The sequence below is a fragment of the Gordonia sp. NPDC057258 genome, assembly GCF_042668985.1.
GTDB classification, from domain to species: domain Bacteria; phylum Actinomycetota; class Actinomycetes; order Mycobacteriales; family Mycobacteriaceae; genus Gordonia; species Gordonia hongkongensis.
Window position 1 is genome coordinate 56139 of record NZ_JBHUXZ010000015.1, and the last position, 56178, is coordinate 112316.

At 68.3% G+C, this 56178-nt stretch carries 54 protein-coding genes (2 of these 54 running past the window's edge); 23 read left to right on the forward strand and 31 right to left on the reverse strand.

Annotated features, from left to right (window positions below; genetic code table 11):
• The 4 genes in view from ACFUEJ_RS12900 to ACFUEJ_RS12915 are tightly spaced (each overlapping or abutting the next) and all read right to left on the reverse strand, a layout consistent with a single transcriptional unit that may run on beyond the window.
• On the reverse strand, positions 1–384 hold the 5' portion of the coding sequence (locus ACFUEJ_RS12900; protein ID WP_388029806.1) for a Na+/H+ antiporter subunit E. Its footprint begins 474 nt before the window's first position; 384 of the gene's 858 nt are visible here — the first part of the coding sequence; its start codon is at positions 382–384; its stop codon lies beyond the left edge, outside the window.
• Complete coding sequence (locus ACFUEJ_RS12905) at positions 381–1997, reverse strand: Na+/H+ antiporter subunit D (RefSeq protein WP_058251348.1); 1617 nt, start codon at positions 1995–1997, stop codon at positions 381–383. The genes ACFUEJ_RS12900 and ACFUEJ_RS12905 overlap by 4 nt, the downstream gene beginning before the upstream one ends.
• Positions 1994–2788, reverse strand: coding sequence for a Na(+)/H(+) antiporter subunit C (locus tag ACFUEJ_RS12910; RefSeq protein ID WP_065630107.1), 795 nt, complete (start codon positions 2786–2788; stop codon positions 1994–1996). Before ACFUEJ_RS12910 ends, ACFUEJ_RS12905 begins: the two co-directional genes overlap by 4 nt.
• The gene (locus ACFUEJ_RS12915) at positions 2785–5739 is read right to left on the reverse strand and encodes a Na+/H+ antiporter subunit A (RefSeq protein ID WP_277243893.1); all 2955 of its coding nucleotides are present in this window, start codon (positions 5737–5739) and stop codon (positions 2785–2787) included. Before ACFUEJ_RS12915 ends, ACFUEJ_RS12910 begins: the two co-directional genes overlap by 4 nt.
• Before the next feature lie 73 nt (positions 5740–5812).
• On the opposite strand from ACFUEJ_RS12915, the gene ACFUEJ_RS12920 reads away from it, so the two are divergent.
• Complete coding sequence (locus ACFUEJ_RS12920) at positions 5813–6241, forward strand: hypothetical protein (protein WP_058251345.1); 429 nt, start codon at positions 5813–5815, stop codon at positions 6239–6241.
• 8 nt (positions 6242–6249) lie between these two features.
• Here the strand turns inward: ACFUEJ_RS12920 and ACFUEJ_RS12925 are convergent, their stop codons facing one another.
• The 6 genes from ACFUEJ_RS12925 to glp all read right to left on the reverse strand — a co-directional run bounded on the left by ACFUEJ_RS12925 (position 6250) and on the right by glp (position 14418).
• The gene (locus ACFUEJ_RS12925; protein ID WP_311277774.1) at positions 6250–7107 is read right to left on the reverse strand and encodes a universal stress protein; all 858 of its coding nucleotides are present in this window, start codon (positions 7105–7107) and stop codon (positions 6250–6252) included.
• Complete coding sequence (locus ACFUEJ_RS12930) at positions 7104–8783, reverse strand: MDR family MFS transporter (RefSeq protein ID WP_159370001.1); 1680 nt, start codon at positions 8781–8783, stop codon at positions 7104–7106. Before ACFUEJ_RS12930 ends, ACFUEJ_RS12925 begins: the two co-directional genes overlap by 4 nt.
• Positions 8784–8976: 193 nt before the next feature.
• A complete protein-coding gene (locus ACFUEJ_RS12935) occupies positions 8977–11271 on the reverse strand; it encodes an AAA family ATPase (RefSeq protein WP_058251342.1) in 2295 nt (764 codons plus the stop codon).
• Positions 11268–12314 carry a phosphatidylcholine/phosphatidylserine synthase gene (locus ACFUEJ_RS12940; protein ID WP_231742352.1) on the reverse strand — a complete coding sequence of 349 codons (1047 nt, stop codon included), beginning with the start codon at positions 12312–12314 and terminating at the stop codon, positions 11268–11270. The genes ACFUEJ_RS12935 and ACFUEJ_RS12940 overlap by 4 nt, the downstream gene beginning before the upstream one ends.
• Before the next feature lie 26 nt (positions 12315–12340).
• The gene (locus tag ACFUEJ_RS12945; protein WP_058251340.1) at positions 12341–13072 is read right to left on the reverse strand and encodes a phosphatidylserine decarboxylase; all 732 of its coding nucleotides are present in this window, start codon (positions 13070–13072) and stop codon (positions 12341–12343) included.
• Positions 13073–13176: 104 nt separating this feature from the next.
• A complete protein-coding gene (gene glp / locus ACFUEJ_RS12950; protein ID WP_058251429.1) occupies positions 13177–14418 on the reverse strand; it encodes a gephyrin-like molybdotransferase Glp in 1242 nt (413 codons plus the stop codon).
• Between the two features lie 99 nt (positions 14419–14517).
• Here glp and ACFUEJ_RS12955 point away from each other — a divergent pair, with 99 nt between their 5' ends.
• Positions 14518–15318, forward strand: coding sequence for an HAD-IIA family hydrolase (locus ACFUEJ_RS12955; RefSeq protein WP_065630114.1), 801 nt, complete (start codon positions 14518–14520; stop codon positions 15316–15318).
• Between the two features lie 310 nt (positions 15319–15628).
• Here ACFUEJ_RS12955 and ACFUEJ_RS12960 read toward each other — a convergent pair whose 3' ends face one another.
• The 4 genes from ACFUEJ_RS12960 to ACFUEJ_RS12975 form a co-directional block, all read right to left on the reverse strand.
• Positions 15629–16087 carry an SRPBCC family protein gene (locus tag ACFUEJ_RS12960; protein ID WP_004022833.1) on the reverse strand — a complete coding sequence of 153 codons (459 nt, stop codon included), beginning with the start codon at positions 16085–16087 and terminating at the stop codon, positions 15629–15631.
• A 101-nt stretch (positions 16088–16188) separates the two neighbouring features.
• Positions 16189–16674 carry a DUF350 domain-containing protein gene (locus ACFUEJ_RS12965; RefSeq protein ID WP_058251337.1) on the reverse strand — a complete coding sequence of 162 codons (486 nt, stop codon included), beginning with the start codon at positions 16672–16674 and terminating at the stop codon, positions 16189–16191.
• 142 nt (positions 16675–16816) lie between these two features.
• On the reverse strand, positions 16817–17929 hold the full coding sequence (locus tag ACFUEJ_RS12970) for an acyl-CoA dehydrogenase family protein (protein ID WP_058251336.1): 1113 nt from the start codon (positions 17927–17929) through the stop codon (positions 16817–16819).
• Positions 17930–17970: 41 nt separating this feature from the next.
• The gene (locus ACFUEJ_RS12975; RefSeq protein WP_058251335.1) at positions 17971–19164 is read right to left on the reverse strand and encodes an acyl-CoA dehydrogenase family protein; all 1194 of its coding nucleotides are present in this window, start codon (positions 19162–19164) and stop codon (positions 17971–17973) included.
• Between the two features lie 209 nt (positions 19165–19373).
• Between ACFUEJ_RS12975 and ACFUEJ_RS12980 the strand changes: the two genes are divergently transcribed.
• Positions 19374–20000: a TetR/AcrR family transcriptional regulator gene (locus ACFUEJ_RS12980; RefSeq protein WP_058251334.1), complete on the forward strand. Its 627-nt coding sequence runs from the start codon at positions 19374–19376 to the stop codon at positions 19998–20000.
• A gap of 1 nt (position 20001) precedes the next feature.
• On the opposite strand, the gene ACFUEJ_RS12985 is transcribed toward ACFUEJ_RS12980, so the two are convergent.
• Positions 20002–21255 carry an MFS transporter gene (locus tag ACFUEJ_RS12985; RefSeq protein ID WP_058251333.1) on the reverse strand — a complete coding sequence of 418 codons (1254 nt, stop codon included), beginning with the start codon at positions 21253–21255 and terminating at the stop codon, positions 20002–20004.
• Between the two features lie 87 nt (positions 21256–21342).
• On the opposite strand from ACFUEJ_RS12985, the gene ACFUEJ_RS12990 reads away from it, so the two are divergent.
• Both ACFUEJ_RS12990 and ACFUEJ_RS12995 read left to right on the forward strand, forming a co-directional pair.
• On the forward strand, positions 21343–21957 hold the full coding sequence (locus ACFUEJ_RS12990) for a TetR/AcrR family transcriptional regulator (protein WP_068970598.1): 615 nt from the start codon (positions 21343–21345) through the stop codon (positions 21955–21957).
• Between the two features lie 23 nt (positions 21958–21980).
• Positions 21981–23393, forward strand: coding sequence for an amidase (locus ACFUEJ_RS12995; protein WP_058251331.1), 1413 nt, complete (start codon positions 21981–21983; stop codon positions 23391–23393).
• A 156-nt stretch (positions 23394–23549) separates the two neighbouring features.
• On the opposite strand, the gene ACFUEJ_RS13000 is transcribed toward ACFUEJ_RS12995, so the two are convergent.
• From ACFUEJ_RS13000 to ACFUEJ_RS13030, 7 genes are all read right to left on the reverse strand, one after another.
• On the reverse strand, positions 23550–25175 hold the full coding sequence (locus tag ACFUEJ_RS13000) for a cation acetate symporter (protein WP_065630162.1): 1626 nt from the start codon (positions 25173–25175) through the stop codon (positions 23550–23552).
• Positions 25176–25201: 26 nt separating this feature from the next.
• Positions 25202–25558, reverse strand: coding sequence for a DUF485 domain-containing protein (locus tag ACFUEJ_RS13005; RefSeq protein WP_058251329.1), 357 nt, complete (start codon positions 25556–25558; stop codon positions 25202–25204).
• A gap of 173 nt (positions 25559–25731) precedes the next feature.
• Positions 25732–27495, reverse strand: coding sequence for a cation acetate symporter (locus ACFUEJ_RS13010; protein ID WP_226512369.1), 1764 nt, complete (start codon positions 27493–27495; stop codon positions 25732–25734).
• Positions 27492–27890 carry a hypothetical protein gene (locus tag ACFUEJ_RS13015; protein WP_065630123.1) on the reverse strand — a complete coding sequence of 133 codons (399 nt, stop codon included), beginning with the start codon at positions 27888–27890 and terminating at the stop codon, positions 27492–27494. The genes ACFUEJ_RS13010 and ACFUEJ_RS13015 overlap by 4 nt, the downstream gene beginning before the upstream one ends.
• The gene (locus ACFUEJ_RS13020) at positions 27883–28698 is read right to left on the reverse strand and encodes a LytTR family DNA-binding domain-containing protein (RefSeq protein WP_065630124.1); all 816 of its coding nucleotides are present in this window, start codon (positions 28696–28698) and stop codon (positions 27883–27885) included. The genes ACFUEJ_RS13015 and ACFUEJ_RS13020 overlap by 8 nt, the downstream gene beginning before the upstream one ends.
• Before the next feature lie 79 nt (positions 28699–28777).
• Entirely contained in the window at positions 28778–29968 is a 1191-nt protein-coding gene (locus ACFUEJ_RS13025; protein WP_311277773.1) for a histidine kinase, read from the reverse strand.
• Positions 29961–30554 carry a TetR/AcrR family transcriptional regulator gene (locus ACFUEJ_RS13030; RefSeq protein ID WP_159370013.1) on the reverse strand — a complete coding sequence of 198 codons (594 nt, stop codon included), beginning with the start codon at positions 30552–30554 and terminating at the stop codon, positions 29961–29963. The genes ACFUEJ_RS13025 and ACFUEJ_RS13030 overlap by 8 nt, the downstream gene beginning before the upstream one ends.
• An 81-nt stretch (positions 30555–30635) precedes the next feature.
• On the opposite strand from ACFUEJ_RS13030, the gene ACFUEJ_RS13035 reads away from it, so the two are divergent.
• Positions 30636–31586 carry an SDR family NAD(P)-dependent oxidoreductase gene (locus tag ACFUEJ_RS13035; RefSeq protein WP_311277772.1) on the forward strand — a complete coding sequence of 317 codons (951 nt, stop codon included), beginning with the start codon at positions 30636–30638 and terminating at the stop codon, positions 31584–31586.
• Here the strand turns inward: ACFUEJ_RS13035 and ACFUEJ_RS13040 are convergent.
• From ACFUEJ_RS13040 to ACFUEJ_RS13065, 6 genes are all read right to left on the reverse strand, one after another.
• Complete coding sequence (locus ACFUEJ_RS13040; protein WP_159371808.1) at positions 31580–33109, reverse strand: polyamine aminopropyltransferase; 1530 nt, start codon at positions 33107–33109, stop codon at positions 31580–31582. The two genes, ACFUEJ_RS13035 and ACFUEJ_RS13040, sit on opposite strands and share 7 nt — an antisense overlap.
• A 100-nt stretch (positions 33110–33209) precedes the next feature.
• Positions 33210–33635, reverse strand: a complete 426-nt coding sequence (locus ACFUEJ_RS13045) for a DUF350 domain-containing protein (protein WP_068970523.1) — start codon at positions 33633–33635, stop codon at positions 33210–33212.
• A gap of 57 nt (positions 33636–33692) precedes the next feature.
• Positions 33693–34226, reverse strand: coding sequence for a DUF4247 domain-containing protein (locus tag ACFUEJ_RS13050; protein ID WP_137808566.1), 534 nt, complete (start codon positions 34224–34226; stop codon positions 33693–33695).
• On the reverse strand, positions 34223–34771 hold the full coding sequence (locus ACFUEJ_RS13055) for a DUF2617 family protein (protein ID WP_068970517.1): 549 nt from the start codon (positions 34769–34771) through the stop codon (positions 34223–34225). The genes ACFUEJ_RS13050 and ACFUEJ_RS13055 overlap by 4 nt, the downstream gene beginning before the upstream one ends.
• Positions 34772–34830: 59 nt before the next feature.
• Entirely contained in the window at positions 34831–35466 is a 636-nt protein-coding gene (locus tag ACFUEJ_RS13060) for a DUF4178 domain-containing protein (RefSeq protein WP_068970516.1), read from the reverse strand.
• 71 nt (positions 35467–35537) lie between these two features.
• The gene (locus tag ACFUEJ_RS13065) at positions 35538–36443 is read right to left on the reverse strand and encodes a TIGR03621 family F420-dependent LLM class oxidoreductase (RefSeq protein WP_311277771.1); all 906 of its coding nucleotides are present in this window, start codon (positions 36441–36443) and stop codon (positions 35538–35540) included.
• A 232-nt stretch (positions 36444–36675) separates the two neighbouring features.
• Between ACFUEJ_RS13065 and groL the strand changes: the two genes are divergently transcribed.
• Positions 36676–38301: a chaperonin GroEL gene (gene groL / locus ACFUEJ_RS13070; RefSeq protein ID WP_065630128.1), complete on the forward strand. Its 1626-nt coding sequence runs from the start codon at positions 36676–36678 to the stop codon at positions 38299–38301.
• Positions 38302–38352: 51 nt separating this feature from the next.
• Here groL and ACFUEJ_RS13075 read toward each other — a convergent pair whose 3' ends face one another.
• Entirely contained in the window at positions 38353–38754 is a 402-nt protein-coding gene (locus ACFUEJ_RS13075) for a VOC family protein (RefSeq protein ID WP_065630129.1), read from the reverse strand.
• 26 nt (positions 38755–38780) lie between these two features.
• Here ACFUEJ_RS13075 and ACFUEJ_RS13080 point away from each other — a divergent pair, with 26 nt between their 5' ends.
• From ACFUEJ_RS13080 to ACFUEJ_RS13110, 7 genes are all read left to right on the forward strand, one after another.
• Positions 38781–39179 carry a helix-turn-helix domain-containing protein gene (locus ACFUEJ_RS13080; RefSeq protein WP_083207299.1) on the forward strand — a complete coding sequence of 133 codons (399 nt, stop codon included), beginning with the start codon at positions 38781–38783 and terminating at the stop codon, positions 39177–39179.
• Positions 39180–39224: 45 nt separating this feature from the next.
• On the forward strand, positions 39225–39884 hold the full coding sequence (locus ACFUEJ_RS13085; RefSeq protein ID WP_311277770.1) for a DsbA family oxidoreductase: 660 nt from the start codon (positions 39225–39227) through the stop codon (positions 39882–39884).
• A 399-nt stretch (positions 39885–40283) separates the two neighbouring features.
• Positions 40284–41210, forward strand: a complete 927-nt coding sequence (locus ACFUEJ_RS13090) for an MSMEG_6728 family protein (RefSeq protein WP_311277769.1) — start codon at positions 40284–40286, stop codon at positions 41208–41210.
• A 363-nt stretch (positions 41211–41573) separates the two neighbouring features.
• Positions 41574–42599: an alpha/beta hydrolase family protein gene (locus ACFUEJ_RS13095; protein ID WP_065630131.1), complete on the forward strand. Its 1026-nt coding sequence runs from the start codon at positions 41574–41576 to the stop codon at positions 42597–42599.
• A gap of 28 nt (positions 42600–42627) precedes the next feature.
• On the forward strand, positions 42628–43431 hold the full coding sequence (locus ACFUEJ_RS13100; RefSeq protein ID WP_311277768.1) for a tyrosine-protein phosphatase: 804 nt from the start codon (positions 42628–42630) through the stop codon (positions 43429–43431).
• Positions 43432–43585: 154 nt separating this feature from the next.
• Positions 43586–44107, forward strand: a complete 522-nt coding sequence (locus tag ACFUEJ_RS13105) for a hypothetical protein (protein ID WP_165630632.1) — start codon at positions 43586–43588, stop codon at positions 44105–44107.
• 30 nt (positions 44108–44137) lie between these two features.
• Complete coding sequence (locus tag ACFUEJ_RS13110) at positions 44138–46336, forward strand: glycoside hydrolase family 3 C-terminal domain-containing protein (protein ID WP_311277767.1); 2199 nt, start codon at positions 44138–44140, stop codon at positions 46334–46336.
• Positions 46337–46369: 33 nt separating this feature from the next.
• On the opposite strand, the gene ACFUEJ_RS13115 is transcribed toward ACFUEJ_RS13110, so the two are convergent.
• Complete coding sequence (locus tag ACFUEJ_RS13115; protein WP_137808559.1) at positions 46370–47347, reverse strand: LuxR C-terminal-related transcriptional regulator; 978 nt, start codon at positions 47345–47347, stop codon at positions 46370–46372.
• A 281-nt stretch (positions 47348–47628) separates the two neighbouring features.
• Between ACFUEJ_RS13115 and urtA the strand changes: the two genes are divergently transcribed.
• The 7 genes from urtA to ACFUEJ_RS13150 all read left to right on the forward strand — a co-directional run bounded on the left by urtA (position 47629) and on the right by ACFUEJ_RS13150 (position 54178).
• The gene (gene urtA, locus ACFUEJ_RS13120) at positions 47629–48900 is read left to right on the forward strand and encodes an urea ABC transporter substrate-binding protein (protein ID WP_388029824.1); all 1272 of its coding nucleotides are present in this window, start codon (positions 47629–47631) and stop codon (positions 48898–48900) included.
• 43 nt (positions 48901–48943) lie between these two features.
• Positions 48944–49714, forward strand: coding sequence for an urease subunit beta (ureB, locus tag ACFUEJ_RS13125; protein ID WP_311277766.1), 771 nt, complete (start codon positions 48944–48946; stop codon positions 49712–49714).
• Positions 49692–51407: an urease subunit alpha gene (gene ureC, locus ACFUEJ_RS13130; RefSeq protein WP_311277765.1), complete on the forward strand. Its 1716-nt coding sequence runs from the start codon at positions 49692–49694 to the stop codon at positions 51405–51407. The genes ureB and ureC overlap by 23 nt, the downstream gene beginning before the upstream one ends.
• Before the next feature lie 9 nt (positions 51408–51416).
• Positions 51417–52043, forward strand: a complete 627-nt coding sequence (gene ureG / locus ACFUEJ_RS13135) for an urease accessory protein UreG (protein WP_159370027.1) — start codon at positions 51417–51419, stop codon at positions 52041–52043.
• Positions 52040–52882 carry an urease accessory protein UreD gene (locus tag ACFUEJ_RS13140; protein ID WP_078111713.1) on the forward strand — a complete coding sequence of 281 codons (843 nt, stop codon included), beginning with the start codon at positions 52040–52042 and terminating at the stop codon, positions 52880–52882. The genes ureG and ACFUEJ_RS13140 overlap by 4 nt, the downstream gene beginning before the upstream one ends.
• An 11-nt stretch (positions 52883–52893) precedes the next feature.
• Positions 52894–53415 carry a hypothetical protein gene (locus ACFUEJ_RS13145; RefSeq protein ID WP_078111712.1) on the forward strand — a complete coding sequence of 174 codons (522 nt, stop codon included), beginning with the start codon at positions 52894–52896 and terminating at the stop codon, positions 53413–53415.
• A 61-nt stretch (positions 53416–53476) separates the two neighbouring features.
• A complete protein-coding gene (locus ACFUEJ_RS13150; RefSeq protein ID WP_265968908.1) occupies positions 53477–54178 on the forward strand; it encodes an urease accessory protein UreF in 702 nt (233 codons plus the stop codon).
• Positions 54179–54199: 21 nt separating this feature from the next.
• Here ACFUEJ_RS13150 and ACFUEJ_RS13155 read toward each other — a convergent pair whose 3' ends face one another.
• Positions 54200–54682, reverse strand: coding sequence for a PaaI family thioesterase (locus ACFUEJ_RS13155; RefSeq protein ID WP_058251304.1), 483 nt, complete (start codon positions 54680–54682; stop codon positions 54200–54202).
• A 128-nt stretch (positions 54683–54810) separates the two neighbouring features.
• On the opposite strand from ACFUEJ_RS13155, the gene ACFUEJ_RS13160 reads away from it, so the two are divergent.
• Positions 54811–55419, forward strand: a complete 609-nt coding sequence (locus tag ACFUEJ_RS13160; protein WP_058251303.1) for a TetR/AcrR family transcriptional regulator — start codon at positions 54811–54813, stop codon at positions 55417–55419.
• A 138-nt stretch (positions 55420–55557) separates the two neighbouring features.
• A protein-coding gene (locus tag ACFUEJ_RS13165; protein WP_058251302.1) for a DUF4166 domain-containing protein crosses the window boundary here: on the forward strand, positions 55558–56178 show its 5' portion. The gene runs 57 nt beyond the window's last position; only the first 621 of its 678 coding nucleotides appear in the window; it begins with the start codon at positions 55558–55560; its stop codon lies beyond the right edge, outside the window.

Below are 56178 nucleotides of genomic sequence, written 5' to 3' on the forward strand. Positions count from 1 at the left end.
CAGGGGATGGATACGGCCCTCGACCGGGACCCGCGGCAACGGCAGCACCGTCAGCACCAGGATCGCCAGCACGATCCCTGCGATCACATTGGCCCAGGACAGCGTGCCCCACAGCAGGACCCAGACGAACGTCAGCCACGCGATGGTCCACAACCGGACCGCGACCTCGCGGCCGTCGCTGCCCAGCCACCTGGGCACACGGGTGTGCGTGCGCAACCACACCAGCGCGGCGACGAAGTGCCAGAAGACGAACAGCAGCGACACGCGCCAGACGTTGATGACCAGGGACAGGACCGGTCCCTTGGTCGAGACGACCGGCGGCCGCCGTTTGGGCGTCGCGGATGCTCCGCGGGCGCGGCCGTCGGCTCGATCCTGCGCGCTCATCGGGTACCACCCACTCCCAGCACGGCGTCGACGTAGACGGCGCGGTCGACGACGTCGGTCGCCGCATGGTCGGTGAAGTCGAAGATCGGCCCGGCCCAGAGGGTGAGCACGAGTCCCGCGGCCACCATCGCCATCGTCGGCAGCACCATCATCACGGGCATCCGACCGACGTCCTCACGGTCGGAGAACGCGGCGTCGTCGGCGCTCTCGTCGATCAGTGCGGACGGGCCCTTGTCGGCGAGATCGCCTTCGGGGGCGTCGGCGCGCGGTCGCCAGAATCCCTTGGTCCAGATGCGGGCCATGACGTAGAGGGTGAGCAGGCTGGTGACCACCGACCCGGCGACGAGGATCCAGGCCAGCACGGACCCGTCCTGGGTGCCCGCCTCGAGGAGGGCGACCTTGCCGATGAAACCGGAGAACGGTGGGATGCCGCCGAGATTCAGCGCGGGTACCAGGAACAGGACGGCCAGCAGGGGGCTGGCGATGAGCCCGCCCAGGCGGCGGAGCGAGGCCGAACCGGCTTGACGTTCGATCAGGCCGACGACCAGGAACAGCGTCGTCTGCACGAGGATGTGGTGGGCGACGTAGTAGATCGCCGCCGACATCCCGAGGTCCGACGACAGCGCGATGCCGAAGATCATGTAGCCGATGTGGCTGACGAGGGTGAACGACAGCAGTCGCTTGATGTCGGCCTGGGCGATCGCGCCGAAGATGCCCACGAGCATCGTCAACAGGCCGGCGACCAGCAGCACCGCGTCCATCGTGCCGCCGGGGAACAGCAGCGAGTGGGCGCGCACGATCGCGTACACACCGACCTTGGTGAGCAGGCCGGCGAACACCGCCGTGACGGGTGCCGGCGCGGTGGGGTAGGAGTCGGGTAGCCACGTCGACAGCGGGAACACCGCGGCCTTGATGCCGAACGCCACGAGTAGCACCGCGAACAGCGCGTTGCGGGTCCCGTCGGGGACGTCGTCGAGGCGCACGGCCATCTCGGCGAGGTTGAGGGTGCCGGTCGTCGCGTACGCGAACGCGATGCCCGCGAGGAAGATCAGCGACGACACCATCGACACCATCACGTACGACGCGCCCGCTCGGACACGTTCGGCGCTCGCCCCGAGGGTCAGCAGCACGTAACTCGCGGTCAGCAGGATCTCGAACGAGACGTACAGGTTGAACAGGTCGCCGGCGAGGAACGCGTTGCAGACACCCGCGGTCAGGATGAGGTAGGTCGGCAGGAAGATCGACGTCGGCTGCTGGGCCGTGCCGTCACGGATACCCTGCCCGATCGCGTACACGACGACGCACAGCAGCACGATCGTCGAGACGACGAGCATCAGGGCCGCGAGCTGGTCGACGACCAGCGTGATCCCGAGCGGTCCGTTCGGGTAGCCCTTGTCTCCCCAGCCGCCGATCGCGACCGCGAAGGTCCCGTGGCGGTCGGTCAGGTACAGCATCAGGCACGACGCGACGAACGCGACGGTGATGGCGACGATCGACACCGCCCGCTGGATCTTGGGGCTGCGGCCGAGCAGCAGCGAGACGGCGGCAGCGCCCAGCGGCACCAGCGTCGGCAGCGTGATCAGGACGGGGATCCACGACTCCTGCGGGGTCATCGGTCACCCCCGTTCTCGTCGCCGTGCTTCTTCTTGTCCGGCCCGACCACGTCGCGGTCCGGCATCTCGCGCTGGTCGATGACGTCGGGGTCGGCGTCGTCCTCGCCGGACCCGTCGGGAGGTGCGACGGCCGACTTGGGACCTACCTCGTCGGGACCGAGTTCGCCCGGCCCGTACACGTCCGGCCCGTCCTCGCGGGCGGCGGTCTGCGCCGAGGTCTCGGGGTCGGGCTCCTCCTCCGCGCCGCCGATCTCGTCGACGACGTCGGAGTCCGTCGGCATGATGTCGGTCTCGTAGAGCGCGGCGTGCCGGGCGGCGGCCTCCTCCGCGGTGAGCGGATTGCCCTTGTCGTCGAAGTGATCGCCGGTCGGGGTGTCGGAGAGGGTCAGTGGATCGTCGCTGCGATCGCGGTCGGGTGCCGTCCCCAGCGATCCGCTCAAGATCTTGACGTCCTCCTCGTCGTCCTCGACGTCGTCGTCGTCCCGATTGATCACGAACAGCCGGTAGACCAGCGCCAGGACGAACGCGGCGACGCCCATCATGATCACGATCGCGGTCAGGACCATGCCCTGCGCGAGGGGATCGGCGTCGGACGCCCGGTTCTCCGACGACCGGCCCATGATCGGCGGGTTCCCCATGCCGCCCGACACGACGATGATCATCAGGTTGAGCGCATTGCCGACGAGCAGGAGCCCGAACAGCATCCGGACCAGACTGCGTTCCATCAGCAGGTACACGCCGCACGCCGCCATCGCGCCGATGACCAGCATCAGCGAGAGATTGGTGGTCATCGGCTCACCTGCTCGCCGGTGGTGCTCGCGGCGTCGTCCGCCGCGGTGTCGCCACGCGAGTTCTCGATGCGCGCCGCGGTGCGGGCGATCGTGGTCTCCACATCGAGACGCGCGCCGAGACTTCGCAGCACGTCCAGGACGAGCCCGACAACGATCAGGTAGATGCCGAGGTCGAAGAACAGGGCGGTCACGAACTTGATGTCGCCGAGGACCGGGACGGTGACCTCGAAGACCGCCGACGAGAGTGCGGGGGCGCCGAGGAACATCGAGACGATCGCCGTGGTCGCCGAGACGGCCAGGCCGGCGCCCAGGATGCGGCCGGGCTCGATCGGCAGCGCCTCACCGAGTTCGTAGCGTCCGCCCGCCAGGTAGCGGAGGACGAGCGCGAGACCCATCGTCAGGCCGCCGGCGAAGCCACCGCCCGGCGCATTGTGGCCGGCGTAGAAGAAGTAGATCGACAGCACGACCATCGTCGGGAACAGCAATCGCGTCGTGGCCTCGAGAACCATCGACCGGTGGCGTGGATCGCGCAGCCCGGAACCGAGCAGCCAGGTGGTGCGGTCCGGTGGGACGTGATCGTCGTCGTCGCTGTCGTCCCCGTTGTCGCCGGCCTGCAGCCGGGCGGCGTCGGCCACGCGTGGTGCCGCCCCGAAGCGGCGGTTGCGGAAGACCATCGACGCGACGCCGGTGGCGGCCGCGATGAGCACCGACACCTCGCCGAGGGTGTCCCAGGCGCGGATGTCGACGAGCAGGACGTTGACGGCGTTGGCGCCGTGACCGTAGTCGTAGGCGGCCTCGGGCAGGTCGACGTGGAGCGGTTCGGTCGAGCGGGCGGACGCCGCGAACAACCCGATCAGGACCAGCATCGCGCCGAAGGCGAGTCCGATGAGGGCGCGCAGCGGCTTGAACCCGGTGGCGTGCCGCTTCTCCGGTTCGGCGGGCAGCTTGCGCAGTACCAGCACGAAGATGACCAGGGTGAGCGTCTCGACGAGGAACTGGGTGAGCGCGAGGTCGGGGGCGCCGTACAGCGCGAACAGCATCGCGCAGCCGTAGCCGGTGATCCCGACGACGAGCGTCGCGGCGAGGCGGTTGCGCAGCAGCACGGCGGCCAACGACGCGGCGACGATGCACCCGCCGATCACCAGCTGGACCGGCTTGGCGTCGTAGTCGATCTCCAGTCGGTCGCGAGCGCCGGCGAACAGCACGATGGTCGGCAGCAGGATCGCGGTGCACAGGATGACGCCCTGCGTCACCGGCAGTGACCCGCGCTGGGTGTTGCGCGTCAGCAGCAGCGACAGGGTGTCCGCACCGCGCAGCGTCGCGTCGTAGATGCGGTCGGCGTTCACCAGCGGGCGGAAGCCGAAGACGCGGTCGCGGACCCGGCGGATACCGAGGAACAGCAGGGCGCCGCCGACGATGACGATGATCGAGAACACGACGGGAAGGCCGAACCCGTGCCACAGCGCGAGATGCTCGAGTTCGTGCCCGTACCCGTCGAGGGTCTCGGCGTACGGCTCGAAGAGAGCGCCTAGCTGCGGGCTGAACACGCCGGCCGCCACACCGGCCGCGGCGAGCGCCACGGGCGAGAAGTAGAAGGGCCACTTCGGCGGGTGCATCTTGGCGACCGCCGGACTCGGGGTGCTGCGCACCTTGCGGCCGAACGCGCCCCACAAGAAGCGGAGCGTGTAGGCACAGGTGATGATCGAGCCGACCAGCAGGATGATGTCGACGGCGTGGGCCTGCCACGAGACGAACGCCCCGGTCTCCCACACCGAGGCGAAAGCTGTTTCCTTGCCGACGAATCCGAGGGTGACGGGGATGCCGGCCATGCTCGCCCCGGCGACCGCGGCGGTGATCGCCAGCCCCGGGAGACGATGGCCGAGCCGGGCGAGTTTGCGGACATCGCGGGTACCGGTGGAGTGGTCGATGATGCCGACGACCATGAACAGCGACGCTTTGAACAACGCGTGCGCGACGAGCATCGCGATGCCCGCCATGGCGACGTTCGCGTCACCGATGCCGACCAGCACGGCCATGAAGCCGAGCTGGGACACCGTGCCGAACGCGAGGATGAGTTTGAGGTCGAGCTCGCGCAGCGAGCGCCATCCGCCGAGCACCATCGTCACCAGGCCGAGCCCCACCACGGCGATCTGCCAACTGATCGTCACCGAGAAAGCAGGGGCCAGACGGGCGATGAGGTAGATGCCGGCCTTGACCATCGCGGCCGCGTGCAGGTACGCGCTGACCGGGGTCGGTGCGGCCATGGCGCCGGGCAGCCAGAAGTGGAACGGGACGATGGCCGATTTGGTGAGCGCGCCGATCAGCAGCAGGACCACCGCGATGTCGACGTACACACCGGTCGGCGGTGCCGAGACGATCTCCGACAGCAGGTAGGTGCCCGACCGCTCGCCCAGCATGATGATGCCGACGAGCATGGCCAGACCGCCGAACGTGGTGACCAGCAGCGCCTGGGTGGCGGACCGCCGAGCCGTCGCGCGCACCCCGTAGAAGCCGACCAGCATGAACGAGAGCACGGTCGTGAGCTCCCAGAACACGTACAGCACCAGCATGTTGTCGGAGATGACGAGGCCGAACATGGCCGCGGCGAACGCGACCATCTCCCCGCCGAACACGGCGACGCGGGGACGGGCGTCGTCGAAGTAGTGGGCGCAGTAGCAGAGGACGAGCGCACCGACCCCGAGGATCAGCACCGACAGGATCGCGGTCAGGGTGTCGAAGCGGGTGGCGATGTCCATCTGGAGTGATGGGACCCAGCTGACCGTCTCGACCCGGGCGGCAGCCGCATCGGCCGGCGGCCAGTTGAGCACGACCCAGATCAGCGCGCCGAGGGGCGCCAGTGCGAGAACGTAGAAACCGCGGGTACCCATCCAATGGATGACTGCGGGCGCGACGAGTGCGCACACTGCCAACGCAGCCAACACAGAGATCAAAAGGGCACTCCGTCTTTCTCCCGGCGGGGTGTCACGGGCGAGCACCCGCGGTGGCTACTTTACCGTTGCCCGTATGTTCCGGTTCGACTGGCTCCGGCGTACCGCCGTCAGCATCGCCGCTGTCCTGCTGGTGTTCGGCCTCGTCGTGGGTTGTGCGGACGAGGAGCAGGCCGGCCCCGACGGCGTCCCGTTGCCGTCGGATTTCCCGGCCGCGCAGGTCCCGCTCATCGACGGTCACGTGCTCTCGGCGAGCGGCAGTCGCTCCGACGGTTGGGAGGTCGCGGTGCAGGGCCCGGCCAACGCGGGCAATCAGCTCGAGGCCGCGACCGAGACGCTCACCGAGGCCGGTTACGTCGAATCGCACCGGTCGACCGAGGGCGGACAATCGGTCGTCGTGCTGTCGGCGACCAAGGAGGGTTCGACCTACTGGGTCCAGATCGGCGCGTCCCCGCAGGCCGCGGGCGGTGGGTCGTCGGTCTTCTATCTGGTCAACGTGGAGTAGTCGCACCCCTAGCCTGTCGATCGACGGTCGTACCGATCGGGGCGGCCGTGGTCCACGATCGCTATCGGGCACCGCGTGTGATGCTGCGCTGCGCGTGCCACCGAGCCCGCCCAGGCGGTGAAGGTGCTCCCGGCCCGGGGGCGGGTCACGACCAGAAGCGAGGCCTGCGGAACCGCCTCGCCGACGGCCCTCGACGGGTTGCCGTTCACCAACTGCAGCGTCGTGTCGCGGTCGGGGAAGCGTCGGCGCCAGGGGTCGAGCAGCGCGTCGGCTCGCGCGTACACCGCTTCGATCCGAGCGGGCGGGGCGTCGTCGGGGATCGCGCACACGATCGCCACGGGGCTGCTGGTGGCATCGGCGTACTCGAATGCGGTTGACAGCGCGAGATCGGACGGGGCGTCGGCATCGATGGCCGCGACGACCGGACCGCCCGTCGCGAGGTTGCCGTACGGGACTGTCACGACCGGGCATCGCGACCGGGCCGAGAGCGCGGAGCTGATGCTCCCGGTGGTGAGGCGTTCGATGAGGCCGGGTCGATGATGGCCGAGGACCATCAGATCGACCTGACCCGACAGCCTGGTGAGCAGGGGTATCGCGAAGTCGTGTTCGACGACGGTCTCGATGCGCAGGCCCGGATGTCGGGTGCCGAGACGGCCGGCCACCGCGGTCAGGTGGGCGGCAGCTGCTTGCCGCGTGGCGGTGACGTCGAAGTCGAGTTCGAACTCGCTGAGTGGTTGCAGCGCAACGGCTGCCGCGAATCCGTGGATCAGTAGCAGGCGGTCCCCGTCGCGGGCCGAGGCGGCCGCCCAGTGAGCGGCCGCCTCGGATTCGGGACTCAGATCGACCCCGACGGCGATGGTGTTCATCGGGCGCGGGTGGCGTCGCCCGTCCGCGTCTCGCCGGCGATGGCGTCGTCCGCGACGGGACCGACCGTCGACGGTGCCACAGCTGCGGGCACGGCGACGTCGGCGACCGCCGCCTCCTGCGCGCGGCGCTCCTCGTCGCTGCTCATCGTCTTCAGCGCAACCTCCTTGATGAACGCGATGGCGATGAAGCTCAGCGCCGCCATGACGGCCGCGACGAGGAAGACCCGGGCGGTCCCGTCGCCGTAGGCGCCGCGGACGATGGCCGCGATCGGAGCCGGCAGCTCGTTCAGATTGGCCAGGCCGGCACTGCCGCCACCGGATGCGCCGGCGCCGATGCCGAGTGCGCCGAGCCCCTTCGCGATGAGGTCGGTGACGTGGTTGGACAGAACCGCGCCGAGCACCGAGACACCCGCCGCGCCACCGAGGGAACGGAAGAAGGTGACCGTCGAGGTCGCCGCGCCGAGGTTGTCGGGGCTGACGTTGTTCTGCACCGCGAGGACCAGGTTCTGCATCGTCATACCCATGCCGCAGCCCAGGACGAAGAGGAATACACCGACCACGACCATGTCGGTGTGGGCGTCGATCGTCGCGAGCAGGCCGAAGCCGATCGTCATCATCGCGGCACCGGCCACGAGGAATCGCTTCCACCGCCCGTACCTGGTGATCAGGTTGCCCGACACGGTCGCCGAGAGCATCGAGCCGATGACCATCGGCAGCGTCAGCAGGCCCGCCGCGGTCGGCGAGTAGCCGCGCGCGATCTGGAAGTACTGCCCGAGGAACACAGCGCCGCCGAACAGGGCGACACCGACGCCGACGCTGGCGACAGTCGCCAGGGCCGTGGTGCGGTCGCGGAAGATGTGCAGCGGGATGATCGGGCTGGACACCCTGGACTCGACGAAGACGGCTGCGGCGAGCAGCGCGACTCCGAGTGCCACCAGTCCGTACGAGGTCATCGACGCCCAGTCGAAGTTCTTGCCCGCCAAGGTGACCCAGATGAGCAGGGTGCTGACGCCCGAGGCGATGAGGGCGGCGCCGAGGTAGTCGATGCTGACCTTCTTGCGGACCACCGGGACGTTCAGCGTGCGCTGGATGACGAGTAGGGCGATGACGGCGAGCGGGACGCAGACGTAGAACGTCCAGCGCCAGCCGAGCCAGCTGGTGTCGACGATGACGCCGCCGATGAGCGGACCGGCGACGGTCGCGACGGACATCACCGCGGCCATCGGGCCCTGGTAGCGGCCGCGTTCGCGCGGGCTGAACATCGTCGCGACGACGATCACGACCAGCGCCTGCAGGCCGCCGAGGCCCAGGCCCTGGATGACGCGGAAGCCGATCAGCATGTCGACCGAGGTGGAGAGCCCGGCGAGGACCGAACCCAGGGTGAACAGGAACAGCGCGCCCTGGACCAGCAGCTTCTTGCTGACCAGGTCGGCGAACTTGCCCCAGATGGGCGTGGTCGCGGTGGACGCGAGCAGGGTCGCGGTGATGACCCAGGTGTACTGGTCCTGGGTGCCGTGCAGGTCGGTGATGATCGTCGGCAGGGCGTTGGACACCACGGTCGACGACAGGAACGCGACGAACATGCCGAGCAGGAGGCCGATGAGGGCCTCGATTTTCTGACGATGCGTCATCGGCACGTCTTCGGCCGGCGCCATCGCGGACGCGGGTGCACTCATATGGCAAACCTCCGAGAAAGAGAGCTGCCCGCGACGAGGAGACGGGCGGGCGGCGAATCGGCGCGCGCGGTGGCGCACCCGATTGGTTGATTGATGCAACCATAAGTCGTGATGGTTGCAACCAACAACTATCGGAGGTTATTCCGGGTGTGTTCCGGGACTCACCCGGTGGCCGAGGGAGGCTCGGCGGTGCTCAGTCGAGCCGACGCTCGGCGTAGGCCTTGAGGTCGGCGACCTGCGCGGGATCGAGCGACGGCCGAACCCGCTTGCGGGCCTCCTCGACGTCGGCCACGGTGACCGCGGCGGCGTCGATGTCCCGGCGCATCGCCGACAGGGCGGCCTCGCGCAGCAGGGCCGAACAGTCGGCCGCCGAGTAGCCCTCGAGGTCGCCGGCCAGCTCGTCGAGGTCGACTCCGTCGAGCGGGACGTCGCGCCCGGTGGCGCGCAGGATGTCGCCGCGGGCGTCGGCGTCCGGCGGCGGCACGAAGACGAGCCGTTCCAGTCGCCCGGGCCGCAGAAGCGCCGGGTCGATGAGGTCGGGTCGGTTCGTCGCACCGAGCACCACGACGTCCTGGAGTGGTTCGACGCCGTCGAGTTCGGTGAGCAGCGCGGCGACCACCCGGTCGCCGACACCGGAGTCGGTGGACTGACCGCGGCGCGGGGCCAGCGCGTCGACCTCGTCCAGGAAGATCAGCGAGGGCGCCGACTCGCGGGCACGGGCGAACAGATCCCGCACCGCCTTCTCCGACGACCCGACCCACTTGTCCATCAGCTCGGCGCCCTTGACCGTGTGCACCGACAGCTGACCCGACGCCGCGAGCGCGCGGACGACGAAGGTCTTGCCGCAGCCCGGCGGGCCGAACAGCAGCACCCCACGCGGCGGGTCGACGCCGAGCCGGGCGAAGGTGTCGGGGTGTTGCAGCGGCCACAGGACCGCTTCGGTCAGAGCCTGTTTCGTCTCGACCATGTCGCCGACGTCGGCGAGGGTGATCGAGCCAAGCGCGACTTCGGGGGAATCCGAGCGGGACACCGGCCGGATGACGTCGAGGGCGCCGACGAGATCCTCGGTGCGCAGCGACGGCGCGGACTTCTCGGCACTCGCACGCGTCGCGGCGCGCAGCGCGGCCTCGCGGGCCAGCGCGGCGAGATCCCCGGCGACGAAACCGGGGGTGCGCGAGGCGACCGACGTGAGGTCGAGGTCGCCGTCGGTCGGGACGTTCGACAGGATCGCCGAGAGCAACCGCGCCCGGGTCGCGGCGTCGGGGAGGCCGATGACCAGTTCCCGGTCGCAGAGCGACGGGTCGCGCAACCGGGCGTCGAGGCGTACCGGTTCGGCGGTGGTCGCGATGAGTGCGATGCGGCCGTCGGCGATGCCGGAACGCAGTTCGTCGAGGATCAGTGCGGCGACGGGCTCGGGTTCGGCGGGTAACAGCGCGTCGACGTCGGTGATCAGCAGGACCCCGGCGGCCGCCCGGGTGCGGGCCACCGCGTCGGCGACCGTCCGCAGGCGGGTGTTGGCCTCCGTCGCGCCGACCGTCGGGCCGTCGATGGTCACCAGCGTGCGCGACGCGCACACCGAACGGACGAAGGTCGCCTTGCCGCCGCCGGCCGGGCCGGTGACCAGGACGCCGAGACGCGGTGTCGCACCGAGGGTGCGCAGCACCTCCGGCTCGTCGAGGGTGATGGTGAGCCACTCGGTGAGCTTGGTGATCTGGGAGTCGACGCCGACCAGCTCCGACACCGGCCGGACCGGGATCTCGGGCTCCCGGGCGGGCTCGCGGACCGGGCTGGGCGCGGCGGCCGGCCGCGGGCGGGAGTCGGACTCCGACACCATGCCGAGGGCGCCGGGGATCCGGGGTGAACCGGGACCGGTCCGATCGCCCAGCGGTGCCACCTCGCCCGCGGTGGTCGACCACAGCACGGCGGTGTTGGTCTGCACGCTGACCGGCGCCGACACCCGGCCACCCGCCGGCGGGCCGGGCTCGGTTGCCGTGACGGTGAGCAATTCGGTGGTCCAGGTGATCCCGACCGACCTGGCCAGCGCACGCGTGGCCTCGGTGGCGGCGAGCTCGGGACCGAGGTCGCGGGGGAGGAGCGAGACGGCGTCACCGACGGACAAGACCTTCCCCAGCAGCGCGCGGCGCAGCGTCGACTCGGTGATCGACTGGGTGGCCAGCGCCGAACCGCTCACCACCACCCGGCTTGCGCCCTGCACCTCAACGGGCGCCAGCACGACCGTCGAGTTCTCGCGGACACCGGCGTTGGAGAAGGCGATCTCGTCGAGGAGGGCGACGCCGGTCGGCGCGGAGGCCTCGGTCGCGGCCACCACGGCGGCGGTGACCCGTGCGCCGGTGATCGACACCGCGTCCCATTCCCGCAGCGAGAGGGCCGTCAACACCTCGGGATGCACGCGGATGATGCCGCGCCGCGCCTCGGCCGCCGAGGGATTGTGCCGCGCGGTCAGCGTGAGGGAGGCCGGTGTGCTCATTCGGACTCGCTTTCGGTCGTCTCGCCGGGCGCGCCGACCACGGACCGGCCGGGGCCGGTGGGACGGTTCAGGCCCATGCGGCCGAGGGAGTTGATGACCGGCCGACGGCGTCGACCTCCGGGCGACGTGGCCCGCAGCGCCCGGCGCTGTGCACGACGCTCGGCCGGTTTGTCGTCCCAGTGCTCGGGCCGGGAGGCGACCCAGCGGCGCGCGCGCCACGCGTACGGGATGTGCAGGACGTATCCGGCGATGGCGATCATCATCAGCACGTACGGGAAGGTCACCAACAGTGCCGCGGCCGCGGCGACCAGCACCAGCAGGCCGGTCACCGCGCGAGCCGGGATCGATGCGGTCTTCAGCGAGGACGTCGGGACGCGACTTACGGCCAGGAAGGCGACGAAGATCAGCCACCCGCCGACGGCCGGCAGCGACGTCCACCACCCGTCGCCGAACTGTTGTTCCAGCCCGATGGGCAGGAGCGCGCAGATCGCCGCGGCGGGCGCGGGGACACCGACGAAGAAATCCTTGGTGTACGCGGGTGCCTCGTCGTCGTCGAGCAGGGTGTTGAACCTCGCGAGGCGCAGGACGATGGCGCAGCAGTAGATCAGCGCGAGCACCCAGCCGAGGTCATGCCCGTCGATGAAATAGAAGTAGATGATCATCGCCGGGACCACACCGAAGTTGATCGCGTCGGCCAGCGAGTCGATCTCGGCGCCGATCCGGCTCGTGGCTCCCATCAGGCGTGCGACCCGACCGTCGATGCCGTCGAGGAACGCGGCCGCGACCAGGAGAGCCATCGCGGTGTCGACGTCGCCGTTGATCGCTGACCGCATGGCCGTCAGGCCCGCGCAGATCGCGAGGATCGTCAGCGACGACGGGATGACGATGCGGCTGGCCTGTGCCTGGCGCCGCAGACGCCGGCGCTCCGGCTCCCGCGGAACCGGATGTGTCTGTGCGTGCCGGCTGGCCGAGCGCGCGGTCGGGTTGCGCGCGGTGCGCGAGCCGGGGCGTCGCCGGCCGGGGTTCGTGCCGGGTGAGGTCATGTCGGTCGGGTTCACCGGGCCGGAGTTCACTGATCCAGGTACGCGAACGGGGTCTCGCCGCCGACCGCGCGCTGGCCGACCGAGACGCGGGGCCGGGTGCCGGCCGGGAAGTAGACGTCGACGCGCGATCCGAATCGGATGAGCCCGTAGGTCTCGCCGATCGTCAGCGAGTCCCCGACCGACGGCTCGCACACGATCCGACGGGCGACGAGACCGGCGATCTGCACGACCGCCAGCTCAGGGCCGGGCGTGCCGCCTGCGGCGGTGGTGCGGATGGTCATCGTGGTGCGCTCGTTGTCGCGGCTGGCCTCGGGGAGGTCGGCGGAGACGAACGCGCCGGGCGTGTGGGTCACAGTGGTCACCGTGCCCGCGATCGGCACGCGCTGCACGTGGACGTCGAAGATCGACAGGAAGGTCGAGACCCGGGGCAGCGGCTGTGTGCCCAGGCCGGACTCGGCGGGCGGGACAGCCTCGTCGACCAGGGCGATGGTCCCGTCCGCGGGGGCGACCACCACGCCGGGTTCGGTCGGGGTGACCCGCTTCGGATGCCGGAAGAAGGCTGCGCACGCGGCGGCGGTCAGCGTGGCCGGTCGGGCGATCCAGCGGTGTCGACGCCCGAGGAGCGCGACGGCTGCAGGCGCGGCGACGAACGGCACACCCGCCGGATGGATCGGAGGGATGGTCTCTCGGGCCAGATCGAGAAAATGGGCGACACGGCCGGTGTCACCGGAGCCGTCCGGACGCGGACGTCGGGCCACGATCAACCTCCTCTGGCCTGTGTCCAGGCCGGATAAATGGTGCGCACCGCATCGCCGGGTGCATCGGCGTCCACTCTAGAGCGCCGCGCCCGGAGACCTCGTCGTCAGCGCAGGACCAGCACGTCCACCAGGGTGCCCGCCTCGACCGCCTCGACGTCGGCGGGGACGTCGATGAGCGCGTCGGCCTCGGCGAGGTAGCGCAGGTGATGGGACGCCGGCGGGCCGATCGGGTCCACCCCGACCACCCCGTCGCGAGGCCCGGCGTCGAGCACGCCCCGCAGGAACTGTCGTTTGCCGCGGGGTGAGCGGATGTCGGCACCGAGACGAGCTCGGATTCGTTCCCGGTCGGCGGGCAGTGCCATCGCGGCCCGCAGCGCGGGCCGGATGAAGACCTCGAAGGACACGAGTGCACTGACGGGATTTCCCGGCAGCGTGATGATCGGCACGCGCCGGCCGCGGGAGGAGGGGAAGTGGCCGCACCCCTGGGGCATGCCCGGCTGCATCGCAACCTTCACGAACTCGACGGTCCCGGTCGCCGACAGTGCGTCCTTGACCACCTCGAAGGCGCCGGCGCTGACACCGCCCGAGGTGATGATCAGATCGGCGTCGTCGGCGACCTCGTCGAGCCGCGCGGCGAAGTCCGCGGTGTTGTCGGGCACGAAGTGCAGGTGACGGCCGGCCGCGCCGGCCTCGATGACCGCGGCGGTCAGCATCGCGCCGTTCGACTCGTAGATCTGCCCGTGGCGCAACGGTTTTCCGGGTTCGACGAGTTCAGAACCGGTGGACAGCACGACGACCCGCAGCCGCCGGGCGACGGTGATCTCGGCGAGGCCCAGTGCGGCGAGCAGGCCGATCTGCGGTGCGCCGATCACCGTGCCGGCCGGCAGCGCCCGGGTGCCGGCCTCGATGTCGGAGCCGCCGCGCCGGATGTGCCTGCCGCGCTCGGGTGCTGCGGTGAACGTGACGGTCGGCGCCGCGGCCACCGGGCCCACCACGGCGTCGGTCAGTTCGACCGGGACGACCGCGTCGGCGCCCGCGGGCATCGGGGCGCCGGTCATGATGCGGTGCGCGGTGCCCGGCTCGAGAGTGAGGTCGTCGGTACGGCCGGCGGGGATGTCCGCGGCGACCGGCAGGGTGACCGGCTCGTCGGCGCTCGCGTCCGCGAGATCGTCTGCGCGGACCGCGAATCCGTCCATCGCGGAGTTGTCGAAGCCGGGCAGCGACAGCGGGGCGTCCACGTCGGTGAACGTGGCGAAGCCGAGCGATTCCGGCACGGCGACCTCCGACGGTTCGGCGGGGCCGAACAACGCCGCGACGATGCGCTGATGCTCTACGACGGTACGCATCCGCTCAGCATGCCAGGTGTCGACGGAGACCATGGCGTCGTCCCGGCAGGTGACCGGGCCGTCCTGCGACGCCGCTGGGCGAGGACTACATTCGTGCGCATGGCGCTGGGTCTGCTGTTCGACATCGACGGGGTGATGGTCACCTCGTGGCAGGCGCTGCCCGGCGCGGTCGAGGCGATCGCCGATCTCGCCGACCAGGGCATCCCGCGGATGTTCTTGACCAACACGACGTCCCGCTCGCGTGGCGAGATCGCCGAGGCGCTCAACGAATGCGGTTTCGAGGTGAAGCCGGACGAGATCCTGTCGGCCGCCAAGCTGACCGCCGAACACGTCGCCGCCACCTATCCGGGCAAGCGCGTGTGGGTGCTCAACCAGGGCCCGATCGCCGAGGACATGACCGGCGTGGAGTTGACCGACGACCCGGCGTCGGCCGAGGTGGTGGTACTCGGCGGTGCCGGTTCGGTCTTCACGCACGCCACGCTGTCCAAGGTCCTGGAGATGATGCTCGACGGGATTCCGGTGATCGCGATGCACCGGTCCATGACCTGGTCGACGGCGGACGGCTTGAGCATCGACACCGGGGTGTACCTCGAGGGTCTCGAAAAGGCTTCGGGCGCAAAGATCAAGGCGATCGGCAAGCCCTCGCCGGTCGGTTTCCGGGCGGCCACCGAGGTCCTCGGTCTGGAGCCGACCCAGGTGGTGATGGTCGGCGACGACATGCACAATGACGTTCTCGGTGCCCAGGCGGCGGCGCTGATCGGCGTGCTGGTCCGCACCGGCAAGTTCCGCGAGGAGGCGCTGCATGCGCTGCAGCGTGACGAGTTCGGGCCCTACCCCGACCACATCATCGACTCGGTCGCCGATCTCCCCGAGCTCATCGGCAAGCTCGGCGGAACCTGATCGCCGAGCTCATCGGCAAGCTCAGCGGGACCTGATCGCCGAGCTCATCGGCAAGCTCAGCGGGACCTGAGCGTCCACAACTCTGCTCCCTGAGGTGCGAGCGAAGCGAGCCACGAACGGGCTCGCAAGCTGCCTCACCAGGCCCTTCGTGGCTCGTCGCTTGCGCTCCTCGCACCTCAGGGAGCAGAGGGGCGAGCGTCTCTCCGCTCCCTGAGGAGCGAGCTTGCGAGCGTCTCCCCGCTCCCTGAGGAGCGAGCTTGCGAGCGTCTCCCCGCTCCCTGAGGAGCGAGCTTGCGAGCGTCTCGAAGGGTCAGTTGGACTCGGCGGCGCGCTTGATCTTGCCCAGCGTCTCGGCCATCCCGAGTTTGAGCTCCTCTTCGAACGAGTCGGCTCCGCCGAAGAGCTTGTCGACGAGTACCGACGACACCTTGGTGGTCGACCCGTTGACCTCGCGCCGCTCGGTGACCGTGACCCCGGCGTCCTTCGGGGTGATGGTGTAGCTCCAGATGGTGTGGTTCTCCGCGACCCGGAAGCCGAGTTCCTGGTTCGGGGTGAACCGGACGACCTTGGAGGTGGTCGGCCACACCAGCGGGCCCCGGCGGTTGATGTTGATGGTCTTGGTCCCCAACCCGACGGTGCCGCCGCGGATGATCATCTTCTTGCACTGGGGGCTCCACTCGCCCATGCGCTTCAGATCGGAGATCACCGACCACACCTGTTCGGGCGTGGCGTCGATGTCGATGGATTCCTCGATGAGTGCTGCGGTCATGGTCGCTCACCCTATGTGCTTGTTGGCCGAGGGTCAATAAGCATGTTCGGGTGCCCGAGTCAACCCCGGAAAACGCGTGGACCAGCGATGTCGCGCCGAACTCAGACCAGCAGGGTGATCCCGATGACGGCACCGATGGCCAGGAAGACGGCGGCGGTGATCCACCCGGCGGGGTGTTCGTCGGCGGCCCGGCGGCCGGTGGTCACGGCGTCGTCGGGGGTCTCGTCACTGCGCGGCGCGCCGTCGAAGAGCAGCGTGCCGAGCTTCCCGGGTGTGAGCCAGTCGATCAGCACGAACGACCACATCATCACCGCGATCGCCAAGACCGTGTACGCGACGGTGTAGAGCAGCGCGCGCCACAGTTCCAGGAGTTCGGTGTCGATGACCGAACAGACCAGCACGATCGCGAGGCCGATGACCATCGATGTGGTCAGCAGCACCGCGTTGCGGTTGTGCTCGATCCACACCAGCTGCCGCAGCCGGCCCGGTGTCACCAGGTCGAGGGCGGCGAAGCCGAGGACGAGCACGGCGATCCCCACCAGGCTGAACGATGCCCCCGCGGCCAGGTTGTCCCGCAGCAGTTCCATCCGGCTCCCTCTCGCCTCGCATCGACATCAGCGGGCTGCCGCCCGACTGCAACACCTCGAGCGGGCTGCCGCCCGAAAGGACTTCAGCGAAGGCCTGCGCGCGAGAACGCGCAGGGCCTTCGCTGAAGGACAGTAGCCGGTATCAGCCGACGCTGAGCATGTCGTAGGTGTCGATGTTCTCCGCCAGGCGGGTCACATGGTCCGACGCGTCGCCCAGGGTGTGGCTGATCGCCGTCAGACGGCTCACGTAATGGGCGATCGGGTACTCGGCGGTCATACCGATACCGCCGTGCATCTGGATCGCTTCCTGACCGATCAGGCGCGCCGAGCGGCAGATCTGCAGCTTGGCCCGCGACGCGATGATGGGATCGGCGATCCCATCCGCCAGCGCCGACGTCGCGTAGAGGCTCAGGCTGCGAGCGAGTTCGAGCTGGACGTACATGTCGGCGGCACGGTGGGTCAGTGCCTGGAAGGCCGACAGCGTGACGCCGAACTGCTTGCGCGACTTGAGGTATTCGACGGTCAGGTCCAGGCTCCGCTCCATCGCGCCGACGGCCTCGGCGCACAGTGCGGTCTGGATGCCGACCTCGGCGTCGGCGATGGTCTGCGACGCGTCGCCGGTGCCCAGTCGCGTCGCCTTGACGTCGCTGAACTCGATCTGCGCGCCGCGACGGCGGTCGTGCGTCCGGTACGGCGTCCGGGTGATGCCCTGGGCATCGGCGTCGACGAGGTAGAGGCCGACGCCGTTGTCGTCGCGCGCCGACACGATCAGCTTCGCAGCGCAATCGCCATGTCCGACAAGGCTCTTGGTGCCTTTGAGGACGCCGTCGGCCGACGCGGTGGTCTCCACCCGCGCCTCCGGCCAGCGGTCGCCCGGCTCGGTGTGGGCGAAGGCCATCAGCAGTTCGCCCGACGCCAGCGCGGTCCGCAGCTCGGCGCGGGTCGCGTCGTCGGCGAGGCCGAGGAGCGAGCCGGGGACGAGGACCGAGTCGAGGTAGGGCTCAGGTGCCAGTGCGCGGCCGAGTTCGGTCATGACACTGGTGAATTCGACGGGGCCGGCGTCCATGCCGCCCTCGTCCTCCGGGAAGGTGAGGCCGAGGATGCCGATCTCGGCCAGCGACTTCCACACCTTCTCGCTCCAGCCGAGATCGGTGTCGGTGACCTTGCGCAGCGTCTCGACGTCGTAGGTCTTGGTGAGGACCTCGCGAACGGTGTCGCGCAGCATCCCCTGCTCTTCGGAAAGCTCGAAATCCATGGTGTTCCTTAGTGAAAGGTCGAAAGGTGCGGGGTCGGCGCTCAGAGGCCGAGGACAGCCTTGTCGATGATCTGGCGCTGGACCTCCGACGACCCGCCGTAGATCGTGACCTTGCGGTAGTTGAGGTAGGTCGGGGCGGCGAGCTGGGCCCATTCGGGGGCGCTCACCTCGGCGCTGCCATTCGGAGCCGAGGCGTCGAGCTGGGCGACCGGGAGCGAGTCGGGGCCCGCGATGTCGGCGAGGAGTTCCATGGCGGCCTGCTGCAACTGGCTGCCGGTCAGCTTGAGCAGCGACGATGCCGGGTTCGGCTTGCCGTCGGCCGACGAGGCGGCGACGCGCAGCTGGGTGAGCTCGAGGGCGAGCAGTTCGTTCTCGACCTCGGCCAGGCGGGCGGCGAACAGCGGATCGTCGAGGAGGGTGCCCTTGGCGGTCCGGGTCTGCTTGGCGAGTTCCTTGGCGCGGGCGAGCTTGGCCTTGGTGTAACCGACGCGGGCGATGCCGTTGCGCTCGTTGCCGAGCAGGAACTTCGCCTGGGTCCAGCCGCTGTTCTCCTCGCCGACCATGTTCTCGGCGGGCACGCGGACGTCGTTGAAGAAGACCTCGTTGACCTCGTAGCTGCCGTCGATGAGCTGGATCGGGCGGATCTCGACGCCCGGCGTGTCCATCGGGAACAGGAACATGCTGATGCCGGCCTGCTTCTTGACATCGGGGTTGGTACGCGCGAGGCAGAAGATCCAGTCGGCGAACTGTCCGAGTGTGGTCCAGGTCTTCTGTCCGTTGATCACGTAGTCGTCGCCGTCGCGGACCGCGCGGGTCTTCAGCGAGGCGAGGTCGGAGCCGGCCTCTGGCTCGGAGAAGCCCTGGCACCACCAGATGTCGAGGTTGGCGGTCTTGGCCAGGAAGCGTTCCTTCATCTCGTCGGAACCGAACTGGGCGATGACCGGGCCGATCATGCCGACGTTGAACGGCAGCATGTCGGGGACGAACGCGAGGCTCATCTCCTCGCGGTAGATGTGATGCTGGATCGGGGTCCAGTCCTTGCCGCCGTGCTCCACCGGCCAGCTGGGGGTGGCCACACCGTGCTCGTTGAGGATGCGCGTCGTGGTGACGAGGTCCTCGGGGTACTGGAGCTTGCCCTCTTCGCACCGCTTGCGGACGTCTTCGGGGACCTTGGCGAAGATGCTGCGCAACTCCTCGCGGAAGGCCTCTTCTTCAGGACTGAATTTCAGCTGCATGGGTTCTTCTCTACTCCTGTCGAGGGTGTCCGTACCCCGGGCGGTGTGGTCGAACTGGGGACCTCTGCCGTGTGCACCCAAGCTGGGGAAACCCAACCGAGCCACGAATGACTAAGCGCTTGCTTAGTGATAGGTTGCACTATGCCGCGCGGGCTGGATGCTGTCAATCACGGGCTCGTCGCGATGACCAGTCCGACCGTTCCGAGAAGGTGACCGTGGGCCCGTCTGCCGATCCGACGCCCGAAGTCCGGCCCGTGGCCGCCCGGGCCCGGCTCCTGCGCGCCGCCGTCGAGGCGTTCGCCGCCAAGGGGTTCAACGGGACGACCACGAGAGACATCGCCAACGGCGCGCAGATGAGTTCGGCGGCGGTCTACGTGCACTTCCGCTCCAAGGAGGAGCTGCTGTTCGAGATCTCCGACGCCGGGCATCGCGCGATTCTCGCGGCGATCGACGACGCCGACGATCCGTCGGCGTCCCCCGGCGACCGGCTGCGGGCGATCTTCCACGCCTTCACCGAGCACCACGCGCGCGAGCACGTGGGGGGTCGGGTGGTGAACTACGAACTCAACGCCCTCGCGCCCGACCATCTGGACACGGTGATGGCCATGCGTCGCGAGATCACCAGACGGGTGCGCGAGATCATCGAAGCCGGGATCGCATGCGGGGACTTCGATGTCGCTGACTCGCTCGCCACCACCAACGCGATGCTGTCCATGGGGATCGATGTCGCGCGCTGGTATCGCGACGGGGGGTCACTCTCGCCCGAGGAGATGGGGGGCTTCTACGCGGAGCTGGCCACGCGGATGGTGGGATGGCGACCGCCCGTCGGCGGGTGACTCAGCCCCTGCATGCCGGTTCCGGTTGCGACGGAGAGACTTCGACTGCGTTCCGGGCTGCGGATGCTGCCCGGCGGCGCACTGTCACCGCGAATACCGCCGCAATCATCACCATCGCGAGAACGTAACCGACGTAGCCGATGATGGTGTCGCGCAAACCGATGTGCGAGACGACGATCCCGGCGATCACGGCCGGGACGCTGAATGCGAGGTAGCTCGCCACGAACACCGACGAGAAGACCTGACCGCGCATCGCGGGAGGTGTCGCGGCGGTGATGTTGTCCATCGCGGAGAGGAAGGTGGCGGCCCAGCCCGAGCCGGCCACGATCGAACCGACGATGTAGAAGGGCAGGGATTCGATGAGGACCCCGGCCAGTGAGATCACCACGCCGGCGGCGAGTGCGGGAAATCCGTACGCAGCCTTGATCGTCGACGAGCGATCGGTGATGAACAGGGACGTGACGGCCGCGCAGGCGAAGAAGACGAACAGGATCGCGCCCGCCGCGCCGTGGTTGCCCACACCGAACACACGGGAGACCACCGACGACCCGAGCGAGAGATACAGGCCGCCGAGCGACCAGGTGGCGACGAGCGCGGGAACTGACGCCAGGAACACCGTGCGGACCTCGCGAGGCACGCGCACCTGCGGCGCGAGCGTGCCGGCCAGGTGCCGTCGAGAATCGAAGCCGATTCGCTCGCGGGTCTCCGGGACGACGAGAAGTGCGATCAGCAGTGCGGCGAACAGGCCGAGGATGATCTCGTAGATCAGCACGCGGGGTGCGGGTGCGTACTCGACGAGCACCCCGGCCACGGCGACGCCGCTCGCCAGGCCGACCGCCGGGGCTGCGCCGACGATCGTCGATCCGGCACGGGCCGAGGGCTGCAGATCGACCGTCGTCGCGGTCAAGGTGCCCATCGCCGCGCCGGTGGCCAGGCCTTGCAGGGCGCGCGCGGCGAGTAGGGTGCCGACGTCCTCGGCTACGACGAACAGCACCATGCTCGCGATGAGCAGGACGAGCGCGACGGCGAGGACAGGCCGCCGGCCGACATGATCGGACAGAGACCCGACCGTCAGGAGGCTCACCAGCATGGTCACCACGTACACCGCGAACACGAGCGTCAGTGTGAGCGCGGAGAATCCCCACAGTTCCTGATACACGGGGTACAGCGGCGACGGTGCCGCGGACGCGAACAGGACCATCATGTACGTCGCCGCGATCAGCCAGAACGCGCGATGTGGGTGCAGTGGCGCCACGAGGTCTCCTTAAAGCAAACAGGTTTGCATTCAGAAACTAGCCCGGACTGCGTTCCAAAAGCAATCAGCTTTGCAATAATGGCTTCCATGACGACGGCCCGCACCCCCGACAGCCCGATTTCTGGTGCTCCCGCCTCGCCGACCCGTCGTCCAGGTGGTCGTAGCGCGCGCGTGCAATCGGCGGTCTACACGGCAGTCGGTCAGCTCGTCGGGGCCGGACGCCGCGAGACGATGACGATCCCCGAGGTCGCCGAACTCGCCGGGGTGAATCCGACCAGCATCTATCGACGCTGGGGAACGATCGACGCGCTTCTCGGGGAGGTCGCCGTTGCGGCGTTGACGCAGGGCGAACCCCTGCCCGACACCGGCACTCTCGCCGAGGACCTGTCCGAGTGGGCGCAGATCATCGCCGCCGACATCGCACGCCCGAAGCGCCGCGCCTACCTTCGGGCCATGGTCGCCGCGCGCGAGGACATCGTCGAGGTCTGCCCCTGCTGGGAGATCCGGCGTGGGCACGCCGAACAGATGATCGCGCGGGCGCGGGACCGCGGCGAACCCACGCCGTCGGTCCGACAGGTGCTCGACCACGTGATCGCCCCGCTGTATCACCATGCGGTCTTCGGACTCGAGCTCGACGCCGATCATGCCGCCGGCCTGGTCGATGACGTCTTGTCGATGATCGGAGCTGCGCCGAGAAGGTAGGCCGAGACGATAGGGTCCCGGGAATGAAACACGTTCACGCGTTCACCGACGACGCACTCGGCGAGCACGACGCGGTCGGCGTCGCCCAGGCCATCGCATCCGGAGAGATCTCCGCTTCCGAGGCGGTCGAGGCCGCGATCGCGCGGATCGATGCCGTCAACCCGCACCTCAACGCCATCGCCTTCGACGATCGCGAGCGTGCGCGCAAACGCGCGGTCGACAACGACTTCCCGCTGGGATCGTTCATCGGGGTGCCGTCGATCATCAAGAACAACACCGACCTCGCGGGGCTGCCGACCTGTCACGGTTCGGCTGCGGTGCCCCAACGACCGGCGAAGGCCAACGAGGCGTTCACCAATCAGTTCCTGGCGAGCGGCGTCAATGTGGTCGGCGCGTCGACGATGCCGGCCTTCGGGCTGACCTCGACGACGGAGTTCGTCGACCGCGAGCCGACCCGCAACCCGTGGGACACCGACTACTCGTCGGGCGGCTCGTCCGGTGGTTCCGCGGCGCTCGTCGCGGCCGGTGCACTGCCGATCGCCCACGCCAACGACGGTGGCGGATCGATTCGCATCCCCGCCGCCATCTGTGGGCTGGTCGGACTGAAGCCGAGTCGCGGGCGCGTCGAGGCGTCGAAAGAGACACGGGACGCGCCGATTGACCTCGTGTCGAACGGGATCGTCAGCCGATCGGTGCGCGACACCGCCCGATTCCTCGCCGACACACAGGGTTTCCGGCCCGCGCCCGGGATGCCGCCGGTCGGGCTGGTCGAGGGGCCGGGGACCAAACGGCTCAAGATCGCGCTGATCACCGAGCCGCTGACCGGCTCGCTGCTCGACCGGGACACACAACGGTGTGTCACCGAGGCCGCCGAGCTGGTCGAGTCCCTCGGACATCGCACCGAGATGGTGCCGCTGCCGGTGGACCGGGACTACGTCCGGGACTTCATCGACTACTGGTCACTGCTCGCACTGGCGCTGGACCGATTCGGAAAACGGGTGGTCGACAAGGGCTTCGACCGTTCCCAGGTGGACTCGTTCACCCGTGGGCTCTCGCGCGGCGCGCTCCGGCACTTCTACCGGCTGCCCGGGGCGGTCCGCGGGCTGCGGAGGTCCACGGCCGCGATCCGCGGACTGCACGACACCTTCGACGTGGTCCTCAACCCGACCGTCGTCCACGCGACCCCGGAGATCGGATACCTCGATCCCGCACTCGACTTCGACGAGGCGATGGGCCGGCTGACCCGGTTCATCGCCTTCACCCCGGCCAACAACACCGCGGGCACCCCGGCGATCAGTCTGCCGCTGGGACAGACGGAATCGGGCATGCCCGTGGGCATCCACTTCGCGGCCGACCTCGGCCAGGAACGCACCCTCCTCGAGTTGGCCTTCGAACTCGAGGCGGCCCGGCCGTTCGCGCGGATTCAGGACGCCTGAGATACGTAATTCGTTCCCGCGGTGACGTTTCCGTCGCGCTTATTGGATCCTATAAGCAAGGCGGAAACGGCACCGCGGGAGGCATCCCACACCGACGACAGACGCACCACCGAAGATCGGTGGTGCGTCTGTGGTTACGGGTCGAGCGCGAGTTGGCTAGTGCTGCACGGCCTTCTCGGCCCCGATGCCGGTGAGGGAGCGAACCTCCATCTCGGCGTTGCGTTCCGGGGTGCCGTTGTCCGACGGGCTGGTCAGCGTGCCGACGATGCCGAGGACGAAGGCCAGCGGGATCGAGATGATGCCCGGGTTGGCCAGCGGGAACCAGGCGAAGTCGGCGCCGGAGATCATGGCGGTCGACGACCCGGAGACGGCGGGGGAGAAGACGATCAGCACGATCGTCGAGATCAGGCCGCCGTACATGCTCCACAGGGCGCCGCGGGTGTTGAACCGCTTCCAGTAGAGCGAGTAGACGATCGTCGGCAGGTTCGCGGCCGCGGCGATCGCGAAGGCCAGCGCCACCAGGAAGGCGATGTTCTGGCCGTTGGCGAGGATGCCGAGGACGATGCTGACGATGCCGAGGACCACGACGGTGTATCGCGAGACGCGGACCTGGTCGTCCTCACTTGCCTTGTTGCGCTTGATCACCGAGGCGTAGATGTCGTGGGCGAACGACGCCGACGCGGTGATGGCGAGGCCGGCGACCACGGCGAGGATCGTCGCGAAGGCGACCGCCGAGATGATGCCCAGCAGGACCACGCCACCGAGTTCGAACGCGAGCAACGGTGCGGCCGAGTTCTGTCCGCCGGCGGCGTCGAGGATCTTGTCCGGTCCGACCAGGGCGGCCGCTCCGTAACCGAGAACCAGGGTGAACAGGTAGAAGGCGCCGATGAGGGCGATGGCCCAGACCACCGACTTGCGAGCCTCTTTCGCGGTCGGCACGGTGTAGAACCGCATCAGCACGTGCGGGAGGCCCGCGGTGCCGAGGACGAGCGCGATGGCGAGCGAGATGAAGTTGATCTGGCTCGTCAGGGACCCGCCATACTGGGCACCGGGAGCGAGAACGTCACGCGCGGCGACCTTTTCGCTGGTCGAGTCGGTCACCGCGTCCTGTGCCGCACCGAGGATCGACGACAGGTTCATGCCGAACTTGGCCAGCACGATGACGGTCATGATGCCGGCACCCGCGATGAGCAGGACGGCCTTGATGATCTGCACCCAGGTGGTGCCCTTCATGCCGCCGATGAGCACGTAGACGATCATCAGCGCACCGACGACGGCGATGACGATGGACTGGCCGAGGCGCCCCTCGATGTCGAGGAGCAACGCGACCAGGCCGCCGGCGCCGGCCATCTGGGCGAGCAGGTAGAACAGCGACACCGCGAGGGTGGAGATCGCCGCGGCCAGACGCACCGGGCGTTGCTTGAGGCGGAAGCTGAGGACGTCCGCCATCGTGAACTTGCCGGTGTTGCGCAGCAGTTCCGCCACGAGCAGCAGCGCGACCAGCCACGCGACGAGGAACCCGATGGAGTAGAGGAAGCCGTCGTAGCCGTAGACCGCGATGGCGCCCGCGATGCCGAGGAAGCTGGCCGCCGACAGGTAGTCGCCGGCGATGGCGACGCCGTTCTGCGGTCCGGAGAAGCCGCGACCGCCGGTGAAGAAGTCGGCGGCGGTGTTGTTGTTCTTGCTGGCCTTGATGACCACGAACATCGTGACCGCGACGAACGCGGCGAAGATGGCGATGTTGGCGGCCGGGCTGCCGACGGTCGCCGCGAGGACGGTCACGTCGGTGGTGGGTACGGCAGTGGTGTTCACAGTGCGGGCCCGCCTTCCATCTCGTTGCGGATCGCCTCGGCCTTCGGGTCGAGATTGCGATTGGCGAAGCGTACGTACATGCCGGTGATGACGAAGGTGCTGACGAACTGCAACAGACCGAGGATCAGGCCGAGGTTGATGTTGCCCCAGACCTGGGTCGCCATGAAGTCATGCGCGAAGGCGCCGAGCAGCACGTAGAGGGCGTACCAGATCAGGAAGAACGCGGTCAGCGGGAAGACGAACTTCCGCAGCGTCCGCCGCAGCTCCTGGAACTCCGGACTGGCCTGCATCTCGATGAACTCTTCGCCGGTCGGCGCGTGTGGCGCCGGTGGTGGTTGGTCGACGGTCGACACGTTTCCTCCCAGGGTGACGTGGCCACATGTGTGATGGCTCTACGGAAGTCAGCCTGAATGAGGTGCAGATCACAGACAATCGGGTGGCCTGGGTCACACGCCGAAACCCGCGGTCCGTGCGCCGGACGGTCGGTGAGATCCGACGAGCGGCGAACGGTCACCTGTCCGAACGGTCAGGTCGCCCGCTCGTCCGGGGCCCGTCCCGGGGTGCGATCGAGCCCCATCCCGACGCGTTCCGGGACGTGCATCCGGGCAAAGGTCCGTGCGAGGTCGACGGGTACCCGTCCCCGGGTTGCCTTGCTGACCAGCACCATCGTGCCGAACGCGAGTGGGACCGTCACAGCGGCCGGGTAGCCGATCACGACCGCAAGCCACCCGCCCAGCACGTCGTCGTCGACGACCCCGGCGATCGCCAGCATCGTCGCCGACCCCGACGACGCGCCGCCGACGACGAGTCCGGCGATCGCGCCGACGGCCGTGAGTCCGCGCCACCAGATCCCGAGGACCAGCAGCGGGCACAGCGTCGACGCGGCGACGGCGAACACCAACCCGACGGTCCGGGACAGTTCCAGGGACGCGGCGGCCAGCGACAAGCCGATCGGGATCAGTCCGCCGATGACCGCGGCCACCCGGAAGTCGCGCACCCGGCCGCGCAGCAGGTCGGTGGCGAGCGCCCCGGCGACCGACACCAGCAGTCCCGACGACGTGGCGAGGAAGGCGGCGATCGCCCCGGCGGCGACGAGCGCGGCCAGGATCTGACCGGCGATCCCGCCAACCGCCGCGCTCGGCAGCAACAGGACCGCGGCGTCGGCGGTGCCGGTGATCAGCAGTTCGGGGACATAGAGCCGTGCGAACACCCCCAGCAGGATGGGGAACAGGTAGAACAACGAGAGCAGTGCGATGACGGCCAGCGCGGTTCGCCGCGCCGATCGCCCGTCGGGGTTGGTGTAGAAGCGCACCAGCACGTGGGGCAGACCCATCACGCCGAGGAACATCGCGATGATGAGCGACAGCACCTGGTACAGCGGGTGACTGCCGCCGAAGCCCCCGCCGGGGGCGATCCAGTCCGCGTTCTGTGCCGGCGCGCCCGCGACGACCGGAGTGGCCGCACCGGCGTCGAGGAAGATCGTCGAGCCCGCGGAGATGACGTGGGGTCCGGTGGTGTCCACCGGCGCGTCGTCGACGACGACCCCGTCGAGCGTCCCGGTGACCCGCACGCCGGTGGTCTCGGCGACGGTGACCGAGACGTCGGTGGTCACGTCGACGGTCGTCGCGGTGGTGATGCGCGGCGGCGCGGGTTCGCCGACGCGAGTGGGGTCCTGGGCGAAGACGCCGATCAGGACGAGCGCGGGGACCGCGATCGCGGTCAGCTTGAGCCAGTACTGGAAGGCCTGCACGAAGGTGATCGATCGCATGCCGCCGCCCACCACGTTCACGATCACGATCAGTCCGACGCCGACCACGCCGGCCCACACCGGTGCGCCGAGAAGGATGTTGAGGGTGAGTCCCGCGCCCTGGAACTGCGGGATGAGGTACAGCACGCAGACGACGACCACGACGAGCATCGCGGTCTTCCGCGCTGCCGGCGAGGCGAGGCGGAACTCGGCGAAGTCGGGCACTGTGTAGGCCCCGGAACGGCGCAGGGGTGCGGCCACGAACAGCAGCAGGCCCAGGTAGCCGGCGGTGAACCCGACGGGGTACCAGAGTGCGTCCGCACCGTACTTCGCGATGAGGCCCGCCACGCCGAGAAACGATGCTGCCGACAGGTATTCACCGGACACCGCGGCGGCGTTCCAGCGCGAGCCGACGCTCCGCGACGCCACCAGGAAGTCCGACGTGGTCCGGGAGAAGCGGCCGCCCCACGCGCCGACCGCGATCGTGGCGATGGCGGCGGCGAACAGGCCGATCGCGGTGAGGGCGTGGACGTCGGTCGTCACGGCGGACCTGGTTCGGGTGCGTCGGACAGATCGTCATCCACGAGGCCCATGAAGTCGCGTTCGGCCTGCTCGGCGAGATGGACGTAGAGCCGTCCGGTCAGATACAGGAGTGGGAAGGCGAGTACTCCCAGCATCAGCCAGATGAGTCGAATCCCGAAGACGCCGGCGTCGGCGATCCCCGGAAACGCCCAGGCGGCAACGGGTATGGCGGCAGCAACGGCGAGCAGGGCGCCCCCGAGCCGCAGGCCGAGACCGAGTTGGGCGCGCATGAGGCCGCGGACGAGCGCGTCGCCGACCTCGGTCTGTTCCTGGACCTCGACGCGGGTGCGGACCATTCGCGCCCCGCGGCGGGAGGCGAGCACCACCCGTTCGCGCTGAGGCGGGTGCTCAGCCATCGTCCCGTGCGGTGGGGGAACGGTACTGGCGCAGCGGGTCCCGGATGAGGCGGTCCTTGAGTTCGCGGACCTGTCGGCGGCTCACGGGCAGCTCGACGGCCTCGGACGCGCCGTTCGCGCGGACGCACACCACCGTGCCGCCGCCGACCGTCCGCAATCCGGTGACCATCGGCAGCGCGACGAGGTAGGACCGGTGTACCCGGGCGAATCCGGTCTCCTGCCAGCGGGATTCGAGCGTCGACAACGGGATGCGGACGAGGTGTGCGCCCGAGTCGGCGTGCAGTCGGGCGTAGTCGCCGACGGCCTCGACCCAGGAGATCGAATCGCGCCGGACGAGCGAGGTCACGCCGCTCATCTCCACCGGGATGACCTCGTCCGATGCGGCGCGACGCTCCGGGCGAACGGTCGGTTGCGCGGGCTCGGGTGCACGCTCCCGACTGTCGAGGCTCGCGCGGACCCGGTCGACCGCCTGGGTGAGACGTTGTTCGCGTAGGGGTTTGAGCAGATAGTCGACCGCTCCGACCTCGAAGGCGTCGACGGCCCGGTCGTCGTGGGCCGTGACGAACACGATCGCCGGGGGCGAGGCGTATTTCGCGAGGACGCCGGCGAGTTCGAGTCCCGACAGGCCGGGCATGTTGATGTCGAGGAAGATCGCGTCGATGCGGTGCTCGTTGAGTTCGCGGAGGGCGCCGGTGGCGTCGGACGCGGAGCGGACCTCGGCGACGTCGTCCTGCCGGTTCAACAGGTAGCCGAGCTCGTCGAGAGCTGGTGGTTCGTCGTCGACCGCGAGTACGACCAGTGCGGTCATGGAACACCTCCCGCCTCGACGACAGCCCGCAGTTTACCGCCCTGGAGTTCGGGCACTGCCGGAACTCCGGCGTTGCGTTTCACGCCCGGATGCCCGCGCGGAACTTCGGGACACGCATCCCCACCTTGGTGCCGGCGCCGACCGCCGTCTCGACGACGAGGCCGTAGTCGTTGCCGAACGCGGCGCGGAGCCGGTGGTCGACGTTGGTCAGGCCCACGTGGGCACCCTCGCTGTGGTCGAGGGCGTCGAGAGCGCCGCTGCGCAGGAGCTCCGGTTCCATGCCCACGCCGTCGTCCTCGACCGTGATGACACAGTCGGTGCCCTCGTCGGCCGCGACGATGGTGATCGTGCCGCCGCCCTTCGACGCGAGACCGTGCCGGACGGCGTTCTCGACGAGCGGCTGCAAGGCGAGGAACGGCACGACGACGTTCAGGACCTCCGGTGCGACATGCAGTTTGACGTCCAGGGCATTGCCGAAGCGGGCTCGTTCGAGGGTGAGGTAGCGGTCGATGTTCCGCAGCTCGTCGGCCAGCACGGTGTATTCGCCGGCGGCCCGGAACGAGTAGCGGGTGAAGTCGGCGAAGTCGAGGACGAGATCGCGCGCCCGGTCGGGGTCGGTCCGCACGAACGAGGCGATGGTGTTGAGCGCGTTGTAGATGAAGTGCGGACTGATCTGCGCGCGCAGGGCGAGGACCTCGGCGCGGTTGAGCCGTGCGCGGGATGCGTCGAGGTCGGCGAGTTCGATCTGGCTCGACGCGTACCGCGCGACTTCGGCGATGGCGCCGAGCATCCCGGGTCCGGGTCGTCGCGTGGTGGCGACCACGAGGACCCCGACCCCGACGTCGTCGGCGAGGAGCGGCTGGGCCACCAGCGCGCGCACGGGCGACTCGGCGCCGCTGGGGTCGGTGAGCAGCACGCGCCGGAGGTCACCCAGCGCGGACGCCGCCGCACGGTCGGCATGGCCGAGCATCTCGGCGTCCCAGATGGCCTCGCCATCCGGCTCGTGGGCGAGGCGGCTCGGTTCGCCGTCGTACAGTGCGACCGCTTCGGCGCCGGTCAGGGTGTGCAGGTGCGGCAGTGCTTCGCGAGCCGACTCCGCCGACAGTCCGGTGCGCAGTGAGCGGGCGGCGAGCGACGCGGTGTGCAGCGCCAGATGAACTGCCCGCTCGGCCGGGGTCCGCACGACGCGCCGGGTGCGGATCAGCGCGACTGCGCCGACGCACGCGAGCACGCCGAGGAGAACGAGAGCAATGGTCACGCCGCTAGACATCGATGCCCCGATCGGCGTCCGTGGTGTGCGGCAACGACGACACGGCGAGGTCGATGAGGGTGTGCCGATCGGCGTGCCACTTGTCGGGCGGCAGATGGCCGTGGGTGTCGAGGTCGGTGAGGCCGTGGGCCGCCGCGAAGAGCAGCGCTGCGTGGTGTCGCGCGGCATCGGCGCCGACGATGCGGCCCACGAGGGACACCAGGCCGTCCTGAGCGCGTGCCGCTGCGGGGATCGACGGCGTGCCGGCCGGGGTCGCGAACATGAGCCGGTACAGGTGCGGCCGGCCCAGTCCGAGGTCTGACAGCGCGTGCAGCGCCGATCGGACCGCATCCTCGGGCGACAGTTCCGGGTCGGCGGCGATGGCGTCGAGACCGTAAGCGACGACCGCCCATGCGTCGGTGGCGAGGGCCGCCAGCAGTTCCTCTTTCCCGATGAAATGGCGGTAGGCGGCCGAGCGGGAAACCCCGGCGCCACTGCCGACTTCGCGTAGGGTCACCGCCTCCGGCCCGCCGCGGTCGAGAAGTGCCGACGCCGCGGCCAGCAGTGCCTGCCTGGTGTGTGCCGCGCTCTCCGCCCTCGTGGTCATCACCCGACCTTACAGTTGACATCGTCAACCGAATGGCGTCTTCTGGTGTTGACAACGTCAACTCAAGCGGCGGGAGTCGACATGACTCGACCACTCACCCCGAATCCGGACTGGACGCTGGTCATGACGGGAGCCACCCGCGGGCTCGGTCTGGTCGCCGCCCGGTCCATCGTGTCGACGGACCGGTCATGTCATCTCCTGGTCCTCGCTCGCGGCGGCGGGCCCGCGGGGTTCGTCGACGGCTTCGGCGAGGGCGCCGGGCGCGTCGTCGCCGTCGACACCGATCTCGCCGACACCGCCGGGACGATGAGGGCGGCGGCGGAGATCCGGCGGATGCTCGACGACGCGACGCTGCCGCCGCTGCGCGGGCTGGCAGGCAACGCGGGCATCCAGTACCTCGACGACGACCACGTCACCGCCGACGGACTGGAGGCGACCTTCGCGGTCAACGTACTCGCGAACCACCTGCTGATCGGTGAGCTCGGCGGACATCTGACCCGTGGCTCCCGGATCACCATCACGGTGAGCGACACGCACTTCGGCGATCTCCGGCACAACCTCGGGATGGTCCCCGCGCCGCGGTGGACGAGCCCGGCACGCCTGTTCCGGCCGGGTGCGTTCGGGGGTTCGAGTCCGGCCGCTGGCCGCACCGCGTACTCGACGAGCAAACTGGCGGCCATCCATCTCGTCCACGAGTGGGCACGCCGGCTCCCCGACGGCGTCGAGATCGTCTCGTACAACCCGGGTTACGTGCCCGGTACGGACCTGGCCCGGGCGGCGAGCGCACCGCAGCGTCTTGCGAACAGATGGGTCCTGCCGGGTCTGGCCCTGGTCGGGCCGTTCGATCGGGTGCCGACGGCCGGTCGACGGCTCGCCGAGACGATTCACGGTGTGCCGCACGCGGTTACCGGTGCCTACATCGATCGCGGGCGGGTGTCGGAGTCATCCGCGGAGAGTCATGACCTCGATCGTGAGCGCGACCTGTGGAATCACCTGGAGTATCTGCGCGCGGAGGCGTTGCGGCGTCAGTAGGTCGCCCACTCGCCCTGTGCGTACCGCAGGATCCGGGGATCCATCAGGGTGGACGGCGGCAGATCCAGTCGCTGCCGGTCGAGCGGGAAAACCGTGGCCGCCGCCAACTGTTCGGGACTGAGGAACCGGAGGGGGCCGGGCGCCGCCACGGTCGGGGTCACCCTGCCCCCGGCGCCGGCCAGGTGGAATCCCCAGTCGCCGAAGGCCGGCACGTCGACGTGGTACGGGGTCGGGTCCAGTCCGGCCGCGCGCATGGTCGAGGCCACGCACCAGAACGACTTCGGCGCGAAGTACGGGGACCCGGCCTGGACCACGGTGCGGCCCGCCTCGGCGAGATGCGCCCGGACCATCGCGTAGAACTCGGTGGAGTACAGCTTCGCGGTGGCCGAGTCGTCGGGGTCGGGCATGTCGACGATGATGACGTCGAACCGGCGGTCGGTGCCGCGCAGCCAGGAGAAGGCGTCGGCGGCGATCACCTCGGCTCGGGGGTCGGTCATCGATCCCCGGTTCAACGTGGTGAGACGCTCGTCGGTCCGGGCGAGTCGGATCATTTCCGGGTCGAGTTCGACGAGCGTGACGTCGCGGGCGTCGGGGTAGGTGAGCACCTCGCGGAGCGCGAGTCCGTCACCGCCGCCGAGGATCAGCACGGAGTCGTGGTTCCCGGACATCGCCGGATGCACCAGCGTCTCGTGGTAGCGATGTTCGTCGACCGAGGAGAACTGCAGGTCGCCGTTCAGGTACAGGCGGGTGTCGGCCGTTGCGCCGAAACGGTTCTCGGTGATGACGATGTCCTGGTACGCACTACGTTCGGCGGCGACGATGGGATCGCGGTACAGCGCTTGGCGCGCGGTGATCTCGAAGCGGCCGGACAGCAGCAGGCCGGCGATCAGGACGGCGACGACGGCGACGGCCGACGCGGAGAGGACACCCATCTGGGTGCGCGACAACGACTTGCGGAAGATGACGAAGACGAGGAAGCAGCCGGCCGCGGCGTTGACCAGCCCGACCACCAGAGCACCCCGCAACTGGCCGAAGAACGGCAGCAACAGGAACGGGAAGCACAGGCCGCCGATGAGGGCGCCGATATAGTCGACCGCGAACATGTCGGCGACCGCCGAACCCGCCTCCTGGCGTCGAATCCGTTGCAGCAGAACCATCAGCAGCGGGATCTCGGCACCGATCAGGATGCCGAGCACGAAGGCCACCAGGACGAGGGCGGGCGTGTACAACTCCAGGTAGGCGAACGCCGCGTAGAGCGCCATCACCGACAATCCGCCGATGAGGGCGAGCAGCAGTTCGATGACCGCGAAGGCCGTGACCGATTGTGGCTGGAGCGGTTTCGCGGCGAGTGACCCGATGCCCATCGCGAAGACCATGACCGCGAGGACGATCGACGCCTGCGTCGCGGTGTTGCCGATCAGGAACGAGCCGAGCGAGACCAGCGCGAGCTCGTACACCAACCCGCAGGCGGCGCAGACGAAGACGACGGCCAGCAGTCCGGCGCGGGCGAATCGCGGTCGCATCGCCAGCACGTCCGGAACGGGTTCGGTCGTCACCGGTTCGGCATCGGCGGCAGCGGAGTCGTGACCGGTCACGGACAAACGGGGGAGTGCGGGAACCCGGTCACAGGATGGAGGCGGCCACGATGATCGACACCCCGATGTGTGCGACGCCCTGCACCCACACCGCCGGGTGGCTCTCCGGGTGGACCAGCAACTCGCCGAGATTGCCGGGGGTCAGCAGGTCGATGACGAGGAAGGTCACCGCCATCACGACCAGGCCGATCGCCGAGTACACCGCGGTGTAGGTGAGCCCCTCGAGCAGTCGTCCCTCGCTCGCGACGATGGCGGCGGTGACGATCACGGCGACGGCGAGCATGTTGGAACCCACCAGGATGCCGGCGTTGCGGTTGCGGTCCGTCCACAGCTGCGAACGGAGCTTCCCGGGCGTGAGCAGGTCGAGGATGCCGAACGAGACGATCATCAGGATCACGCCGACACCGGCGTAAGCGCCTGCAGCGTAGGCGTTCTCAGCGATATCAGCGAGCATGGTCTTCTCCGTTGGTTGGTCGGACGAATTCGATGGCACGTGCCGGACGGACGACGATCATTTACCGCCACCACCGCTCCCGCCGCCGCGGTTTCCGCTGCCGCTACCCGCATAGCGGGGGGTCGGGACCCAGAACGCGCCGACGTAGGGGTGGTAGTGGTGATACCCCGACCGGTAATCCCGGCTGAGCATCACCCGGGTGGCGCCGGCCGCCAGCGGGAACAGGCCGACGAGGTAGTCGGGGTATTGGAGGAACTGCGTGCCGGCGATGTTGCCCGCGCCGGCGGCGCCGCTCCGCTGGTCGCTGGGACGTTCGGCGTCGCGGATCTCGGCCGCGACCTGCTCCGGTGTCCCGTCGGCGACATAGGCGTCGACGTCGCCCTCGTCGAGGGAGGTGTCGCGCTCGTAGTTCTGCGTGATGTAGTCGCGCGCCGACCCGCCGATTCCGCCGCCACGGGCAACTCGCGCGGTGCACGCACCGATCAGCGCGAAGATGGTGAGCACGACGATCACGCCGATGATGATGTTGCGGGTCTTGTTCAGACGACGGCGTGGGTCCGGCGGGCCGCCGGGCGGTGGTTGCCCGGTCATGGACGGGCCACCGGACCGCGGTCGATCCTGCTGGAGGTGATCACGACCTCGGCGGCCTTGGGATAGGTGTGCCAGGTGTGCCAGCTGATGGAGTCATCGGTGGACTCCGACACGATCGCGGTGACGGCGTGCGGCTCCCCCGGGAACCGTCCCATCACGCACGGGTGTCCGGTGGCCAGCTGTTCGGTGACGCGGGCGCTCAGCTGTTCGACGAGGGCGGCGAGCTGGTCGGGATTCACCTGTTCCACACGGGAACTGAAGTAGTAACCGCTCTCCTGGAAACTCTCCGGCAGTGCCGAGGTCACCTCCGGCAGGCAGGCGACGGTCTCGCAGATCCGCTGCACCCCGTCCTCGACGAGTACCTGATGGCTCGCGCCGAGCAACCGCACCGACACCGTGATGCCGTCGATCTCGCGATCCTCTTGTGCCAGGGGCTCCTGCAAGGGTGCGCTCAGCGAGAAGCCGAGCTGGCTCGCGCTGGTGTCGGCGTAGGCCACCGCGAGTTGCGCGGCGGGGTCGCCGGGATGTTCGGAATTCTCGGTCATGCGGTGTGGGGTCTCCGTGCTCAGGGCGTCGTGTGGATGGGCGGGCGTCGGGGCCGCCGTCAGGGTGTTTCCGGAGCCGGGTTGGTGGGGTAGATGCGGTAGTCCGCGCGGGACAACAGTTCGCCGCGGGCGCATTCCCAGCCGCTGCCGTAGTCCTCGAAGGACAGACGGTCGTCGCCGGCCTGGTAGTCGTGATAGGCCATCCGGCCCGAGGTCGCGACGCCGGTGGTCCCCGCGGAGGTGAAACGCGCCGAGCCCGCCTCCTCCGACTGGTATCGACGCCCCTCGAGCTCCACGGTGTCGGGGCCGGGGGTGACGGCGGCACCGGGTACCTCGTGCCACAGCACGACCTCGAGGTCGGGATCGTCCTCGACCGAGATCCAGGCCTTGGACCCGACACCGGTGTCGAGGAAGTTCTCGGTCCAGGTGTAGCCGTCCTGCGTCAGGCGCAGGGTGCCCCGGACCGCGTAGGTCTGACCGCGCAGTTCGACGAGATCGCCGGGTTTGAGATCGCGGGGGTCGCCGTAGACGGAATCGTCGTCGGCCGACGAGAACGGATCGCCGGGGCGATAGGTCCGCTCACGCAGGGCGTCCTGCTCGGCCTGCCGGGCCCGCCGATTGCCCAGGAAGTTGAAGATGACGACCACCGCGATGATCGCCAGCAGCGCCACGATGATGATCAGCAGGAATTCCACGGTTGTAGACCCTAGTCGACCGGCAGCTTGCGGGACGTCGGTCGTCGGGGGTGCGAATGACCGTGACCGCCTCACCGCCCTCCGGCGTCGACGGCGCGCAGCTCCGCGATCACCGGGGCGAACACCTCGAGCGCGGGTTCGAGCACGGTGAGATAGCTGATCCCGGTCCGCTCCCGGAGGTCGACGAGGCGGGCGGCGATGTCGGAGACCGATCCGATGAGCACCGACGGCAGGCCCAGGAACTCCTGGGCGCTCATCGACAGTTCGTGCTTCGCGATGAGCTCGTCGGCCACCGCCGTCGGATCATCGGTCACGGTGACGATCTGTAGCAGGAGATTCCACTCCACCTCGACGGCGCGGTCCCCGGCGGCGGCGCGTGCGAAGGCCACCCGTTCGTCGAAATCGCCGGCGGACAGCGGTTCCAGATCGCCGTCGGGTCCCGTTCGGGCCGCGGTGAAGCCGACGATGTCGGCGTGTCCGGCGGCCATCGTCAGCACGCGGTCGCCGTTGCCGGCGAGCAGGAGCGGAATCCTCGGCTGCACGGGTCGGGGCTGATGATCCTCGTCGGCGAGCAGCTCTGTCACGCGGGCGGCGGTCGCCGACAGGTGATCGACGCGCCGGCCCGCGGACCGGTATTCGATCCCGGCTGCGTCGAACTCCTCCCGGGCGTAGCCGGTGCCCAGTCCGAGTTCCACGCGGCCGTCGGACAACCGGTCGACGGTGGCGGCGTCCCGGGCGAGCAGCGCGGGGTTGGTGAACGCGGCGTTGAGGACGAACGGGCCGACGCGCAGGCGCTGCGTCGCGGTGGCCGCGACGGCCAGTGCCGGCCACGGGCTCGGGATGCCCAGGTGGTCGGGGACGAGCAGGACGTCGCAGCCGAGTTCCTCGACCGATCGGGCACGCGTCTGCCACGACGACGCGGTGTCGGCCGCGAGCATGTTGACCCCGAACCTGAACTCCCTGGAGGCGAGTGACATGTCCTCAACGTAGTCAGCGTCGCGGCGGCCGACCACGCCGCCGACGGGGACACCTGAACCAGCCTTGCACTCGCACTGGTCGAGTGCTAAAAACGAGGTTGGCACTCGCGAGCTGTGAGTGCCAGGTCGGGACGGTGAGGCCGGTACCGAATGACACACCGGTCGTCCGTCGCGGGCACCGAGTTCCGGCCATACGAACCTAGTGTCACCCCCTTCGGAGGATCACTTACCCATGGCCAAGCAAATTGCGTTCGACGAAGAGGCCCGTCGCGGCCTCGAGCGGGGCCTCAACAGCCTTGCCGACGCCGTCAAGGTGACGTTGGGACCCAAGGGTCGCAACGTCGTCCTGGAGAAGAAGTGGGGCGCCCCCACGATCACCAACGATGGTGTGTCCATCGCCAAGGAGATCGAGCTGGAGGACCCGTACGAGAAGATCGGCGCCGAGCTGGTCAAGGAAGTCGCCAAGAAGACCGACGATGTCGCGGGCGACGGCACCACCACCGCCACCGTTCTCGCCCAGGCTCTCGTCCGTGAGGGTCTGCGCAACGTCGCCGCCGGCGCCAACCCGCTGGGTCTGAAGCGCGGCATCGAGAAGGCCGTCGAGGCCGTCACCGAGTCGCTGCTGAAGAGCGCCAAGGAGGTCGAGACCAAGGAGCAGATCGCTGCCACCGCCGGTATCTCGGCCGGCGACGCCTCGATCGGCGAGCTCATCGCCGAGGCGATGGACAAGGTCGGCAAGGAAGGCGTCATCACGGTCGAGGAGTCCAACACCTTCGGCCTGCAGCTCGAGCTCACCGAGGGCATGCGCTTCGACAAGGGCTACATCTCGGGTTACTTCGTCACCGACGCCGACCGCCAGGAAGCCGTCCTCGACGACCCGTACATCCTGCTGGTCTCGGGCAAGGTCTCGACCATCAAGGACCTGCTGCCGCTGCTGGAGAAGGTCATCCAGGCCGGCAAGCCGCTGCTGATCATCGCCGAGGACGTCGAGGGCGAAGCTCTCTCGACCCTTGTCGTCAACAAGCTCAAGGGCACCTTCAAGTCCGTCGCCGTCAAGGCCCCGGGCTTCGGTGACCGCCGCAAGGCCATGCTGGCCGACATCGCCATCCTCACCGGTGGCGAGGTCATCAGCGAAGAGGTCGGCCTCTCGCTCGAGGGCGCGGGCATCGAGCTGCTCGGTACCGCTCGCAAGGTCGTCGTGACCAAGGACGAGACCACCATCGTCGAGGGCTCGGGCGATCCCGACGCCATCGCCGGTCGTGTCGCCCAGATCCGCGGCGAGATCGAGAACAGCGACTCCGACTACGACCGTGAGAAGCTGCAGGAGCGTCTGGCCAAGCTGGCCGGCGGTGTTGCGGTCATCAAGGCGGGCGCGGCCACCGAGGTCGAGCTCAAGGAGCGCAAGCACCGCATCGAGGACGCCGTCCGCAACGCGAAGGCTGCCGTCGAAGAGGGCATCGTCGCCGGCGGTGGCGTGGCCCTGCTGCAGTCGGAGCCGGCCATCGACGCACTCTCGCTCGAGGGTGACGAGGCCACCGGCGCCAACATCGTCAAGGTCGCCCTGTCGGCTCCGGCCAAGCAGATCGCGATCAACGCCGGCCTCGAGCCGGGCGTCGTCGCCGACAAGGTCCTCAACTCGCCCACCGGCACCGGCCTCAACGCCGCCACCGGTGTGTACGAGGACCTGCTCAAGGCCGGCATCAACGACCCGGTGAAGGTCACCCGCTCGGCGCTGCAGAACGCAGCCTCGATCGCGGCTCTGTTCCTCACCACCGAGGCCGTCGTCGCCGACAAGCCCGAGAAGAACGCCGCACCGGCCATGCCGGGTGGCGACGAGATGGGCGGGATGGGCTTCTGATCTCCTGATCAGATCCCTGCGTCCACTCACGCAGCACCAACCGAAGGCCGGTCACCCGAGCGGGGGGCCGGCCTTCGGCGTTCCGAGCACGGCTTCGGCGACTTCCCGCGACCACTGGACATACTCGAGGACCGCACCGTCGGTATGGCGAAGGTAGGCGAATCGTCCTGTCGTGCTCTCGGATTCGCCGATGACCTCGGCCCCGGCTTCGCCACTGACCTGCGAGATCAAGGCGTCTAGATCGTCGACGATGACCGGTCCGACGGTCGACCGGTAGGCCTCGACGTCGTCGTCGGCTCCCGCGATGAGGAGGAAGTTTCCGACGGCGGCGAGTTCGGCCTTCTCGAAGGTGAACCGCAGATCGGCGGATGCGCCGACGATCGTCTCGTACAGCGGTAGAGACTCGTCGAGGTCGGCGACGAATATCCTGGCGTAGGTCTTCAGCACTCGCATCGACCCCACGCTAGGAGCGCAGGCGGATGAGCGGCAGTACGCACTTCGAGGTGAGCGGGGACGCCGCGCCGTCGTCCGGGGCCGAAGAGCGCGCCCGACAACTCGCGCGGTCGGTGTTCAGCGTCGTGTCGACGAAATGGGGTCTGACCGTCCTCGAGGAGATCCGGCAGCGACCCCGCCGGTTTCGCGAGTTGAAGCGGTCGATCGGGACGATCAGCGACAAGGTGCTCACCCAGACGCTGCGTGACCTCGAGACGCACGGCCTGATCCATCGGCACGACCATCGCACCGCCAACCCACGGGTGGACTACACGCTGACCGACGCCGGCCGCGACCTCGTCACGACGGTCCACGGCCTGTGCGACTGGTCGCGAACGCATCTCGACGACCTGCTCGACGCGCGCGGGTCGGCTGATCGCATGTGAGGCACTCCCGGGAACGTTCTCGATCCGCGAGGTGTTGAGAGGGCAATGAGCGCTCCCATCACCGTCGACATCTGGTCCGACATCGCCTGCCCCTGGTGCTACATCGGCAAACGGAAGTTCGAGGCGGGCCTCGCCGAGTTCGACGGACGCGACGACGTCGAGGTGACCTACCACAGCTTCGAGCTCGCACCGGATACGCCGGTCGACTTCGACGGTTCAGAGGTCGACTTCCTCGTCCGGCACAAGGGCATGCCGGCCGATCAGGTCCGGGGGATGCTCGACCAGGTCCGCGGGATCGCCGCCGAGGTCGGTCTCGACTACGACTTCGACCGGCTGCAGCACACCAAGACCCTGAAAGCGCATGAGGCCCTGCACTTCGCGAAAGCGCATGGCCGGCAGGCGGATCTGGCCGAGCGTCTGTTCCAGGCGTACTTCGAGCAGGGGCGCCACATCGGCCGCGCCGACGAACTCGCCGATCTGGCGGCCGATGTCGGTCTCGAGCGCGACGCCGTGCTCGCCGCGCTCGAGTCGGGCGAGTACGCCGCGGCCGTAGAAGCCGACATCGACCAGGCCCGTGCATACGGGATCAGCGGGGTTCCCTTCTTCGTGATCAACGGCAAGTACGGTATCTCCGGAGCCCAGGCGCCGGAAACCTTCGCGCAGGCCCTCGACAAGGTCCGCGCAGAGGAGTCCGACCGTGTCTGACCCGGTGGTGCCCTTCGAGATGATCGGCGACGACGACGCGGCCGTCTGCGTCGACGGCGTGTGTGCGGTGCCGGAGGTCGGGACCGACGCGTCGGACTCCGCATCCGACTGAGCCCCGAAGTCCGAGCGTCGATCACCTCCTCGAGGCCATCGCGGGCTTCGGCTGACGCTGCGCGGCAGAAGATCGCACCCACCGCTGGTTGAGCCGAGTCGAAGCCACCGAGGTGACCTCGGTCCACGCTGCGCGGCAGTAGGTCGCACCCGCCGCTGGTTGAGCCGGTCCTGGTGTGACGCCGGGGCCGGGATCGCCGATCTTCGGTAGCAGCTGACAACTCTGAGTTCGGCGCCGCGCGGCTCCGCCGGGTGTGAGCGCCCGTCCGAAGTGGGTATGCGAGCGCCATGCAGACGTTCCTGCCCTACCCGGACTTTCGACGATCTGCCGAGGTCCTGGACCCCGCGCGCCTCGGTAAGCAGCGCGTGGAGACGTTGCAGATCCTGCGGGCGCTCGAACTCTTCGATTACGGCTGGGCCAGCCATCCCGCGGTCACGATGTGGCGCGGGCACACCCCGGCGTTGGTCGCCTACGGGCTCGCTTTCGTCGACGTGTGGACCGGCGGCGGTCGTGCAGACACCACTGCTCCGATGATCGCCGAGTTCGCGCCCGAGGTGGTGGGTGCGTCCCAAGCCGAGCTGACCGCGCAGGGTCTGATGCCCGCGTGGCTCGGCGACGAGCGACTCCATCGCAGTCACCGTTCGGCGCTGCTCCGCAAGGCGCCGGACTTCTACGGCTCCGTGTTCCACGACGTCGACATTGACGACGAGATGCCGTACTTCTGGCCGGATCCGCCGGCCACCGACGCGCACGATCTGGACGAACCGACCCGCACCGTGTGGATCATCCGGGCCGGATCCGACGAACAGTTCGCTCAGTTCCGACGCCGGCAGATCGTCGGATTGGGCGTCGAATCCGGCATCGACACCGACGCCTCGGTGGGCACCGAGACCGGCCTGCGCGTGTTGCTGAAGGAGCGAAGTCCCGGGCGGCGGCCGGGCAAGGACCTCCGCGTGCTCGCATCGTTCGTCTCCGATCTGCGGGTGGGGGACGAGGTCGCCGTCGTCGACCCCACCGATCCGGACGTGCTGCCCCTGGGGACGTTGATCGGCGAGTACGAGTTCTCCCGCCGAGGCAGGGCGCTCACCCCGCATCGGCGTCGGGTCCGCTGGACCGGCACGCTCGAGCGGTCGGCCGTCGCCCCGCCGGCGCTGCTCCAGAATCCACGAATGCTGTTTCCGGTGTCGGTGCGATCAGAGGCGGTCCGGTTGTAGTCCGATCGGCCGAATCTGGCACCGGGTGGTCGGTGAATGCGTTCCCGGCGCCTTTCGAAGTGGCCGGTCGTTTTTCGACGGCAGAGACGATCACGGCCGGCTCGCTCGCACGAGATCGGCTGTTCAGGAGCACGACGTCTCGACCGGTCGGGATCAGTCATCGTGAAATCGCCTCCAATAATGACCATGGTGCGCGCAATCGCAAGGTGAACAGCGATGACCCCCGGCCGTGGTAATCCGGACGGGGCCGTCTCCGGTGCGTATGGTGAAACGTATTCGGATCGATATCTGCGTGTGTGAATTCCGTTGTCGAGACGGCGGCGCGGTAGTGATGTGAGCATGTAGTGATGTGAAGGGACTGTGATGTCCGCAGTGGGTGGTCTGTTCCGCCGACGCCTGGTCGCCACAACGGTCTCGATCGTTGTACTCGTTGTCGCGCTTGCTGTTCCGTCGTTCGCCGGCGCCGACTCGGGAGATTCCTCGTCCCGGGCGAAGGCGCTGGCCCGCGCTGTCGCCGATGGCCGGGTCCTGGACCTGTCGGTGTATTCGCCGTCGATGAAACGTCACGTACCGGTCCGGGTTCTCGTGCCCGCCGACCGCTCGGTGCCCCGACCGACGCTGTATCTGCTGAATGGCGCGGGTGGCGGCGAGGGCACCGGACACTGGTTCGAGCAAACCGACATCGTTGATTTCGTCGCCGACAAGAATGTGAATGTCGTCGTGCCGATGCGCGGTGCGTACAGCTATTACACCGACTGGGTGAAAGTCGACCCGGTGCTGGGGCGAAACAAATGGACAACGTTTCTGACCAGCGAATTACCGCCGCTCATCGATCGGAAGCTGAACACCACCGGCGTGAATGCGATCGCGGGGATCTCCATGGCGGGAACGTCGTCGTTGAGTCTTGCCCAAGCCGCACCTCAGCTCTACCGCGCGGTCGCCTCCTACAGCGGTTGTGCGGAGACGAGTACGAATCTCGGCCGGCTCGCCATCCGCGCGGTCGTCGAAGGACGCGGCGGTGGCGACATCGCCAACATCTGGGGCCCGGTCGGCTCCCCGGGGTGGCGGGCGCACGACCCGGTCGTCAACGCCTACAAGCTGCGCGGCAAGGCGATCTACATCAGCACCGGCACGGGGGTCCCCGGACCGCACGACCGGTTGCAGGGCCAGGGAATCGACGGGAAGACCACGATCTACATCGACCAGATCGCGGTCGGCGGCGCCATCGAGGCCGCCACCCACCAGTGCACGCTCAATCTCGATCGTCGACTCAAGCAACTCGGCATTCCCGCGACCGTCGACTATGCACCGGGGACGCACGCCTGGCCCTACTGGCAGGACCAGCTCGTGAAGTCGTGGCCGATGCTCGAAAGCGCGCTCACCGACTGACCGCCGCACAATCTGTCACGATGTGACCGTGACTGCGACCCCCGGCGCGCCCAGCCCCATCTCCAGCATGCCCAACCTCCGCGATCTCGGCGGCTGGCGGACCGGGGACGGGCAGACGGTTCGATCCGGCGTGCTGTACCGGTCCACGGATTTCTCCGCGCTCGACGCCGCCGACGTCTCCGCGCTCGAGTCGCTCGGCCTGAAGACCGTCTACGACCTGAGATCGGCGCACGAGAGCGAGGCCATCCCCGACCCCGTCCTGCCCGGCGCGTCGAACATCGCACTCGATGTCCTCGCCGATGCGCAGATGTCGATTCCCGCCAACATCGGTGCTGTCCTCGCCGATCCCGCCGTCGTCGCGCAGGCCGACGAGATGCTGTCCGGCGGCAAGGCGCGCGAGATGATCTCCGGGACCTATCGCGAGATGATCACCCTGCCCAGTGCGACGGCGTCGTACACGCAGCTGTTTCGTGGACTGATCGACGGCTCGACGCCGGCCCTCATGCACTGCACCACCGGCAAGGACCGAACAGGTTGGGCCGCAGCGTCTCTGCTGACACTGCTCGGGGTGCCGAAGGACGACGTCTATCGCGACTACCTGCTCACCAATGAACGTCTGATCCCGTCGCTCACACCCATCTTCGACGGGTTCGCCGCCGCCGGGGGCGATCCCGAGCTGCTCGTCGGCGTGCTGGGCGTCGACTCCGGCTATCTCGACGCCGCGTTCGGCGAGGTGGACAAGCGGTACGGCGGAATCGAGGGTTACTTCGGCGAGGCGTTGGGTCTGGGTGCCGCGGACCAGAAGGCGCTCCGGGACCGATATCTGACGTAGGGGCTGGCCGCCCGAGACGCTGTGGCAGCGAGGTGTCACCCGCACGGGTGTCATCTGGTCGTCGTGCTTTCACCCGATGAGGGGATATCCGCGGATGGCAGGTCGCGTTAGCGTCGGAACCACCCCCGAAACGACTCGACTGCCGGAGAAATCGATGCGCACAACCATTTTCGTTCGAGCTGCCCTCATCCTGGCCGCGACGGCGACCGCTGCGGTCGTCCCGGCCGCGATCGCCGATGCCGCGCCACTCGAGTCCGGGAGCCTCGACGGCGGAAGCGTCGACGGGGGCAGTCTCGAGGAATACGGTCTGGGCGGCCTCGACTATTTCGGGAGTCTCGGGGGCAATCAGGCTCCGCCGTCGACCCAGCGGTGCAACTCCGAGACCAAGTCCGGCGGCTACGGTGTCACCGAGACCCGGCACATCCTCGGCCTGCGAGGCCCGACGAGCTTCACGCTGAACTACGACACCTACGACATCCCGGACGAGATCCGCGTGTTCTACGGTGGCCGGCAGATCTACAACACCGGTTACGTCGGAGACGACATCAACCAGGGAACCGGCAGTGTCCGGATCACGGTGCCACCCGGTGGCGACACCTCGGTCGTGGTGCGAGTGACCGGGCCGGACCGGAACACGGAGTGGGACTACACCGTGAACTGCCCGGGAGCGAGCTGACCGCCCGACGATCGTCGGTAGTGTCTTGGAGTGAGTGAATTCAGCTTGACCGAGAAGGCCGCGCTGGGCAGCGGCGCCGATTTCTGGACCACCAAATCGGTCGGTTCCGTTCCCGCGCTGACACTCACCGACGGTCCGCACGGGGTCCGGAAACAGACCGGCGCCGCCGACCACCTCGGCCTCGCCGGCAGCGAACCCGCCACCTGCTTCCCGCCCGCGGTCGGACTCGGCCAGAGTTGGGACACCGGGCTGATCCGTCGTGTCGGCGAAGCGCTCGGACGCGAGGCACGCGGTCTCGACGTCGACGTGATGCTCGGCCCGGGCGTGAACATCAAGCGAGATCCCCGGTGCGGCCGCAATTTCGAGTACTTCTCCGAGGATACGTTCGTCACGGGCCGGCTCGGCGCGGCGTGGGTGAGCGGCGTACAGAGCATCGGGGTCGGCACGTCGCTCAAACACTTCGCGCTGAACAACGCCGAGGACGACCGGATGCGGTCGAGTTCGGACGTCGACCCGCGCCCGATGCGGGAGATCTACCTCCGCGCCTTCGCGCACATCATCCGCACGGCGAACCCGTGGACCGTGATGTGCTCCTACAACCGCATCAACGGCACGTACGCGGCGGAGAACCGGTGGCTCCTCACCGACTTGTTGCGGGGTGAGTGGGGCTACGACGGCGTGGTGGTCTCCGACTGGGGTGCGGTCGCCGACCGCGTTCGGGCGGTCGCCGCCGGCCTGGATCTCGAGATGCCCGGCCCGGGGGACCGCACCGACGCGCAGGTCGTGGACGCGGTCCGGAACGGAACCCTCGACGAGGCGGCGCTGGACCGGTCGGCCCGGGCGGTCCGGGAACTCGCGGAGCGGGCCGCCGCGGGCCGGGCGAACCGGTCCGTCGTCGACTTCGATCTCCACCACCGACTCGCGCGCGAGGCCGCATCACGGTCCATCGTCCTGCTCAAGAACGACGGCGATCTGCTCCCGTTGAGCCCCGGACGCTCCGTCGCGGTCGTCGGCTCGTTCGCGCACGACCCCCGTTATCAGGGCGGCGGCAGTTCGCACGTGAACCCGACGCGCCTCGACGTACCGGTGGACGAGATCCGGGCAGCCGGCGGCACGGTGACCTACGCCCCGGGTTTCAGCACCGACGGCTCGCGGGTGGATACGGCGGGCGCGTTCGCCGCGGCGGCGGGCGCCGATGCCGCCGTGCTGTTCCTGGGACTGGCGGCCGCACAGGAGTCGGAGGGCTTCGACCGCGACGACATCGAACGGCCGGCGGACCAGGTCGAGTTGCTGACCGCGATCCTGGCGGTGCAACCGCGAACGGTCGTCGTGCTCGCTCACGGAGGCGTCCTCCGCCTCGGATCGATCGCCGCGGCCCCGGCAATCCTCGACGGCGCGCTCCTCGGCCAGGCCGGGGGCGGGGCCATCGCCGACGTGCTCTTCGGGGTCGTCAACCCGTCGGGTCGGCTCACCGAGACCGTGCCGGTCAGGTTGCAGGACACCCCGGCATACCTGAATTTCCCGAACGAGAACTCGCACATCCGCTACGGCGAGGGCATTTTCGTCGGCTACCGCTGGTACGACGCCCGGGACATCGAGGTCGCCTACCCGTTCGGGCACGGATTGTCCTACACGACCTTCGAGTACTCGGATCTGTCTGTCGCATCGGATGATCCGGGCGTCGACGGAGTGGTCGTCGGGCTGACGGTGACCAACACCGGTTCTCGAGCCGGACGTGACATCGTCCAGGTCTACACGTCGAAGCCGGACTCACGAGTCGGACGACCGCCGCGCGAGCTGACGGGCTTCGCGACCACCCGCGACCTCGAACCCGGTGAGTCGCAGAGGATCTCGATCGCGATCGACCGTAACGACCTCGCGTACTGGGACACCCGCGTCGACCGCTGGGTCGTCGAACCGGGTGAGTACGGGGTGGACGTCGGCGCGTCGAGTCGGGACATCCGGCTGACCACCACCGTCGAGATCGCGGGCGACGAGGTTCATCTCGCAATCGACGAGAACTCGACCCTCGGCGAGGTCCTGGCGAATCCTGCTGCGGCGCAGGCGCTCGCGTCCCGGTTCGAGGACAACCCGCTGGCGAGCTCCGACGACGCCCTCGGCGTTGACATGGCACGGATGATGGCGTCGATACCGCTCGGACGCCTCGCCGGGTTCGGGATGCGGGACGAGGACATCGCCGCGATCATCGCGGCGGCACGCACGGACTGACCGGCCGGGTACCTCCGACACCACGCCGGCGATTCAAGGCTGCATCTGGCGTCCGCTGAGGAGACCGTGCTGATGCGCCAGCGTTGCCAGTCCGACGCGGTTGGCGACCCCGGTCTTGCCGAGTAGATGCTCTATGTGGCGGCCGACTGTCTTGGCGCTGATGACGAGCGCACCGGCGACCTGCGCCGAGGTCAGACCGTTCGCCACGAGGGTGAGGACCTCCAGCTCCCGTCCGGTGAGGTCGAATGGGAGCGGCTCGGGCGTGGCGAAGGTCAGGGCCACGGGGGTGGCGGCCCGATATCGCGGCGTCGCCGGGAGCAGCCGGACCAGATGCCAGGTTCCCCCGGGGTCGCACCATCGGAACTTGCGCTCGGTACCGGCGAGTCGTGCGACGATCGAGAGCAGTTCGGGGTCGACATCTGGTATGAGCTGATCGTGCAGGGCCCGGCAGTTTCCCGACCTGTCGATGAGCCACGCGGGGCTCCCTGGAGAGAGGAAGTCAGCCACCATCACCGGACGCATCGTCGTGTCGAGAAGCGACGCGACACTGCTGCGGAGCTCGTTGATCTCGGTGACGTCCACGTCGCGGGGGTAGCGGCGGTCGTCGGAATTGACGTGCAAGGTCCCGGCATAAGTGCCTTGTGCGGTGACCAGGCGGGCGGACAGTCCCTCGTCGAATCCGGCCGGGGTGAACACGTTGGTGACCGAGTGGGTCCGTCGGTACCCGGGGAAGTCACGCCAGCGCAACGCGCCGGAGCGGGTTCTCTCCATCTCTTTGAACAATGGGTCGTTCGAGACGAACCAGCTGTTGAAGTGGCTCATGACCGAATCGGGATAGTCGTGATTGGCGAGGGTCAGGTGCCGGCCCGCGACCGGATCCCACAGACTGATCGCGCTTGCCGACGACGACACGCGCTCACCGAGCGCGCACAGCAGCTCGTCGGCGCGTGTGTTGAGGTCGGCCGCGCTCCCCAGTGCCTCGTGGTAGGGGCCGGTGGTCGACGATCTCATGCGCTCTCCGTAACCCCCCGACGATGATCATTCGATGGGTTGCATTGTTCCGCAGGCGCGTTTCGGCGATGTTTCCCATCAGGCCGGCGACGCAACACTCGTTGTCGATCCGGAAACCAGCTGTTAACAATCGAAGTGGGAAAGATGGGGAATTCTCCCGATTCGCGCGGCAGGTCTCGGTCCTTAGATTCGAGGCACGGGTCGCACACCGCTGTGCGGCCGGTGACCGATTGATCTCACACGGCCCGGAGCACCTCCGGCCGACAAGCCAGGAGTTACCGATGACCACGGACTCTTCACATGAACGTTCCCGATGGCGCATGACGATGTCGATCACCGCTGTGGCGGTGGCCGGTGTCATGCTGTCCGCGTGCGGGAGTGCGGCTTCCGACAGTGACAGTGCCGCGGGCCGCGTCGACTGTCTCGATACGAGCGGAGACTCGGTCGCGGTGGGATCGATCAACTCGCTCAGCGGTGGCACCGCAGTGAGTGAAGTCGTGATCCACGACGCCATCACGCTCGCCGTGGAGCAGATCAACGCGGAAGGAGGTGTACTCGGAAAGCAACTGCGGCAGATCTCCGAGGACGGTGCATCCGATCCCGCCATCTTCGCTCAGAAGGCCCAGAAGCTCGTTGCGAGCGACTGTGTCGCAGCAGTTTTCGGCGGATACACCTCTGCCAGCCGGAAGGCGATGCTTCCCGTGTTCGAGGACACCGGTGCGCTGCTCTACTACGGCCAGCAGTACGAGGGGCTGGAGAGCTCTCCGAACATCTTCTACACGGGTGCCACGACCAATCAGCAGATCGTCCCCTCACTGGACTACCTCCGCGAACAAGGAGTGAAGTCGATCTACCTCGTGGGCAGTGACTACGTCTTCCCCCGCACCTCGAACGCGATTGTGCGCGCTTACGCGGAGGAGAACGGAATGACCATCGCCGGTGAGGATTACGCTCCGCTCGGCTCCACCGACTTCTCGACGGTCGTCAACAAGATCCGTCGATCCGACGCCGATGCCGTGTTCAACGTGGTTGTCGGCGACTCGTTGGCCGCGTTCTTCCGCGAGTACAACAACGTCGGCCTGAACGCTTCGACGATGCCGGTCATGTCGATGTGCGTCGGCGAGGAAGAGGTCAGGAGCATCGGAGCCCAGAATCTCGTCGGTCAGTTGTCGTCGTGGAATTACTTCCAGTCACTGGACAATCCGGTGAACAACGAGTTCGTTGCCGCCTTCAAGGAGCGGTTCGGGTCGTCGAGTGTGACCTCGGATCCGATGGAATCGGCCTACACCGCTGTGCACCTGTGGAAGCAGATGGTCGAGAAGGCGGATACGTTCACACCGGAAGAGGTGTCCGCTGCTGCAGCCGGCGTCAGTTACGAAGCGCCCGAGGGACTGGTCACCGTCGACGGCGAGAACCACCATGTCACCAAGACGGCACGGATCGGCCGAGTGACCGCAGACGGTCAGTTCGATGTGGTGTGGAGTTCTGACGGACCGATCGAACCCGACCCTTTCCTCGACAGTTATCCGTGGGCTGAGGGCGTCGGGGCCTGACCCGCTGACCCCGGACGTGTCGGCCATCTGAGAGGGAACACCTGTGCATCTCACACCGAAGGACGAGGACCGGCTGCTGCTTTTCCTCGCAGCTGAGCTCTCACGCAGACGCCGGTCGCGCGGACTGCGACTGACGTATCCGGAAGCGCGTGCGCTCATCGCCGACGAGGTGGCGGAAGCCGCTCGTGGGGGAGCCAGCGTCTCGGAGGCGGCGGCACTCGGTGCGTCGCTCCTCACCGATGACGACGTGGCCCCCGGGGTCGCAGCCCTCCTGGGGTCGGTGCAGGTGGAGGGATTTTTCGACGACGGCCAGAAGCTCGTGACCGTTCACGACCCGATCCGGCCGGGAACCGGCCCTGCGCCGACGCGACTGGACGGTGACGAGCACACGCCCGGGGAGTATCTGCTCGTCGACGAAGACGTCGTGATCAACGACGGGCGGGACACAGCAGCGATCACGGTGGTCAACACCGGTGATCGACCGGTCCAGGTCGGCTCGCACTTCCACTTTTTCGAGGCCAACCGGGCGCTGCTGTTCGATCGACGGGAAGCCTTCGGGATGCGTCTGGACATCCCGTCGGGCACCGCCGTCCGATTCGAGCCCGGGGCCGAGCACGATGTCGAACTCGTCGCCTTCGGCGGCGAGCGCGTCATCACCGGCCTCAACGACATGACCAACGGCCCAACCGATGTTGCGCTGCCCGCCGCGACGCTACGCGACCTGCGCGCAGCGGGATTCCTGGACACGTCCGCGGGAGACGTAACCGGGAGGACCACTTCAGGAGGGGACTATGGTGCAGAGACTGACGCGTAGGCACTATGCGGAGCTGTTCGGGCCGACGACCGGCGACAGGGTGCGTCTGGCCGACACCGAACTCCTGGCGCGCGTGGAGTCCGACGCCACCGTATACGGCGACGAGTCGGTGTTCGGCGGCGGCAAGACCATGCGTGAGGGCATGGCCGTGCACAATGCGATCACGAATGCCGAAGGCGCACTGGACTTCGTGATCACGAACGTCCTCATCATCGATGCTGTGCTGGGGATTCGTAAGGCCGACATCGGGATCAAGGACGGGCGCATTGCCGGCATCGGCAAGTCCGGCAACCCCGCCACCATGGATGGGGTCGATGCCGAGCTGGTGATCGGAGCCGGCACCGACATCCGTTCGGGTGAAGGCATGATCGCGACCGCGGGAGCCATCGACGTCCACGTGCACTTCGACAGCGCCGGACTGGTCGAGGAAGCCATCTCGAGCGGTATCACCACCATGATCGGTGGGGGCCTGGGTCCGGTCACGGTGGGGATCACCAGCTCGGGGCCACGTAATCTGGCAAGGATGCTTCGGGCAGCAGAGGCATTCCCGATGAACTTCGGATTCATCGCGAACGGAAGTGCCGCATCCACAGCACCGTTGATCGAGCAGGGACTCGCCGGTGCGATCGGATACAAGATCCACGAGGACTGGGGTGCGACGCCGGCATCGATCCGCGCCTCGCTCGACGCGGGCGACGAACTCGACCTACAGGTGCAGATCCACAGTGACACCCTGAACGAGTCGGGCTTCTATGAGGACACCATGCGCGCAATCGGTGGGCGCACGATCCACACCTATCACGCCGAAGGTGCGGGCGGTGGACACGCCCCGGACATCATGCGGGTCGTGGGTGAGCCGAATTGCCTTCCGTCGTCCACGAATCCGACCAACCCGTATACGCTCAACACCTTCGACGAGCATCTCGACATGGTCATGGTGTGCCATCACCTCAATGCGCGGATACCGGAGGATGTGGCTTTCGCCGAGTCGCGTATCCGGCGAGAGACGATCGCCGCCGAGGACGTCCTGCACGATCTTGGCGCCATCTCCGCGATCGGCTCGGACTCGCAAGGGATGGGCCGCATCGGCGAAACCATCGCCCGTACATGGCAACTCGCCTCGCACATGCGCGCCACGCGTGGGCCGTTGCCGGACGACGCCGGTACCGGCGCGGACAATCAGCGCATCTTGCGTTACATCGCCAAGCTGACGTTGAATCCGGCGAAGATGTTCGGCATCGACCACGAGGTCGGCTCGCTGGAGCCCGGCAAGCTCGCCGACATCGTGCTGTGGGAGCCGAAGTTCTTCGGTATCCGTCCAGAAGTGGTGTTCAAAGGTGGCTTCCCGGCGTGGTCGGTGATGGGCGAATCGAACGCCTCGCTGATGACCTGCGAACCGCTGAAGTATCGCCCGCAATGGGCGGCTTTCGGCAAGTCGCCGGTTGACGTGTCGGTCAACTTCGTCGGACGTGCGGCCCTCGACTCGGGCCTCGGGGAACGACTCGGCCTCGACACCCCGCTGATCGGCTGCACGGGATCGAGAGCCTTGACCAAGGCGGACTTCGTCCACAACGACCACCTGCCCGAGATCTCCATCGAACCCGATACCTACCGGGTGGTGGTGAACGGGGAGATCTGCACGAGCACACCGATGTCGAGCGTCCCGCTCGGACGCCGGTACACGCTCAAATAGGAGGAGAGCATGAGTTCGGATCCGATCCGTATCGGAATCGGCGGACCGGTCGGCTCTGGCAAGACCAGGCTGGTCGAGTCATTGGTCCCCGTCCTCACAGAACGCGGGGTCGATCTCGCAGTGATCACCAATGACCTGGTGACCGACGAGGACGCCCAGCGTGTACGACGCAGCGGCATCATCGACCCCGCGCGGGTCCGAGCCGTCGAGACCGGTGCGTGCCCGCACACCGCGATCCGCGAGGACCCATCGGTCAATCTGGCCGCCGTGGATGACCTGGCGGCTGCCTACCCAGGCCTCGACGCGGTGCTGATCGAGTCCGGCGGAGACAATCTCGCTGCCACGTTCAGCAGTGATCTCGTCGACTACTGGATCTTCGTCATCGACACCGCCGCCGGCGACGACATCCCGCGGAAGCAGGGTATCGGCCTTCTGCAGGCTGACCTGCTCCTGGTGAACAAGATCGATCTCGCCGAGATGGTCGGAGCCGACCTGGATCGCATGCGACACGACTGTTCGGTTGCCCGGCCGAGTAAACCCACACTGTTCACCGACCTACGGCATCAGGTGGGCGTCGTCGAGGTGGCCGACGAGATAGTCAAGGGAGCAATGCTTCCCACGCCACCGAGGGCATGATCGAGCCGGGGGTTCTCGATGTCGACGTGGTCGCCGATATCTGCGGAAGGACTCGGGTGCGGCATCTGCGGCAGGCCTACCCGCAACGGGTCACCACACCGCTGTATGTCGACGTCGACCCACGGATCGCCTATCTCTGCGTACAGAATCCGTCCGGGGGGATCTTCGCCGACGACTCGTTGCACACGACTGTGGCGGCCGGCCCCGGCAGCCATCTCCTGTTCACGTCCCAGGCGGCAACCCAGGTGTTCGACGGGCACGACGGACCGGGGGCAACCCACCACCAACGGATCCGGGTCACAGATCGATCGGTGGTCGAGTTCGTACCGCGCGAGATCATTCCGCAGGCCGACTCCCGGTTCGCTCAGTACACCGAGATCGACGTCCGGGGTTCGGGGCTCTTCGTCGGATGGGAGATGCTCGCTTCCGGGCGGATCGGCCGTGGGGAGCGGTTCCGGTACCGGTCTCTCGTCTGCCGGACCACGGTGCGGGTCGACGGTGAGGTCGTTGCGCGGGACGCGCTTCGGTTCAGTCGACCCGAAGGGCGGGTCGACGACGCCGGTTCGCTGCCGGAGCGGCTGATCGGCGCGAACTACTGCGCTACGTTGCTGGTAGTAGCTCCCACGAGAAGCACCGGTGCATTACAGAATGCACTGCAATCGGCCCTGGACGCGTTGGATGTGGTCAGCGGCGTCAGCGCACTGCCGGGCGAGAGTGGTGCGATCGTGCGCGTGCTCGGCACGAGAGCACCCGCGATGCGTGAGGCGCTCGCCGTGTGTCTGGCGTCAATCCGGTCCGAACTGTTGATGCTGGCACCGCCCCCAAGGCGATTGATCTGAGAGGACACCCCATGACCACTGAATCCACCGAGCAGGCGCGGGAAGTGACCCACCTCCTGGGACGTGAGTGTGATGAAGAGTTCCACGGACGTCGACTCGACCTCGTCGAGATCGGTTGGGGGGACGCGCGTAAGCACCGACAGATGCTCACGACCGCATCGGGATCGACGGTGCGGCTCCGCCTCCCACGAGGTTCCTTTCTCGACGACGGCGCGGTCCTGGCCGACGACGGCGAGACCATCACCGTGGTACGTCGTGCTGCCGAGCCCGCCATCGTCGTCGACTTCGATGCCAACGGCGGACCCGACGGTGCGCGGCGAATGCTGTTGCTGGGTTATCTGCTGGGCAACCAGCATGCCCCGCTGGATGTCTCGGCGCACCAGGTGTCGACGCCGCTGATGACGAGCGCGACGACCGCGAAGGACACCCTCGCCGCACTGCGTCTGCAGGGTGTGGTGGCCGACGTCCCGCTCGCCTCACACGGATGGTCGAACACGTCGGCCGATCATCACCATCATCACCATCATGACTGATCGACCCGTCATCAGTTGCTGCCCGAGGACCGCGATCGACTCCGCTGTGTCCGATTGCTCTGTGCCCGATTCCTTCGCGGCGGCCGTCGGCTGGCTGAACCTGCACGACAGCGCTTTTCCCGCGGGCCGTCTGGTCCACAGCAACGGCATCGAGAGCTGGCTGCGTGCGTTTCCCGACGCCGGGCCCGATCAGATCGTCGAGCTCGTCGTGGATTACGTGGCGACCTCGGTCGCGACACTCGATGCGGTTGTCGGTGTCCACGCTTGGGCGAGTGACGATCTCGCGATGCTCACGGGCCTCGATCGGGAGTTGCTCAGCTACAAGACCTCGGAGAACGCGCGAGACGCGTCGCTCAAGCCGGGGCGTCAGCTCGCCGACACCGCAGCTCGTGTCGGGATGATCTGCGGAGTGCCGGACTGTGCTCGCGCGGATTACCTTCGCGCGGTGTCGTCGGCGAATGCACCGGGCAATCTGGCCGTCGTCGAAGCCGTGGTCCAGGCGGGACTCGGGATCGACCGGCGCATCGCGACCCTGGGGACGCTGCGTTCGTCGATGGCATCCGCGTTCAGCGCGTGCGTACGTCTCGGCAGGCTCGGTTCGCTCGGCGCACAGCGTGCACTGGTCGCGGCGACACCCGCTCTCGTCGACCTTGCCGCCGACGTCGAGCGGGCTCCGCTCGACGCGCTGAGCTCCAGCAGCTTCGCGCTCGAGCTGTTCGGCATGCGACATGCACAGATGTCGCCTCGGCTCTTCGCCAGCTGATGCAGCCGGACTTGGATCCGGCTACCGGAACACGATGCAGGTGGTGGTCCCGTGGGCGACGAGCTTGCCGTCGGCGGAGAACACCTTGCCCTCGGCGGTCGCGGTGGTGCGGCCGGCGTGGATGACGGTACCCACGCCGGTCAGCTCCCCGGCGTCCACGGCGACCGAGCGGATGTAGTTCACCTTCAGCTCCAGCGTCGTGTAGCCGACCCCGGCGGGCAGGGTGGTGTGGACGGCGCACCCCATCACCGAGTCCAGCAGCGTGGCGCAGATGCCGCCGTGAACGGTGCCGAGGGGGTTGGCGAAGTCGGGCTGCGGAGTCACGGCGAAGGTGACCGCGCCCTCGTCGATCTGCTTGGGCACCATGCCCAGGAGGCGGCCGATGCTCGGACGGTCGGAGCCCGCGCCGCCCGCCTGCCAGGCTCGCAGCAGCTCGAGTCCGGACATGGCGGTGGGGTCGGTGGGTGCGTCAGTCGTGGTCGTCATGACTATGCATGGTTGCATACTCCGCCGTGGTTATGAAGGTCTGCATATCGGCGAGGCTGCGCCGCATACGGGATGACCTCGGCCGATGCTATGTATGCTGGCCACGACATCGGGTGTATGAGGGTCGGCATAGGAGTTGTTGCTGCATGGCGTCACATCCCGCCGAGTCCGTGATCACCGGCGCGGACGACCGCGGCCCCCGCGAACGCATGGTCGTGCACGCGGCCGATCTGATCGGCCGCGACGGGGTCGCTGCCACCTCCATCGGCGACGTGATCTCGGCGAGTTCCGCACCACGGGGATCGATCTACCACCATTTCCCGGGCGGTAAGACCCAACTGATGACCGAAGCCGTCCGGTACGCCGGTGAGTTCATCGCCGAACGCATCGGGCGTCCGACCACGATGACCCCGGCGGACACGGTGCGCGAGATCGGCGGGGTGTGGCGGCGACTACTGGTCAATACCGACTTCCAGTTCGGCTGCCCCGTGCTGGCCGGCGGACTCGCCCGCCGCAGCGAACCCGCGGTGGCGGACGCATCCGCCGAGATCCTGCAGCGCTGGGCCGACCTGGTCACCGCGCGGCTGGTGGTCGACGGCGTCGACAGCGACCGTGCCGACTCACTGGCCAACCTCATCATCGCGGCGGTCGAGGGAGCGGTCGGGCTCTGCCAGACGCGGCGCAGCGTCGAACCCCTCGATCGCGTCATCGCCGAACTGGCGAGCCTCTGCGACGCGGCCGTCGATCGGGTCTGATCCGGGGCGAGACGTTGGACACAGGTGTGCTCCGTTAGTAGGTTCACCATGTCGTCACCGCCGTGGTGGCGTCTGGCCTGTATCCGTTCATCGTCGGGACGGGCTCGAATCGGTGGGTGAGCTCGGGGAGGTTGCGCCATGACGCCGGTCTTCCGGCATGCGCTGGGTTCGGACTTCGACCGTCTGCATCCCAACGTCGCATGGCGCTACGGCATCGACTCGACTTCCGGTGTCGCGCAGGTCTGTAGCGGAATCTACGAGTCGGTCTACGTGTCGTCGGCGCTGCCGCCGCCCGCCCTGTGGCATTACGCCAAGCGCAATGCGCTGCCCTCGAAGACCAGTCGCATGGTTCCGTTCACCCAGGGTTACTACTGCTACTCCGACGAGCTGGGGCGCGAGTCGCTCGCGGTGCTGCGGAACTTCCAGTACACGACCGGCCCGCGCAAGCTGAACTCCCTGCTGGTGGCCGGGCGCACGGGCCTGGTCGACTATTTCGGCGACGGCCCCGAGTTCCTGTATCCGATCGAACCGTCGGTGACGCGATCCGGCGAACTGCTGCTCGAGAGCGGACCGATGCGCTGGCTCGGACGCGGACCCAAGGTCGGGATGAAGGGGCTGTTCACCGCTCAGATGAAGTACATCGAGGGGTGGGACGAGAAACGGGATCGATTCCGGTGCGACGCGACCGTCCGCAACCCGGTCATCGGCGAGATCATGCACTTCCGCGGCTGGTTCACCGCCGTCGACCAGGCGTGCTCG

What these genes read in the sequence shown, in the direction of transcription:
- ACFUEJ_RS13050 (WP_137808566.1), bottom strand. Translation starts at nt 34,226, where the DNA reads ATGACCGGGCAACCACCGCCCGGCGGCCCGCCGGACCCACGCCGTCGT.
- ACFUEJ_RS12935 (WP_058251342.1), bottom strand. Translation starts at nt 11,271, where the DNA reads ATGAGCACACCGGCCTCCCTCACGCTGACCGCGCGGCACAATCCCTCG.
- ACFUEJ_RS12955 (WP_065630114.1), top strand. Translation starts at nt 14,518, where the DNA reads ATGGCGCTGGGTCTGCTGTTCGACATCGACGGGGTGATGGTCACCTCG.
- ACFUEJ_RS12970 (WP_058251336.1), bottom strand. Translation starts at nt 17,929, where the DNA reads ATGGATTTCGAGCTTTCCGAAGAGCAGGGGATGCTGCGCGACACCGTT.
- ACFUEJ_RS13155 (WP_058251304.1), bottom strand. Translation starts at nt 54,682, where the DNA reads ATGCAACCATGCATAGTCATGACGACCACGACTGACGCACCCACCGAC.
- ACFUEJ_RS13095 (WP_065630131.1), top strand. Translation starts at nt 41,574, where the DNA reads ATGTCCGCAGTGGGTGGTCTGTTCCGCCGACGCCTGGTCGCCACAACG.
- ureG (WP_159370027.1), top strand. Translation starts at nt 51,417, where the DNA reads ATGAGTTCGGATCCGATCCGTATCGGAATCGGCGGACCGGTCGGCTCT.
- ACFUEJ_RS13030 (WP_159370013.1), bottom strand. Translation starts at nt 30,554, where the DNA reads ATGACCACGAGGGCGGAGAGCGCGGCACACACCAGGCAGGCACTGCTG.
- ACFUEJ_RS13020 (WP_065630124.1), bottom strand. Translation starts at nt 28,698, where the DNA reads ATGACCGCACTGGTCGTACTCGCGGTCGACGACGAACCACCAGCTCTC.
- ACFUEJ_RS13025 (WP_311277773.1), bottom strand. Translation starts at nt 29,968, where the DNA reads ATGTCTAGCGGCGTGACCATTGCTCTCGTTCTCCTCGGCGTGCTCGCG.
- ACFUEJ_RS13090 (WP_311277769.1), top strand. Translation starts at nt 40,284, where the DNA reads ATGCAGACGTTCCTGCCCTACCCGGACTTTCGACGATCTGCCGAGGTC.
- ACFUEJ_RS12925 (WP_311277774.1), bottom strand. Translation starts at nt 7,107, where the DNA reads ATGAACACCATCGCCGTCGGGGTCGATCTGAGTCCCGAATCCGAGGCG.
- ACFUEJ_RS12975 (WP_058251335.1), bottom strand. Translation starts at nt 19,164, where the DNA reads ATGCAGCTGAAATTCAGTCCTGAAGAAGAGGCCTTCCGCGAGGAGTTG.
- ACFUEJ_RS13140 (WP_078111713.1), top strand. Translation starts at nt 52,040, where the DNA reads ATGATCGAGCCGGGGGTTCTCGATGTCGACGTGGTCGCCGATATCTGC.
- ACFUEJ_RS12960 (WP_004022833.1), bottom strand. Translation starts at nt 16,087, where the DNA reads ATGACCGCAGCACTCATCGAGGAATCCATCGACATCGACGCCACGCCC.
- ACFUEJ_RS13015 (WP_065630123.1), bottom strand. Translation starts at nt 27,890, where the DNA reads ATGGCTGAGCACCCGCCTCAGCGCGAACGGGTGGTGCTCGCCTCCCGC.
- ACFUEJ_RS13085 (WP_311277770.1), top strand. Translation starts at nt 39,225, where the DNA reads ATGAGCGCTCCCATCACCGTCGACATCTGGTCCGACATCGCCTGCCCC.
- ACFUEJ_RS13055 (WP_068970517.1), bottom strand. Translation starts at nt 34,771, where the DNA reads ATGACCGAGAATTCCGAACATCCCGGCGACCCCGCCGCGCAACTCGCG.
- ACFUEJ_RS13115 (WP_137808559.1), bottom strand. Translation starts at nt 47,347, where the DNA reads ATGAGATCGTCGACCACCGGCCCCTACCACGAGGCACTGGGGAGCGCG.
- ACFUEJ_RS12995 (WP_058251331.1), top strand. Translation starts at nt 21,981, where the DNA reads ATGAAACACGTTCACGCGTTCACCGACGACGCACTCGGCGAGCACGAC.
- ACFUEJ_RS13065 (WP_311277771.1), bottom strand. Translation starts at nt 36,443, where the DNA reads ATGTCACTCGCCTCCAGGGAGTTCAGGTTCGGGGTCAACATGCTCGCG.
- groL (WP_065630128.1), top strand. Translation starts at nt 36,676, where the DNA reads ATGGCCAAGCAAATTGCGTTCGACGAAGAGGCCCGTCGCGGCCTCGAG.
- glp (WP_058251429.1), bottom strand. Translation starts at nt 14,418, where the DNA reads ATGCGTACCGTCGTAGAGCATCAGCGCATCGTCGCGGCGTTGTTCGGC.
- ACFUEJ_RS13145 (WP_078111712.1), top strand. Translation starts at nt 52,894, where the DNA reads ATGACCACTGAATCCACCGAGCAGGCGCGGGAAGTGACCCACCTCCTG.
- ACFUEJ_RS12920 (WP_058251345.1), top strand. Translation starts at nt 5,813, where the DNA reads ATGTTCCGGTTCGACTGGCTCCGGCGTACCGCCGTCAGCATCGCCGCT.
- ACFUEJ_RS12930 (WP_159370001.1), bottom strand. Translation starts at nt 8,783, where the DNA reads ATGAGTGCACCCGCGTCCGCGATGGCGCCGGCCGAAGACGTGCCGATG.
- ACFUEJ_RS13035 (WP_311277772.1), top strand. Translation starts at nt 30,636, where the DNA reads ATGACTCGACCACTCACCCCGAATCCGGACTGGACGCTGGTCATGACG.
- ACFUEJ_RS13045 (WP_068970523.1), bottom strand. Translation starts at nt 33,635, where the DNA reads ATGCTCGCTGATATCGCTGAGAACGCCTACGCTGCAGGCGCTTACGCC.
- ACFUEJ_RS12965 (WP_058251337.1), bottom strand. Translation starts at nt 16,674, where the DNA reads ATGGAACTGCTGCGGGACAACCTGGCCGCGGGGGCATCGTTCAGCCTG.
- ACFUEJ_RS13075 (WP_065630129.1), bottom strand. Translation starts at nt 38,754, where the DNA reads ATGCGAGTGCTGAAGACCTACGCCAGGATATTCGTCGCCGACCTCGAC.
- ACFUEJ_RS13105 (WP_165630632.1), top strand. Translation starts at nt 43,586, where the DNA reads ATGCGCACAACCATTTTCGTTCGAGCTGCCCTCATCCTGGCCGCGACG.
- ACFUEJ_RS13080 (WP_083207299.1), top strand. Translation starts at nt 38,781, where the DNA reads ATGAGCGGCAGTACGCACTTCGAGGTGAGCGGGGACGCCGCGCCGTCG.
- urtA (WP_388029824.1), top strand. Translation starts at nt 47,629, where the DNA reads ATGACCACGGACTCTTCACATGAACGTTCCCGATGGCGCATGACGATG.
- ACFUEJ_RS12910 (WP_065630107.1), bottom strand. Translation starts at nt 2,788, where the DNA reads ATGACCACCAATCTCTCGCTGATGCTGGTCATCGGCGCGATGGCGGCG.
- ACFUEJ_RS12990 (WP_068970598.1), top strand. Translation starts at nt 21,343, where the DNA reads ATGACGACGGCCCGCACCCCCGACAGCCCGATTTCTGGTGCTCCCGCC.
- ACFUEJ_RS13040 (WP_159371808.1), bottom strand. Translation starts at nt 33,109, where the DNA reads ATGCGACCGCGATTCGCCCGCGCCGGACTGCTGGCCGTCGTCTTCGTC.
- ACFUEJ_RS12940 (WP_231742352.1), bottom strand. Translation starts at nt 12,314, where the DNA reads ATGACCTCACCCGGCACGAACCCCGGCCGGCGACGCCCCGGCTCGCGC.
- ACFUEJ_RS12905 (WP_058251348.1), bottom strand. Translation starts at nt 1,997, where the DNA reads ATGACCCCGCAGGAGTCGTGGATCCCCGTCCTGATCACGCTGCCGACG.
- ACFUEJ_RS13160 (WP_058251303.1), top strand. Translation starts at nt 54,811, where the DNA reads ATGGCGTCACATCCCGCCGAGTCCGTGATCACCGGCGCGGACGACCGC.
- ureC (WP_311277765.1), top strand. Translation starts at nt 49,692, where the DNA reads ATGGTGCAGAGACTGACGCGTAGGCACTATGCGGAGCTGTTCGGGCCG.